Source organism: Pseudomonas sp. MS19 (assembly GCF_013277615.1).
Lineage (GTDB): Bacteria > Pseudomonadota > Gammaproteobacteria > Pseudomonadales > Pseudomonadaceae > Aquipseudomonas > Aquipseudomonas marincola.
On record NZ_VBTO01000020.1, the window covers coordinates 1 to 57,152 of the forward strand.

Below are 57,152 nucleotides of genomic sequence, written 5' to 3' on the forward strand. Positions count from 1 at the left end.
GCGCAAATATTTAGGCGTCTAGCGACCTCATGCACAGGCTCATCACGAAACAGAGCCATACCTAGTACAAGCCAAAGCACTTGGTCGCTGGGTAGGCGTCGCCGACGTATCGTCGCTTGCGCCGAAAGATTGAGTGCGCTGGCTACCCATTCCACTGGGATGTTTTGAGTGAAGGTGCTTAGGTCGGAGAAGTTGAAAAGATCGCCGAGGTCGAGCAATTGCTGCTGAATGGGCATAAAAAATCCGATACCAGAAAACTGGTATCGGATTTTCTTTAAACCCCGACCTAGATACAAATGCTTAAGTGAACAGCATTACGCTTGAGAGCGAGGCTTAAAAGAGCACCAATTGTTGCTCTGCGTCGAGACCTGCGCAGACAGTCGTTACGCAGGTCAACATGAGCCGCAAGGGCTCATGCGTCGATCACTCGTACTAACGTGGCTTAGAACACGTATTGCATGCGCATTACGAACGCATCGCCATCATCGTCGCCAGCGGCGTTTTGGATGTTGTCGGTGTTGAGCATTGCGTAGTTGGCAGCAACTTTGACCGCTTCAGTGGCGTACCAGTTAAGGCCCACAGTGTGGATGCTGGCTTCGGTATCGCCGACCTGACGGGTAGCAGTCGAGGTTACTACGTTGCCATCATCGACATTGATGTGGTCGTAGCGGTAGAACACTTCCCAGGCGCCGAGTTGCTTGTCTTCAGGCTTAACGATGTCGAACTTGGCGCCATCGAGCTTGTAGCCGCGAGACTCACCAGTAAGGGTGTAAGCCACCTGACCGTAGTAACCGTCGGTGTCGATGTCTTTGATCGCCGCGCTATCGGCTTTCAGGGTGCGGGTCAGGTATTCACCCTGAGCCGAGAAAGGACCCATTGCCCAGGCCAGTTCAGCGCCCCAGACCGAATCACTCTCAAAGTCACCGGCAACGCCCTGGAAGCCGCCGAATACCGCACGGTTGCCATTGGTACCGGCATCGTTACCGCCGTTGGTGGAAACACCGCGCACGGTCAGACGTGGACGAATACGGCCATCGACAGCTGTGTCTTCAAGGTCACGGTTGGCGTAGTTGACACCCACATGCAGGACATTACCTGCCTCTGCCATCGGCGCGAATACACCGCGCAAGTTGAACTGCTTGACGCTGTCGCCATCGGTATCGTTGGCGTCTTTGGCGCTGATACCGCCCGACAGCCAGAACATGTCACCGGCAACGCCACTGGCTTGAGCGCCAAGGCCGTTTTCGTGGCCGTTCACCCAGTCAGCCACTTCATAGGCTGCGTTACGCTCGATGGCGGTGATCGACTTGGAGCTGGTGGCTTTTTCCAGACCAAAGTCCGGATCGAAACGGCCAAATTTCAAGTTAAATGGTTTGAAACCGGTGTAGGCAATCGACGCTTCATCGAAGTAGCCGTCATCCGAGTTGCCGGCGTTGTGCGCGAAGTCGTAGCTGATAGCGTACTTCCAGTCGGTGTAAGCAACACCGCTGATTTCCAGGAATGCGCGACGGAAGTAGGCTGCGTCTGCGGTTTCACCGTTTTTGGTGTAGAAACCATCGAAGCGGCTGTAGTCGGCTTGCAAACGGCCGCCCAGCTTGAAGCTGAATTCTTTGTCGGTAGTGGCTACTTCAAGACCGCCTTTGGTTTTGACAACAATGTCAGCCCCGTCAGAAGTCACAGTGCCGGCGAATACTTGCGTGGAAACAGCCATTGCCAGAGCGGTGGCAGCGACACCGGCGAAGTGCTTACAGATCATCGAAAAATTCCCCTATGGACTTTTAGTCGTAAAACACACGAGTGTTTGAGCTCGTTTGTGTGGGGGAATCTTGGCGGTGGGATATGTCAGCTCGGTTGCTGATATATAAAGATTTTGTGACAACGGAACTTTTTTTACTTCGAATACTTATAAGCAGCTATAAGCACCCGCGACCGCAACCCGCGAGCAGTAGCGGCTATCGAGCAATGGCGCAGATTAACTCTGATGATTACCGCGCTGCTTCCCTTGTCGGATTTCAGACAAGCGAGCAGCCAGCGAATCAAGTGCGGCAGACTCCTCAACAGGGAGCCTGCGCACAACAGCCTGAGAAAGGCGCATGTGTTTGATGAAGCGGCGACAGTTGATGCACATGAGCAAATGCGTGCGCATGGAAATTCGCGTTCGCAGACTCATTCTGTTGTCGAGCAAGTCGCCCGAACGCTCAACCAGTTGCTTGCAAGTCAGCATTTACCTGTTTCCTCAAAATGCTCCAGGGTCGCGAACACTTTAAGGCGCGCCCGGTGTAGTAGTACCCGAACATTTGAGAGCGATATATCAAGAAGATTACAAATTTCTTCCAACTCCAAGCCTTGTCGCTCACGCAGCAATAACACACTGCCCTGAGAGGCCGACAGACTTACCAATGTTTTTTCCAGGCACTCGCGGAGTTCGCCCTCCATGAGCAGCTGCTCGGGAGTATCCTGATGCCACGCATGCGGGGCCAGTAACCAGTGGCCATCATCAGCAAAATGCTCATCGCCGATAGTGCCATGCGGGCCGGGCAGGTCGTCAATCAGAACCTCCCGGCGATTATGCTTCAACCGAGTTTTAGCTGTATTGGCGGTGATGGTCAGCAACCAGGTCTTGAGGCTCGAGCGCCCCTGAAAACCCTCGAGATTATTGACCACAGCCAGCCATGCATCCTGGACGACTTCATCCGCATTACGGCTGCCCACAATAGCAAACGCAACCGCGCGCATTGCCCCCTGATAGGTGGCAACTAACTCCCTGTATGCTTTTTGCTCGCCCGACAGAAGCCGTGCGAGTAAAGCGCTATCGTCCGGATAATTCATCAAATTTTGCGCAAAATCACACTACCAATCGAGTAGCCTGCGCCAAACGAGCTCAGCACACCCAGCGACCCGACCGGCAGATCATCCTGATATTTATGCAGAGCAATCACCGAGCCTGCAGAGCTGGTGTTGGCATAGGTGTCGAGAATAACTGGCGCCTCACCTGGCTCGGCATCACGGCCCAGCAACTTGCGCGCAATCAGCAGGTTCATGTTGAGGTTGGCCTGGTGCAGCCAGAATCGCTTAACGTCATTGACGCTCAACTCGTTCTCTTCAAGGTGGGCAGCAATCAATTCAGCCACCATCGGGCAGACATCTTTGAATACCTTGCGGCCTTCCTGCACGAACAGTTTGTCGCGGGCGCCCTGGCCCTCTTCTGCTGCGCGGTTGAGGAAGCCAAAGTTGTTGCGGATGTTGTTGGAGAACTGAGTCAGCAATTTGGTGCCAACAATATCGAACTGGTAGGCGGAAGTTGCCTGATCCTTGCGCTCGATAATCACGGCAGTCGCTGCGTCACCAAAGATGAAGTGGCTGTCGCGGTCGCGGAAGTTCAGGTGTCCGGTGCAGATCTCCGGGTTAACCATCAGGATCGCGCGAGCCTGCCCCAACTGAACGCTGTTTGTCGCAGCCTGAATGCCGAACGTTGCCGACGAGCAGGCGACGTTCATGTCATAGCCGAAGCCCTGAATGCCCAGCGCCGCCTGAACTTCGATGGCAACAGCCGGATAGGCACGCTGCAGGTTCGAGCAGGCGACAATCACGCCGTCGATGTCGGCAGCGGTTTTACCCGCACGCGCCATAGCTTCCTGAGCGGCGCCAATGGCCATCTCGCAAAGAACGCCCCACTCATCATTTGTGCGCTCGACAATCCGCGGCACCATGCGCTGCGGATCAAGGATGCCGTCTTTGTCCATGACGAAGCGGCTCTTGATGCCCGATGCTTTCTCGATGAATGCACTGCTGGATTCAGTGAGTGGCTGCAATTCACCGCGGGCAATGGCATCGCTATTGTCCGCGTTGTATTGGTTTACATACGTATTGAATGATTCAACCAGCTCGTCGTTGGAGATGCTATTAGCCGGGGTATAAAGGCCGGTACCGCTAATGACGACGTTATGCACGGTCATTCCTCTAGTTCACTGCCGCTCAGGCGGCCAATTATGCATACACCCGCAGTTGGCAGACCGCAGGTACTGTATTTTTCATGCTGGCCAAATTGTTGGTTCCAGCGCTATACAACAGAGTGTGCCACAGCCAGAGCCTTGAAGCCTCGTAGCCTGTAGAGCAAATATGACAATTACGCGCATTTCAGCCCCCCCCGCCCCGCTCAACCTGAGCAGGACCAAGCCGTGTCAACTTCTCTGCAACGATGCGGCAAAGAGCTGAACCTTTGTGTTCAGGGCACGCTCACCTCTGAAGCAGGGTACTTATATGACCACTTTAGCCAACAACTATCAGCGCGGAGCCCTGAGATTTATCAGGCCCATACATTGCGGGCATAACGCCAGCACTTAAAAGCTGTCTAGTTTTATCCATGCAGGGTGCAAGGTCAAATTAACCCGACGGGCCATCGAACAGACCAATGCGGACTTATACCGAACTATCAGTTGGTCAACTGCTGCAACAAGCCCTGAATGCTGGCACTCCAAAAGGCCTGATTTTCCCTACGGGATAACTTGAGCGCTTATTTCGGGTTACATTCAGGGCCATGAGCCGCTATCAGGAAACCAGCATGAATTTTTCACTACTCAGCCGTTACGCATTCTTTGCATCCTGCGTTTTATTCACCCTTATCAGCCTGGCATTTTTGGATCACCACTGGATGTGGCCACTGACGCTGATCGGCGCTGCACTGAGCGCAGTGGGCATTGTTGATTTGCTGCAAACGCGTCAGGCGGTGCGCCGCAACTATCCCATTCTGGGCAATATTCGGTACTTGGTCGAAACCATTCGCCCCGAGATTCGCCAATACCTGCTGGAAGCGGACAACGACCAATTACCTTTCTCGCGGTCGCAGCGCTCGCTGGTCTATGCACGCGCCAAAAATCAGGGGGCCGATAAGCCCTTTGGCACGCTGTTGGATGTATATGAGACCGGCTTTGAATTTATCAGCCACTCAATGCGCCCTGCTCCGCTCGTGGACCCGAGCAATTTTCGCATCGACATTGGCGGCCCGCAGTGCACTCAGCCCTACTCGGCCTCGCTGCTGAATATCTCTGCCATGAGTTTCGGCTCGCTCAGCGCCAACGCCATTCGCGCACTGAACAAGGGTGCAAAGCTCGGTAATTTCGCCCACGACACCGGTGAGGGCAGTATCAGTGCCTATCACCGTGCTCACGACGGCGACCTGATCTGGGAGCTCGGCAGTGGCTACTTTGGTTGCCGCAGCAGCGACGGTCAATTCGACCCGGAGCGGTTTGCCGCTCAAGCCACCTCGCCACAGGTTCGGATGATCGAGATCAAGCTCAGCCAGGGCGCCAAGCCGGGCCATGGCGGTATTCTGCCGAAGCACAAGATCACCGTTGAGATATCCGAAACCAGGGGTATTCCAATGGATGAGGACTGCATTTCCCCTTCTCGTCACAGCGCGTTTTCGACGCCTGTCGAGCTGCTGGAGTTCATCGCCAAACTGCGCGATCTCTCGGGTGGCAAACCGGTCGGCTTCAAGCTTTGCCTGGGGCATCCATGGGAATTCATGGGCATCGCCAAAGCCATGCTCGAAACCGGAATCATGCCCGACTTCATTGTCGTCGATGGCAAGGAAGGCGGCACCGGCGCGGCGCCCGTGGAGTTCACTAACCATATTGGCTTGCCGCTGCGTGAAGGCCTGCTGTTCGTCCACAACACACTGGTCGGCATCGGCCTGCGCGACAAGATCAAGATAGGCGCCAGCGGTAAAATCATCAGCGCCTTCGACATCGCCCGCGTACTGGCGTACGGCGCCGACTGGGCCAACTCGGCGCGCGGTTTCATGTTCGCCATCGGCTGTATCCAGAGCCAGTCGTGCCACACCAACAAATGCCCGACAGGTGTCGCTACGCAGGATCCACTGCGCCAGCGCGCACTGGTTGTCGAAGACAAAGCCGAACGCGTGCACAGCTTCCACCGCAATACCCTGCACGCCTTTGCCGAGATGCTGGCGGCGGCAGGCCTTGATCATCCGGCGCAACTCGAAGCACGCCACTTGGTGCAACGTATGTCGGCGAACGAAATCAAGCTACTATCGCAACAGCACCTGTTCCTCAAGCCAAACGAACTGCTCGGCGAGCAAAATTGCGGCGAGTTCTACCAGCGCATGTGGCAATTGGCCCGCGCCGACAGCTTTGAGGCAGCAAACGTTTAAGACGGAGTCACGACGATGGCATTGCATGTTTGGCTGATTTATCTGGCGGCCGTTACCGGATTATCACTCACTCCCGGCCCGAACGGCCTGTTGGCGCTGACTCATGGCGCACTCTATGGCCATCGTCGAACCCTGTGGACCATCAGCGGCGGCGTGATCGGTTTTGTCGCGCTGATGGCCCTCTCTATGTTTGGCATCGGCGCCCTGCTGAACGCGTCGGCCAATGCGCTGATCATTCTTAAATGGATTGGAGGCGCTTACCTGATCTGGCTCGGTATCGGGCTGTGGCGGGCGCCGGCAATCAATCTGCAGGCTCCTCAGGGCCAGGCGTTGAAAAGCTCGAATGCGCTTTTTCGTCAAGGTCTGTTTTCGGCGGTATCCAACCCGAAAGTGATTCTGTTCTTCGGCGCGTTCCTGCCGCAATTCATTCAACCCAACGAAGACCTGCTGCTGCAATTTGCCGTTATGGCGCTGACGTTCGCAGTGGTAGAAGGCTGCATCGAGTATGTGCTGGCACATGCCGCTCACCGCATCCGCCCCTGGTTGCAGCGCCGTGGCAAAGCCTTCAATCGTTGCTGCGGCGGTCTGTTTGCGGCAATGGGCGCTGCACTGCCGCTGACTCGTTAATGGCAAAGAGCGGCCACTTCGGTTGCTCCAACCGTTAGTCAAGTCAAGATCACTAATAACGCATAACAACGTAAAGCATGGTCGTAGAGCGGTTCTGCACTTACTTTCAGGGATAAAGCGGCCGATAATGCCGCGCCCGAAAAAGCCGTCTGCGGAAACCTGTTTATGTCCCAAGTCTCACCCGAATCCCCGTCGCGCCTCAGCACACGCGCCATCATATTAATTGAGTTAGCGCTTGCGCTCGGTGGCTTCGCGATCGGCACCGGTGAGTTTTCGATCATGGGCTTAATGCCCAATGTCGCGCAGGACTTATCGATTACAGAACCGCAGGTCGGCAACGTCATCAGCGCCTATGCGCTGGGTGTAGTGGTTGGCGCGCCGATTCTGGCAATTGTCGGCTCGCGCTTGTTGCGCAAACATCTGTTACTGCTGTTGATGGGCATCTTTGCGGTCGGCAACTTTGCCAGCGCCTTCGCGCCCGACTATCACTCGCTGATGATTGTGCGCTTCTTTGCCGGCCTGCCGCACGGCGCCTACTTTGGCGTTGCCATGCTGGTCGCGGCCTCAATGGCGCCACCGCATAAACGCGCCAAGGCCGTCAGCCGTGTACTCATGGGCCTGACCATTGCCATATTGGTTGGCAACCCCATCGCGACCTGGTTGGGCCAAGTGCTCAGCTGGCGGTATGCGTTTGCGTTGGTCGGCTTGATCGCCCTCATGACCGTCATCATGGTCGCGATATTCATGCCGCTGGACAAACAACAAGCGCGCAGCAATCCGCTGTCGGAAATGCGCGCGTTTAATCGCCCGCAAGTCTGGCTCGCGTTGGCCATTGGCTCTGTCGGATTTGCCGGCATGTTCTGCGTGTTCAGCTACATGGCGCCAACGCTGCTCGAAGTCACCCATCTCAGCGCCAACTGGATTCCCTTCGCGCTAGCCGCGTTTGGTCTGGGCGGCATTGTGGGTAACATTGCCGGCGGCTGGCTGTTCGATAAGTTGCAATTCAAAGCCGTGGCCTGGCTGTTGCTGTGGAGTGCATTGGTGCTGATGCTGTTCCCGTTTGCCGCGCATTCGGTGTGGACTGTGTTCCCGGCCGTGTTTGCTGTCGGCACTATGGTGTCGCTGTCTCCAGCGCTGCAAACTCACCTGATGGACGTCGCGCATGGCGCACAAACGCTGGCAGCCGCCTCCAACCATGCGGCATTCAATATCGCCAATGCCCTTGGCCCATGGCTCGGCGGCCTGGCGATCAGCGCCGGTTACGGTTGGACCTCAACCGGTTACATAGGCGCCGCCACGGCACTGGCCGGTTTGCTGATATTTTTCTGGGCATGGAAAGTTGAAAAGGATGTCGCTCAGGCCAAGGCCTGAGCGCTCCAGACCGCGACTTAGCCGCTGGTGTAAGCAGTGGCTAAGCAGCGCGGTTTTACCATTTGAGTCACAACCGTTGCGGTTCGCTCTGGCTGGCAGGCCAATAATCATCGGCAATTAACCGCTATTGGCAAACTGCCAACGCGGCAAATAGATCAAGCTTCGCGAATCAGGCTGTTCAGCCCGGCCACACGCTCGTTGATCTGCGCTTCCAACGCCTCGATCTGCGCCTGATGTTGCGCTTGCAGCTCGATTTGCTGGGCACACAGTTTCAACGCGGCGAGCACCAACAGTTTCTCGCCCACCAGAGTGGGTGAAGCCTGCTTGGTTTCGGCCAATAGCTTTTTCAGCATCAGCGCCGATTCGCTAAGCGCCTCAGCTTTACCTTCTGCTGTTTTGATGCTGTATTCACGCCCCAGAATATTGATTACCGAGACGTTCTCTTCGCGCATGCGATTCATTGATTAGGCGCAGCCTCTGCTGATTGACCGGCGCGGGCCAACTCGACCAGCGCCTGAATCCGCGCGGCTGTGGCTCCGTGTAATTCTTCTTGCTCAAGGGCAGCTAGCTGCAACGTCTCGTTTTCTTCCTTGAGGGTCTGCAACTCTTTGGTCAGCGTCGCATTGCTGCCCTGAAGCGTTTTATTCTCTTGCAAAAGAGCACCGACAAGCTGTTCCAACTGACTTAAATTGTTTTCTAACATAATGATTACTCAGGTCTTTTGCACGGGCCGCGACAATAAAGAAAACTCGCCGAAGAAGCCATACACCTGCGGCCCTTTGACCCTATAAAAACAGATGAATGCCCTCGCGTTGCTCAGCGCTTGCTGAAAACATCGCCGGTGAGTCAGTTAACGAGTCTGCTCCGACCCGCCGCCTGCCCCCGAGTTCAATTGCAACAAACGCCAGTTGCTGCTCAGGCTTGGTCGGTGCGGTTTTCAGGTAAAAAGGCCATCAAGTCGCGACAATCGATTTGCTCCGGGGCCAGGAATCGGTCCGCGTAACGCATACATGCGCCAGAGCGAATGAATATACTCAGCAAATTGGCGTCCAGATGCCCATCTGCGCACATCCCCGACATGATACGTAGCGCTTGCGACAGGGTTTTGCTCGGTTTGTAAGGCCGGTCACGCGCGGTCAACGCTTCGAAGACATCGGCAATCGCCATCATCTTGGCCTGCGGGCTGAGTTGCTCGCCGGTTAAACCGCAGGGATAGCCCTTGCCATCGATGCGTTCGTGATGGCCGCCCGCAATCTCCGGAACCTGCTCAAGCCCATGCGGAAACGGCAAGGCATTGAGCATCTTGATGGTTTGGATGATGTGCTCGTTAATCTTGTAGCGCTCTTCCTCGGTCAACGTGCCACGGCGTATCGACAGGTTTTTCAGCTCGCCCCGATCATACAAATACTCGGGCACCTGCATGTTGAAACCGAAGCGGTTGTCGGGGTCGAGACAATCAGCCGCCGGCCGGGCAATTTTGTGTTCCGGACGGTCCGCCAGCAAATCCTCCCACACCGGCAACTCGACCACGGGTTGCGCCTCTTTACGTACGCGCTCCTCGCCGGAAATACCCAGACGATCATCCAGCGTGCGCAGCCAGCGGCGCTTGGCGATGGCCTGCAACCGCTGCAATTGTTCCTCACCTAAAAACTCGCTACCGGTGTTGCAGCGAGCTATAAACGCAAACTCTTCATCCAGTTGCTGCCACTGCGCATCTCGCGCGGCGATGGCCTCGGCACGGTCAGCGCCAGCGTTCAACGCCTCCAGATAATCGATCTGCGCATCACGCTTGAGCACCTCGAAACGCAGGCGTATTTCATGAATCCGGTCGTAGATTGTCTCAAGCTTGGTGGCCTTATCGACCACATATTCGGGCGTCGTCACCTTGCCGCAGTCGTGCAGCCACGCGCCGATGTGCAGCGCATGCCAGTCATCATCGCTCATATCAAATTGCGCATAGGGTCCCTGCGTCTCGGCACAGGCCGCCTCGGCCAACAACTTGGCGGCCTCCGGCACACGCTCGCAATGGCCGCCGGTATAAGGGCTCTTGGCATCGATTGCGCTGGCGACCAACTGGATCAATGACTCGAACAACGCTTTCTGCTGCCCGATCAAACCCCGCGTTTCAAGGGCCACGGCAGCGAACCCGGCTAACGCTTCGATGAAGCTGATGTGTGCATTATCCAAGGCCTGCTCAAGGAACAGCACCAGCGCCCCAACGGCCTGCCCCTTGCGGTTGAACAGCGGCACCGTCAGTGAAGCGCTGGCCGGCAAGCCAAGTTGGCGGCAGTGCTCGGCATTATCCTGGGAGTGGATCGATTGCTTGCGAGCAATGGCATCCGTCACCGAAAACATCAGCACAGCGCTGTCCAGCTTATAAAACTTCAGCGGGCAGGTTTCCCAGAGCCCATCGGCCAGGCGCAATGATTCAACACCATCAACCGCCGTGCGCACATAGAGCAACCCACCGCGCGCATGCGAGGCCTCAGTCGTTGCGCGCAAAAGGGTTGCCATTAAATGCTCGAAATCGGCATCGCCGTTCAAGCGGGTAATGATGTCAATGAACCCGGCCAATGTATCGCGGCTGGCTGAGAGCGCAGCATTAAGCTGCTGCATCTCGTAGATTTCGCTTTTAACGTCATCCGCACGGGCAAAATCGAAGAAGCGCAGGCGTTCAGCCCGGCGGGTCAACCTGATGATCGGCTCGGTAACAGCACGTGACAGCCAAATGGCCAACGGAATGCTCAGCAGCAAGATCGCCAGGGTTTCCAGAAACATCCGATCACGAACCGAGCGCACCTCAGAGAGCAGATCATCCTTGGGCACTGCAGCGCCAAGGTAAATGTTTGAGGTGCCGGTATTAGGCAGGCGAACCAACTCAACCCGCCATTCTTTATCATTTAGAACACGCTCTTCGAGGGCGACATCTTGTTCCTGCGCCGCTTCCAACTGGTCGAGCAAACGCGCAAAGGTGCTCATTACAGGTTTTTTCAGAGTACTCAAACGCGGCGCGTGAGTGGGCCTGCGGTCATACAGATCGGGGTCGTTACTGGCCAATATCTGGCCTTGGCGGTTGACCAGCACCATCCTTGCATTGGGCGTCAGCTGGCTGCGGATCAGGCTTTCATCCAGCAGCCTGTAGTTCAGATCGGCGCCCACCACCAACTGGTCATCATCGGACGCCTTGGCGATCGTGATACCCGCCGTATCCTTCAGATAAAACCGGTAAGGCCGCGTGCGAATCATCTGGTCGACGCTTATCGCCTGCTTAAACCAGGGGCGCTCACGCGGGTCATAATTCTCGACGCCACGCGCGGGCACACGCATTATTTCGCTGAGATCGGCACGCAAATACACGGTTTGCAGATTCGGTACATCGGCCCTGCGCACAAAATTCTGCGAAACATACACCGTCCCGGGCGGGGCCGTTTCTCGCGCCGGCGGATCGGCATGGACCAATTCCGCCAGCGACAAGTAATTACCCTGGTTGTCTGCGTAGTAGAAAGAAATCGCCGCAGGAGCTGCCCGCAACGCTGCCTGCAGCATGGGCAGCGCGCGCATACGAGCGGTCTCGTCGGGGGCCCGTAAAAAATCGGTGAGCACCAGCAGGCTCAAACCTTCGCGTACCGTCGAGAGCAGGTAATGGAACTCGACAGCGGTGTCTTCCGCGGCGTTATAGGTTTGTTCGAGGGATTTATCGTAGACAGTCTGAACCGTGCGCTCATACGAACGCACGGCAATGGTCGCACCCACTGCGCTAACCAGCACGACCATTGCGCACACAGCATAAGTGCGCAGCGACCATCCTCTGAACTTGAGCATACATATCCCTTGTTAGCCTTGCGGCTGAGCGTGTGCGCCGGAGTAAAAGTATCCGAAGCGGCTGGATTGATCGCGCCCTGTTACAGCCCCGGCAACAACCAGCGTGTTGCTGCTAGAACAATAGACAAACTTCAGGCAACTGTTCAGACGAGCTGACGATACAAGCAGCAATGTTGCTGCCTGCATCGAAGGATAGCCTCAGAGGGCGGCGATACGCTGCTGCAATCGCGCCTGCAGCGCTTCCAGCTCAGCCTTGTCGGCCATCTTGCTGGCATGAATAGCCAGGTCTTCGCCGGCAAATCTTGGAATCACGTGAAAGTGCAGATGGAAAACCGTTTGTCCGGCTGGCGCCCCGTTGAACTGGGCGATCTGAACCCCCGCGGGCTCAAGCTCGTCGGTGAGTACCTGCGCGAGACGCTGAACCACGCTAATCAACTGGCTGAGTTTTTCCGGCTCGATATCCAGCAGATTACGCGCTTCGACGTGCTTCGGAATCACCAGGGTATGGCCGTATGACTGCGGGAACAGATCCAGGAACGCCAACACATCATCATCTTCGTAAATCTTGTAGCACGGTGCATCGCCACGAATGATTTTGGCAAAAATGTTTTCTGAATCGTAACTGCCATGCAAGCTCATTTAGGCGCTCCTTAATCGATGGATGGAGATTCAAACATACCGGTTTGGACACAACGGCCCAAGCCTATTAATGGGTCAGACATGTCTGCCTGATTGCTCAGGCCTCGACATTGTTCCATTGCTTGCTCAGGCGCTTCTCAGACACCGGAATCTTGGTTCCCAGTTGTTGGGCAAACAGCGAGACACGGTATTCCTCCAGCATCCAGCGATAGAGCAGCAATTGCTCGTCGCGCTTACCCTCCTGCAGATGCTTGGCCAGCCGGGCACTGTATTGCTGCCAACATTGCGCCAGCTCGCCACTCCAGACCCGGTCGCGCTGCACTTGCGAGCCGAGTTTATCCAGGCGCTGCTCTATCGCCCGCAAGTAGCGCGGCAGCTCTTTAAGCCACGTCGCCGGGGTTTCGCGAACAAAACCGGGATAAACCAGGTTGGCCAGCTGCTGCTTGATATCGTTCAGGGCAATGGCCTGGGCCAGATCAATCTTGCCCTTAAAGCGCTTTTGCAGGCTGTGGTAAAGCTTGAGAATTTCCAGCACCAGCCTGGCCAAACGCTCGGCATGCTCGACCCAGTCGCCACGCTTGCTGGCCAATGCAGCCAGCGCCGCACCGTCACGCGGTAACGGCTGCTGCCCTTCAAGCATGCAGCTGTCGAGACTGGCTAACAAAATATCTTCAACCAACGCATCAACCCGACCCAGCTCGCGGTACAACAGCCCCAGCTCGGTCAGGCCAGGCAATTTGCCGCGCAGGAACTTGGCCGGTTCTGCCAGTTGCTGCAGGAGCAAGCGTTGCAGTGCACGCCGATGCTGAAACTCAGCTTCGGCGGCTGTCGAGAAACGCCCTTCCTTGACGCTGCCAGCCTCTTCGACCAGCGCCGGATACACCGTCATGGTCAACCCGGCCACTTGATGCTGGGTCTTTTCGGCGACTTTGGCAAAGCCCTTGGCCTCGATTGGCTTGTCGGCTGTTTTGCTTTGCGGAATCGCCAGTGCAGCCTGGCTGGCTTCACTGAAGCGCGCCGTCAGCTCGGCCAGATCACGACCTTCGCCAAGCAACTTGCCACGGGTGTCCACCACCTCGATATTCATTCGCAGGTGGCTTTCAACAGCGCCAGCAGACTCGGCCCACGCCTCATCCGGCACGCGCGCGCCGGTCATGCGTTGTAACTCGCGGCCCAACGATTGCGGCAGGCTGCCCTCGCCAAAGGTGATCTTGCTGAGAGCGGCCGCCACAAAGTCCGGAACCGGCACAAAATTCTTGCGCAGCGCCTTTGGCAAACCCCGCACCAGCGCCATGCATTTGGCCTCAAGCAGGCCCGGCACCAGCCATTCGAGCCGCTCGGGCTGCAACTGCGGCAGCAACGGCGCAGGCACCCGTACCGTGACACCGTCACGCGGGTGGTTAGGCTCGAAGTGGTAACTCATGGGTAACTGCAAATCGCCCAATTGCAGGGTATCCGGATACAGGCTGGCCGTGACCTCCTTGGCATCACGCGCGAGCACATCTTCCTCGCGCATGATCAACAGCTGCGGGTTCTTCGCGCTTTCGCGCTTGTACCAGGACTCAAAGCTGGCGGTCTGATAAATATCCGCCGGAATGCGCGCATCGTAGAACGCGAACATCGCCTCTTCGTCCGCCAGAATATCCCGGCGCCGCGCCTTGGCTTCCAGTTCGTCGAGCTTTTCCAGCAGTTGGCGATTGGCGGACAAACAACGCGCCCGCGAGTTGATTTCGCCACCGACCAGGCCTTCGCGGATAAACAGTTCACGCGATACCACCGGCTCAATCGGGCCAAAGTGCACAGGCCTGCGCCCGACCACGATCATGCCGTACAGGGTGATTTGCTCGTAAGCCACCACCTGCCCGCGCTTCTTTTCCCAGTGCGGTTCAAAGTGATTTTTCTTGATCAGATGACCTGCCAGCGGCTCGATCCAGTCCGGCTCGATCTTGGCGACCATGCGCGCAAACAGCTTGGTGGTTTCGACCAACTCTGAGGCCATCAACCACTGCGGACGTTTGCGACCAATGCCAGACGAGGGATGAATCCAGAAGCGCCGTTGCCGTGCGCCCAGATAATCGCCATCTTCGGTCTTCTGCCCGATCTGGCTGAGCAAGCCTGCCAGAATCGCCTTGTGCAGCGTTTGATAGCCCACCGATTTTTCGGCCGCCGAAAGCTCCTCGCCCTCAGCAGCCTTGGCCTTGGCGGCAGCGGGTTTGTTCGCCGCCGGTTTGGCATTCAATTGCAGGTCGCGGCTGATCAACACCAACTGGCGATGAGCATCGCGCCATTCACGCAAGCGCAAATAGTTGAGGAAGTTCTTCCGGCACCAACTGCGCAAAGCACTTGAGCCCAACGCCTGACGCTGCTCCTCAAAGCCACGCCACAGATTGACCAGCGCGGCGAAGTCCGAGTCCACGTCCTTCCATTGCGCATGGGCCTGATCCGCTGCTTGCTGGCGGTCCGATGGACGCTCACGAGGGTCTTGCACCGATAGATTACTGGCAATGATCAGCACTTCATCGAGGCTACCCAACCGCGCGCCCTCAAGCACCATCCGACCCAGCCGCGGGTCAATCGGCAGACGCGCCAACTGGCGACCGAGCGCTGTCAGCTGGCCTTCACGGCTAACCGCCGAGAGTTCCTGAAGCAGGTTGAAACCGTCACTGATGGCCTTGCCATCTGGCGGCTCAATAAACGGGAACTGGTTAATCTCACCCAGTCGCAGATGCAGCATCTGCAGGATTACCGCCGCCAGATTGGTACGCAGAATCTCGGGATCAGTAAACTCAGGACGCGAGTTGAAATCTTCTTCGCTGTAGAGGCGGATACAAATCCCCGGCTCCACCCGCCCGCAGCGGCCTTTACGCTGATTGGCGCTGGCTTGCGAGATTGCCTCAACCGGCAACCGCTGGACCTTGGCGCGGTAGCTGTAACGGCTGATCCGCGCCGTGCCGCTGTCGATCACATAACGAATACCGGGCACGGTGAGCGAGGTTTCGGCAACGTTGGTGGCCAGAACGATTTTGCGCGCAGGCATCGGCTGGAAAATTTTCTGCTGCTCGGCCGGCGTCAGGCGCGCATAGAGCGGCAACACTTCGGTGTGTTTCAGATTGGCCTTGCGCAGCCAGTCGGCCGCTTCGCGGATCTCGCGTTCACCGGGCAGAAACACCAGCACATCGCCGGGCAATTTGCCTTCACTGCGCTCGAACGCAGCAATCTCATCAATGCTGGCGAGCAGCGCCTGATCGACAGACAAGTCTTCCTCGACCTGATTGCCCTCTTCGTCCTGCTCGGCGGCCAGCGGGCGGTACCAGGTTTCAACCGGATAAGTACGCCCAGACACTTCAACAATCGGCGCGTCGTTGAAGTGCTTGGAGAAACGCTGCAGGTCGATGGTCGCAGAGGTGATGATCAGCTTCAGATCGGGCCGACGCGACAACAAGGTTTTCAGGTAACCGAGCAGGAAGTCGATGTTCAGGCTGCGCTCATGCGCCTCGTCGACAATGATCGTGTCGTACTTTTCGAGATAGCGGTCATGCTGGGTTTCGGCCAGCAAGATACCGTCGGTCATCAGCTTGATCAGGCTGCGCTCGTTGCTCTGGTCTTCAAAACGCACCTGATAACCGACCAGCTCGCCCAGCGGCGTACCGATCTCTTCTGCCACTCGGGTTGCCACACTTCTGGCGGCCAAGCGGCGCGGCTGGGTATGGCCAATCAAACCATGCGTGCCGCGCCCCAGTTCCAGACAGATCTTCGGCAGCTGAGTGGTCTTGCCCGAGCCGGTTTCGCCGGCAATCACCACCACCTGATGTTTACTGATTGCCTGTTTGATCTCGTCGCGCTTGGCCGCAATCGGCAGCGCGTCGTCGTAACGCATCGGCGGCACGCTGAGCTTGCGTGCCTCAACCTTGGCACACGACTTCTGAAAACGCTCGAGCCACTGGGCCTGCTTCTGCTCATCGGGCTGCTTGCGCAACTCGTGCAATTGCCGGCGCAAACGATGCCTGTCGGCAATCATCGCCTGATCAAGGTTTTTCAGTAATGAGTCATAAGTCGGTGTGACGTCGGTCATCGGGCTATCGCGGCTGTCGTGTCTAGCCGTCAATTGTCGCAGATTTCCAGAGTTGGGTCAGGCCGCGATGGCACACACGTCTTGGATGCCCGATGTTGCGCAAACCAGCGCCCGCGCGATTACGTTTAACACTAGCGCGAGCATTGGTTTGGCGTCAGATCAGTGGGCTGGCCCGGTTGCCGGGTGTGAATGGGCAGACAACAGCTCGTCGAGCACGCCCAAATTGAAATGCCGCTGCAGGGTCACAGCGAAAAACTGCTCAGCGATCTGCGGAATTTCAGTGTAAAGCTCGAGCGCCCCTGCGCGTAATTCGTCCTGCACCACAACGGCCGGCAACAGCGCCACGTCACCGGAGTCCCGCGCCAGAAGGCGGAGCATGGCCATGTCGTCGACCTCGGCGCAGATCTGCGGGCGCAAACCACGGCTGTCGCAAAACAACTCGAACTGGCTGCGAATATCACTGCTGCGTCCCGGCACGATGAGCCGCACTTGCTGCAAATCGCGTTTCAGATCGAAAGGCTGCGCGCCGCTGCGAGGTGGGCCGACCAGGCAAACCGTTTGCCGGTCCAGCACCTGACAACGCCAGGAACGCTGGGCATCTGAACTGACCGCGGTGTTGCTCAATACGATGTCCAGCTTATGCAGCGCCAGTCGCTCCAACAACTCGCCAAGACTGCCCGACTCCAGCGTTATGAGCACATCACTGCGGCCCAAAAACGGCCGTAGCAAGTTCTCCTGAAAGTTACGCGAAAGGGTCGCAACCGCACCGATGCGTAGCTTCTGGTTGGCCTGCTGAGCGCCCTGCAAGGTCATCTGCAATTCGTTGCCAAGAGCAAAAATGCTTTCTGCGTAATCCAGCGCCAGCTGACCAGCCTCGGTAAGCAACAGGTTTCGGCCCGAGCGAATGAATAACGCATAGCCAAGTTGCTCCTCAAGGGCACGAATTTGCGTCGACAATGCCGACTGCGCGACATGCAGTGACTGCGCGGCGCGGGTCAGGTTGCCTTCCTTGGCGACGGCCCAAAAGTAATGCAGATGATGGAAATTCAGGCGGCGCATAATTCGTTCTTTATTAGAGATGATTATGTTCTATTCAATCTATTTTAATTAAAAATGCAACTGCTGGAAACTGAACCTGCCGATCACCCGCGGAGGTTCCCCGATGCAACACTTGCTCCCCCAATTGAGCGCCCTGCTCCCCTGGATTTACCTGCTGGCCATGTTGCCTGTGGCCTTGAGCCCGGCGCGCCTGGCGATTAACCGCCTCTGGTGGCCCGCACGACTGGCCGGTTACGCGGGATTTCTCGTGGTGCTCGCGGCTCTTTTTGAGGCGCTGTTGGTCGAGCGAGAAAGCGACCGTCTGGGACTGGCCATGGCCACGCTGATCAGCCTTTTGGCATTGGTCATCGTTGAATATTCGCGGCGCTATCTGGACGGCGAGCAAGGGCAGAAACGCTATATTCTGGCGCTGCTCGGCACATTGACGGCGGTAGCCGTGGTCGTCACCAGCCACGATGTATACGTGTTAATCGCGGCCTGGATCATTTCCAGCCTGTGCCTGCATCAACTCCTGACCTTCTACCGCGACCGCCCCATGGCTCAGGTTGTGGCCCACAAGAAGTTTCTCGCCAGCCGCCTGGCTGATCTCTGCCTGATCGCTGCAACCGTGCTGCTGGTGAACGCCAGCGGCGACAGTGCAATTGCAGTGATCCTCGATGAAGTCGCCGCACGCCTGCAAACAAGCGGCGCGCTGGGATGGGATTTGCAGCTGGCGAGTGTGTTACTGGTGCTGGCGGTAATACTCAAGTCCGCACAACTGCCGGTTCACGGCTGGTTGATTCAGGTGATGGAAGCGCCAACGCCGGTGTCGGCCCTGCTCCATGCCGGAGTGGTTAACCTTGGCGGTTTTGTCCTGCTGCGATTCGCGCCGTTGCTGTCCGCCGCGCCCGTCGCACACACTTTGCTCGTGGTTGTCGGCGGTCTGACCGCGGTGCTCGCTGGCCTGGTGATGATGACCCGCATCAGCATCAAGGTACGCCTGGCTTGGTCGACCTGCGCACAGATGGGCTTGATGCTCCTAGAGTGCGGTCTGGGGCTGTATGAATTGGCGCTGGTCCACCTGCTGGCACACTCGCTGTACAAGGCTTATGCGTTCCTCGAAGCCGGAGACACAGTTAGCCGTGCGCGGCAGCAGTCGCTGCAGCCGCGCAGCTCACCCGCAAAACCAAAGATCGCGCTTGTGGCGCTGGTTGTAGCTGGGGTTTGGTTGGCGCTGCTGCACGGCCTTTGGAGCACGCTGCTCCCTGCGCATCAGTTGCCGCTGATCGCGCTGGGCATTCTCACCATTGGTCTTGCTCCCTGGTGCATGCGCCTCAGCGGTGCGCTTTACAGCCTGACGACGCTGACGCTCTTGCTCGGCTGCTACCTGCTGTGGCACTCGGCCGCCGCGCACATTTTGGGCGCGAGCCCGGTAACGAGCGCGCTGCAACAATTCCTCGGCGTGTTTGCACTGCTGCTGTTTCTGGGCCTTTACGTCCTGCAAGCCTTGATTATGAGCCAACCAGACAGCGTGCTGGCTCGGCGACTCTATCCCTGGGCGTTTGCCGGCTTTTATCTGGATGAGCACTTTACCCGCCTGACCTTCCGCCTGTGGCCGATTACAAACCCACAGCCTGCTAAACCTGCAACTGGAGAAAGCCAATGACCGCGTTCGAACCGACTCCCTGCTCTAACAAGGCGGCGCTGCATGAAATTGCCCGGCAGGCCTGCGAACGCATTGCGCCGACTTGGCCGCTGGACCAGATGATTGCCGTCAACCCACTGTGGGAGCTGCGCGACCAGCCTTGGGCGCAAGTCGCTGAACAACTCTGGCGCCGCGCGGGTTCACGCCTGACCCTGAGTGCGGCCGACTACCGCGCTGCCTGGCAGAATGGCCAGATCAATCAACAGCACCTGACGCGGGCGCTGGCTGAAACGGCGCATACCTGGTCGCCTGAGCAGCTGTTGCAGTTTCTCGATCAGCCGGCTGAGTCCGCTCAAACCTTGCCACTGCTGGAAGACATGGCCAAAGCCGAGATCGCAGTGCCGGGCTGGCCCGCCTTGATCACCCAGCAAATCGGTCAAAGTTGCGCCGCCTGGTTCGACGAGAATCAGGCCGACTGGCATCCGCCGAAGAAGGCCAGCCTGTACCACGCCTGGCGTGAATCGATGCTGCAGGACCGTGGCTTGAGCGTGCTCAGTGCTTGCCGCTCGCTGGGCGCGCGAATTGCCGAGTTGCCAGAGGAGCCACAGGCTGCCCTTGAATCGGCGGTAGAGCATTTGGGCATAGCTGAACATGAGCTGAGCGAGTGGTTTGACTGCCTGTTGCTGCGCAACCTCGGCTGGGCATCGTGGTGTGCGTACAAGCGCTGGCAAGCCCGCCTCGGAGGGGGTGACGATCCTATTTTGCTAGACCTGCTGGCTATTCGCGCCGCTTGGGAATGGCTGGTTGACGACCGCCAGCGCGACGCTGACAGCGGCTGGAGCCAATGGCGCACTGCATGGCAAGCCGCACGCAAGCAGCCCCTCACAGCACAGTGGCAAGCGCTGCAAGTGTGGCAGCGGGCAGAAGAACTGGCCTGGCAAGAGCAGCTTCACGGCATGTTGCAGAACCCCGTCAAACCCTCGAGCGTGGTTGCGCCAATCGCCAAGGTGTATTTCTGCATAGATGTGCGCTCAGAGGTATTTCGCCGGGCCCTTGAACAAGCTTGCCCGCAAGTACAGACCGGTGGTTTCGCCGGCTTCTTCGGCCTGCCTGTCGCCTATACCCCGCTGGGCACGCAAGCGACACGTCCACAACTGCCGGGATTGCTGGCGGCGCAATTCACCGTGACAGACAGCAGCGGCAACACCGACCGTGACGCGGGTCTGGCCCGGCAGCGCAATTCGCGCCTGCAACGTGGCGGACGCTGGCAACTGTTTGAGCGCCTGCCCGCCTCGACATTCTCCCTGGTAGAAACATTGGGCCTGGGTTACGCCGGCGCTCTTCTGGGGCGCGCAGGTGGTTTCCTGTCACGCTCAGCCGCACCGGACAGCCACGCATTGCGGCCACGCGAGTGGCAACAGTTAAAGCCGTCTCTGCCGGTCATTCCACTGGAGCAGCGCACGAACGTGGCGGCGCGCATTTTGCGCGCGATGAGCCTCACGCAAAACTTTGCGCCACTGATCGTGCTGTTGGGGCACGCCAGCCAAAGCACCAACAACCCACAGGCCGCTGGCTTGGATTGCGGTGCCTGCTGCGGCCAGAGCGGCGAGGTTAACGCCCGATTGCTCGCGGACTTGTTGAATGATCCGCAGGTGCGCAAGGGTTTGCCCGACGAAGGCATTGAACTGCCCGACGACTGCCGCTTTCTGGCAGGGGTGCACAACACCACCACCGATGAGATTCGGGTATTTGACAGCGAAACGCTGGCCCAGCGTTTACAGCCTAACTGGCAGACACTGCGCCGGGCTTTGGATGATGCAGGCGCCCGTGCGCGGCGCGAACGGGCTGGTCTGTTAGGGCTTGAGAGCCTCAGCGAAAAACCGGCAAAGCTGCTCAGCAGCGTGCGCCGGCGTGGCACGGATTGGGCGCAGACCCGCCCAGAATGGGGTTTGGCCGGCAATGCCGCGTTCATCGCAGCGCCGCGCTCACGAACCCTTGGGCAGAACTTGCAGGGCCGCGCCTTCCTGCACGATTACGACTGGCAGCAGGACCCCAGCGGCAAGGTACTGGAATTGATCATGACCGCGCCGATGGTGGTGGCTAACTGGATCAATCTGCAGTACTTCACCTCCACCACCGACAACCTGCGCTTTGGTTGCGGCAACAAGGTATTGCACAACGTAGTCGGCGGACGAATCGGGGTATTCGAGGGCAATGGCGGCGATTTGCGCACCGGCCTGTCACTCCAGTCATTGCATGACGGCAAGCACTGGGTCCATCGCCCATTGCGCTTGACGGTGGTGATCGACGCGCCGCAGCGCATGATCGACAAGGTCATCGCCGAGCATGCCGTCGTCCGCGATCTGGTGGTCAATGGCTGGCTGCATCTGCTGCGAATAGACAGTTATCGCAGCGACATCTGGGAACGTCGCACAGCTGAAGGCTGGCAGCCGCTGCCTCGTTGAAAAAACAGGACCGCGCCGCCGTGCGCGGTCCTGCTCAGACGTGAACCATTACGACCGTGATATCCCCTACGCCGATCTACTCAAAGCCCATGATCCGGCCTCAGGAGCTTGAGTCTTGCTACTTCTTTGCGATTGAGAGGGAACGAGCTATGCCCGAATGGCCGCAACAGACCAATCAGGCAAGCGAATGGCAGGCCCGCGACAAGCGATCGTGAACAGCGGCCCAACTGTCCAGCTGCGGTGGCGTCTGGATATAGATGTGCTCAAGGCCCAAAGCATCCAACTGATAAAGCGCCGCATAAAAGCCGGCAGCGTAGTGCTCGGGATCAGAGCCGAGATTGATTGCCGGGCCAGTGCTGGCGTGTACCTGATCGCACCAGATCCAGCCATTTGCCTGATTGCTCAGCGCATCGAAAGGAAGCTGGTTAAAGCGCTGCGCCGGGGTTGTTGGCGCATAGTGACGCAGGTGCTGGCCCGGAGCCCGGATACCGCCAGCGGCCTCTTCAAGCGGCTCGCCCAATATTTGCTGCAACTGCATACGGCTGAGCATGCCGCTGCGCAACAAGCGCGGGCTGTCATCCGCTAGCAGGCTGACAATGCTCGACTCCAGACCAACCTGGCAGGGGCCTCCGTCGAGAATAGTCAGCTCGCTGTGATGAAACTGCTTAGCCACATGCTCGGCACAGGTCGGGCTGATTGACATGTAGCGGTTGGCCGATGGCGCCACCAGACCACTGCCAAAGCTGCGCAATAACGCTTGGGCCATTGGGTGCGCCGGCACACGAAGCGCCACGCTGTTCTGCCCGGCGGTCACACAGCGCAATACATCATCGCGCGCTGGCAGTACCAGCGTTAACGGGCCAGGCCAACAAGCCTCCATCAGGCGCTGGGCTTGCGGGGTAATCTCTGCGGCCCATCGACTCGCTTGCCCGGCATTCTCAATATGCACGATCAAGGGGTTGCTGCTGGGGCGCCCTTTCATGGCAAAGACTTGGTTGACTGCGCGCTCTTGCAGTGCGTCAGCCGCCAGACCGTATACCGTTTCAGTAGGCATGGCGACCAAATGGCCGTCCCGCAGTTGCTCTGCGCACAGTTCGATGTCTTGAGTGATGGTTGGCATGGCTGAAAGGGTTCTGCGTATGAGTATGGCCTGCTCAGCAGGAGGCTGTGCGTGGCGCAAATAAGGGGTTGAGATCGTATTTTATTGGCGGTCTCGGGTTTACCGCGAGTATTAATGCTGCAAAAACGAAAAAACCCGCCGAAGCGGATTTTTCCAACAATCAGAATCAGGCCTTGGCCATCTTCTTCATTTCTTCGTCACGCAGTTCGCGACGCAGAATCTTGCCGACGTTGGTCATTGGCAAGGCATCACGGAACTCGACAGCGCGCGGAACCTTGTAGCCGGTGACGTTGGCACGCATGTGCTCCATCACGGTTTCCTTGGTCAGCGTTACGCCTGGCTTAACCACGACAAATACCTTGATCGCCTCACCCGACTTCTCGTCCGGTACGCCGATGGCAGCGCATTGCAGCACGCCCGGAATCATCGCCAGCACGTCTTCCAGCTCGTTCGGGTAAACGTTGAAGCCCGAAACCAGAATCATGTCTTTCTTGCGATCGACAATTTTCAGGTAGCCGTCTTCCTGAATCAGACCAATGTCACCGGTCTTCAGCCAGCCTTCTGCATCAAGAATCTCAGCAGTGGCTTCCTGGCGCTGCCAGTAGCCCTTCATGACTTGCGGACCTTTGACGCAGATCTCGCCGATCTCGCCAACGTCCAGGTCTTTGCCATCGTCATTGATGACTTTGCACAGCGTTGAAGGCAGCGGGATACCGATGGTGCCCAACTGGATCGCGCTGAACGGGTTAACCGTCGCAACGGGGCTGGTCTCGGTCATGCCGAAGCCTTCACAGATTGGGCAGTTGGTCACTTCTTGCCAACGCTCAGCAGTCGCCAGTTGCAACGCCATGCCGCCAGAAACAGTGAGTTTCAGCGAGGAGAAATCCAGCGCGCGGAAACCTTCGTTATTGCTCAGCGCGACAAACAAGGTATTCAGACCTACAAATACGCTGAACTTGTAGGGTTTGATTTCCTTGATCATCGCCGGCAGGTCACGCGGGTTGGTGACCAGCAGGTTGTGCGCGCCGATGAGCATCATCGCCATGCAGTTAAAGGTGAACGCGTAAATGTGATACAGCGGCAGCGGGCTCACCGCGACCTCACAACCTTCGTTGAGGTTTGCACCCATCAGGGCACGCACCTGCAACATGTTGGCGACCAGATTGCGGTGCGTCAGCATTGCGCCCTTGGCAACACCAGTGGTACCGCCGGTGTATTGCAGCACGGCAATGTCTTCACCTTTCGGTGCGGACTCACGCAGAATCTTGCCGCGACCTTTGTCCAGTGCATCGAGGAAGCTGATGGCCTGAGGCAGGTGATACGGTGGCACCATCTTCTTCACGCGCTTGACGACGGTGTTAACCAGAATGCGCTTGAAGGTTGGCAGCATGTCGCCAACTTCGGTGATGATGACCGTTTTTACCCCAGTTTTCGGCACGACTTGCTCAGCAAGATGAGCCATGTTCGCGAGGCAAACCAGTGCCTTGGCACCGGAGTCGTTGAACTGATGCTCCATTTCGCGCGCGGTGTACAGCGGGTTGGTGTTGACCACCACCAGACCTGCACGAATGGCGCCGAAAATAGCGACTGGGTATTGCAAGATGTTCGGCATTTGCAGAGCGATACGGTCGCCGGGCTGCAAATCCGTGTGATTCTGCAAGTAAGCTGCGAAGGTACCGGAGAGCTCGTACAGCTCGCCGTACGTGAGCGTTTTACCCAGATTGGTGAAAGCCGGCTTGTCAGCAAAACGTTGGCAGGATTGCTTCAGTACCGTTTGAACATTCGGGTACTGATCAGGGTCGATTTCGGCAGAAACCCCGACTGGATACTTATCCTTCCAGAAGTTTTCGATCATGGAAGCCCACTCCTCAGCAACAGCTTTAATCTAGACCGCGCATAACATGACGGTTGTTTGTTGTTAATATTTCGGCTCGTTGAGCCTAAAAGCGCGCCGAGATTATCAGCTTTACCAGAAAGCGACTAGCACCAAAAGCAGGCTAAAGAGTCATAAAAATGACCAGCATGCTACTGCTGGTCATTTTTTGAGGTTCTTCACAAACCCAGCCACACGAGACCCAGCAGGGCCGCGCCTTAGCTGATGTCGCGAAGCTCACGACGTAGGATTTTTCCTACCGGGGACATGGGCAAAGCATCTTTGAAGACGATGTGTTTAGGCACTTTGTAGCCGGTGAAGTTCTCCCGGCAGAACGCCTTGACCTCAGCCTCGGTGAGGCTCGAATCACGCGCAACGATGAACAACTTCACCGCCTCGCCGGATTTTTCATCGGGCACGCCCACCGCGGCACAACTCGCCACTTTGCTGTTGGTCAGCATCACGTCTTCGATTTCGTTCGGGTAAACGTTGAAGCCTGAGACGATGATCATGTCTTTCTTGCGATCGACAATACGCGTGAAGCCGTCCTCGTCGATTATCGCAATGTCACCGGTTTTGAACCAGCCATCGGCATCGAGCACTTCGGCGGTGGCCTCTTCACGCTGCCAGTAGCCTTTCATGACTTGCGGCCCTTTAACGCACAATTCGCCGCGCTCACCCAGACCCAGGTCTTGGCCTTCGTCATCGATCACCTTGAACGCGGTGCCCGGCACGGGAATTCCCACGGTGCCCAGACGCGCCCGCTCACCATAGGCGTTGGTGCTGGCGACCGGCGACGTTTCAGTCAGGCCGTAGCCTTCAACCACGGTGCAACCGGTGAGTTCTTTCCAGCGCTCCGCGGTCGCTTTGACCAGCGCGGTGCCGCCCGAGTTGGTCAGCTTGAGGCCAGAGAAATCCAGTGACTTGAAGTCTGGATGGTCCATCAGCGCGACAAACAGGGTGTTGAGCCCCAGCAATGCAGTGAAGCGCCACTTGGACAACTCTTTGATGAAGCCCGGAATATCGCGTGGATTGGTGATCAGTACGTTGTGGTTGCCATTAACCATCATGCACATGCAATTCGCGGTGAAGGCATAGATATGATAGAGCGGCAGCGGCGCGATCATCACCTCTTGCCCCTGCTTCATCAGTGGCTGGCCGGCATCGTCCAGCTGGGACATGCAGGCATCAACCTGCAGCATGTTTGCCACCAGATTACCGTGGGTCAGCATGGCCCCTTTGGCAACGCCGGTCGTGCCGCCGGTGTATTGCAGCACGGCAATATCATCCAGCCCGGCTTCGACCGCCTTGACGCCCTGACCCATGCCCGTACTCAAGGCGCTTTTAAAGGAAATAGCCTGCGGCAGATGGTAGTCCGGCACCATCTTCTTGACCTTCTTGACCACGGTATTGACCAGCCAGCCTTTCATCGCCGGCAGCATGTCACCCATGCGCGCTTCAATCAGGTATTCAATTTGGGTATCGGGCAGAACTTCCTGCACCAGCTTGCCGAACATGTTCAGGTACACCAGCGCACGCACGCCAGCATCCTTGAACTGGTGGCGCATTTCGCGGGCGGTGTACAGCGGGTTGGTGTTCACCACGATCAGCCCGGCGCGCATCGCCCCGAACACCGCGACCGGGTACTGCAGGACGTTGGGCATTTGCACGGCGATGCGATCGCCCGGCTTCAAATCCGTGTGTTTCTGCAGGTAGGCGGCGAAGGCTGCCGACTGGCGCTCCAGATCAGCGTAGGTCAGGGTAACGCCCATATTGCTGAACGCGGGGCGGTCAGCGAAGCGCTTGCAAGAACGCTCGAACACCTCGACGACCGACTTGTAACTGTCGAGGTCAATTGTGTTGGGCACTCCCGGTGCGCGTTTATCATTCCAGAAATCGGGCTGCATTATTTTTATCCTCTCCCCTGAATTTCGCCCTGCCTGAGGGCACTCATCCGAACTTAACAGCTAAGCAGATTAGCGCCTATATATATGAGCCCTAAATCATTACTGTGAATCTTTGTAACTGGCCCAACGTATTGCCACATCACAATGCTCTATTTCGGCCCATTCGGCCGATCAGGTGCAAAGTCGGGAACTCGGCGGGAATAACCTTGAACATTCCCAGATGCGCATTTCTAGTCCTACAATGGCGATTCCATGCAGGCTAAGGAATCGCCATGCAGCACCAATCCTTCTGGCTCAACAGCAGTGACTCTCAGCCGATTTACGTGAACCACTGGTTCAGCCAGCAGCCGCCCAAGGCGGTGGTGATGGTCGCTCACGGCATGGCCGAGCACAGCGGCCGCTATGCAAGGCTGGGCGAGGCATTGGTTAATGCGGGCTATGAACTCTACGCCCACGACCAACGCGGCCACGGCCAAACAGCAAGCAAAGGCACGCAAGGCCATTACGCCGATGCCAACGGCTGGGAGTTGGTCATTGACGATATCGCCCGCCTCAACCACACCATTCGCCAGACTCACCCCACCGCGCCGATTTTTCTGCTCGGGCACAGCATGGGCAGCTACATTGCCCAGGCCTACCTGATGAGCCACAGCGCCAGCTTGCAGGGTGCGGTGTTGAGCGGTTCGAACTACCAGCCGGCAATGCTCTACAAAGCAGCGCAGACCATCGCCCGAATCGAGCGCAAACGCCAAGGCCCCAAAGGCCTTAGTGCCTTGATCGATAAGCTGTCATTCGGCTCGTTCAACAAAGCCTTCAAGCCTAATCGCACCGAGTTCGACTGGCTAAGCCGCGATCCCGATGAAGTCGACCGCTACGTGAACGATCCACTTTGTGGTTTTCGCTGCACCAATCAGCTGTGGATAGACCTGCTCGGCGGCTTGCAGCACATCAGCTCGGTCAAAAACCTGGCAAAAATAGACAGCAGCCTGCCGCTTCTGGTGATCGGCGGCAGTGACGACCCGGTCAGTCAGGGCAAACGTCTCGATGATTTGGCGGTCGCATTGCGCATGGCCGGCAACCGTTATGTGCAATTGCAGGTCTACCCGCAAGCACGCCATGAATTATTCAATGAAACCAACCGTGACGAGGTCAGTGCATTTCTGATCCAGTGGCTTGATCAGGCGCTTAGCCTGCCCCGCCACTCACACCCCTCACTTCAGGAGATTCTGTCATGAGTCAACTCAGCAACACCCCTTACGAAGAACTCACCGTAGGCCAGACCGCCAGCTACAGCAAAACTGTCGAAGAGCGTGATGTGCAATTGTTCGCCGCCGTTTCGGGCGATAACAATCCCGTGCACCTGGACCCGGAATTTGCCGCCGAGAGCATGTTCAAGGAACGCATTGCCCACGGCATGTTCAGTGGCGCCCTGATCAGCGCCGCCGTCGCCTGTGAGTTGCCAGGCCCGGGCACTATCTATCTTGGCCAGACCATGCGCTTCACCTTGCCGGTGAAGCTTGGCGACACGCTCACTGTGCGTCTGGAGATTCTCGAAAAGCTGCCAAAATTCCGCGTTCGCATCGCCACTCAAGTGTTCAATCAGCGCGATGAGATGGTTGTCGACGGCGAAGCTGAAATCCTTGCGCCGCGTAAAGCCCAGACCGTGACCATGCCGGCAATGCCGCAAGTCACTGTCAACTAAGCATTCCTGCCAGCGCTCGTGATACGCCGCTGGCAGCGTTCAAGCTGGTGCATAACTAAAAAGCTACGCACCAGACTTGACCACGCCTGTTTATCATTCACAATAAACCCCGTTAAAACTGTCTACTTTGCAACTTCTGTTGTGCAAGCAGCACAAACCGCTTTGTAACTATCACCCAGCGTGAAGTGCATTTTCGCGAATACGCAGTCTGGCACGCCGCCTGCTATGAAGAATACTTCACTGACCCTGTGGAGTTCCGCGCATGACCCCTTCCAAGATCGACAGCGACTACCCGCTCAGCGAGGTTCCGCAAGGTGCTCGCAAAGGCCTGTTTTCGACCTCAATTCTGCTCTTCGGCTTCACCTTCTTCACTGCCACCATGTTTGCCGGCGGCAAGATCGGCATGGCCTTCGATTTCACCTCGCTGATCTGGGCAGCCGTTATCGGCAACCTGCTGCTCGGGCTGTACGCTGCCGTGCTCGGTTACATCGCCTGCCGCAGCGGCTTGAACTCGGTTCTGATGGGCCGCTTCTGCTTCGGCGAAGTTGGCAGCAAGTTGTCTGATGTGCTGCTCGGTTTCACCCAGATCGGCTGGTATGCGTGGGGCACAGCCACCATCGCCATCGTGTTGGTAAAAATCCTCGGCTTGCCACAAGGATTGACCATACCGCTGATGGTGCTGTTCGGTTTCGGCTTCTGCATCACCGCGTTCATCGGCTACAAAGGCCTGGACATGCTCTCTCGCGTGGCCGTTCCGGCGATGATGATTCTGCTCGGCTGTTCACTCTGGATTGCCACGCGCGATGCCGGCGGCATGACCGCGCTGATGGCCATTGAGCCGAAAGAAAGCATGACCCTGAGCGTGGCCATCACCATGGTTTTCGGTACTTTCGTCAGCGGCGCAACACAGGCCACCAACTGGACGCGCTTTGCCAAGAGCGGCCGCGTGGCCATGCTTTCGAGCCTGCTCGGCTTCTTTATCGGCAACGGCCTGATGATTATTGCCGGTGCCTACGGCGCAATCGTTTATCAGCAGCCCGACGTGGTCGAGGTGCTGGTATTGCAGGGTTTGTCGATGGCCGCAGTGGTCATGCTGTTCCTCAACCTCTGGACCACTCAGGACAACACCATCTACAACTTCGCCGCCGCGGGCTGCAATTTGCTGCGCACCAATCGCCGCAAGTTGGTGACTCTGGTGGGCGCTGGCATTGGCACCTTGCTGGCGATTGCCGGCATGTATGAAATGCTGATTCCGTTCCTGATTCTGCTCGGCTCGATCATTCCCCCGATTGGCGGCGTGATCATGGCGGACTTCTTCTACGGTCACAAAGGCCATTACCCGAAACTGCAGGAAACCCAACTGCCGGCATTCAACTGGATCGGCCTCAGCGCCTACGCCATTGGCGCCGTGTGCGCCTACCTGTCGCCATGGATCGCACCGATTGTCGGGATTGCTGTGGCTGCGCTGGCTTACATTGTTCTGAGCAAGCTGCTGAGCGGTGCCACCAACGGCGCAACCAGCGCATCGGGCCCGGCCAACTAATGAGCCTTACAGTCGCGGATGTTCTGGCCCTGCCCGGCCTGGAAAGCATGTGCCTGCGCGCTGGCGAAATAGCACAAAGCAATCCGGTGCGCTGGCCATATGTTGCCGAGAACACCGATATCGCCGAATGGATCATGGGCGGCGAATTGGTGTTTGTCACCGGCATCAACCATCCGCGCACCGAGCAAAACCTGTTGTCACTGGTGCAGCAGGCGCATGAGCGGGCCGCCGCCGGGCTGGTGATATTGACGGGCCCGGAATACATCCGCCAAATCCCGCCAAGCGTGATTGATGCCGCGCAGCAACTCGACGTGCCGCTGATTGAGCAGCCCTACGCGTTGAAAATGGTCATTGTCACGCAGGCGATCGGTACCGCGCTGGTGCAAGCGCAAATGCTCGGCCGCTCGCGCCAGCATTTGCTCGAACAACTGCTCGAAGGTGACGTGCAATCGCTTGAGGCACTGCGCCAGCGCGCGCAAAGTCTTGGTTTGCCATTGGCAACCCCGAGGCAGGTGGCCTTGTTCAAGCTTGAGGGCAGTGAACGCCTGCTTGAGCAACTCTCTGCCGAAGACGCCGAATTGCGCTTGCAAGACTGTCGTGAGCGCCTGCAACAGAGCCTGCTGCAACAGTTGCAGGCGCTGGGCGACACGCTCTCGCCAGTCTGTCAGGGCGAACACTGGATTGCCCTGCTTCCGGCCACCAACAGCCTCGATCAGCAACACAACCGCGAGGCAATGCTGGCCTTGCTCAATCAACTCAATCCGAGCCTGGCTCCGCTGCGCCTGTATCTGGGCCTCAGCACGGGCGGTCACGGCCCCGAACGCTTCGCGCACGCATTGAATGAGGCCCGGCAGGCACTGGTTGCCGCGCAGTCTTTTCCAGAGCGTCTGGGTGTTTGCAGCTTTAATGAGCTGGGCGCACTTGAATTGCTCGGGGCGATTCGTGACCGCAGCTTGCTCGACCAGTTCGTCGACAAGGTGCTCGGCCCGATCATCAGTGATGACGCGCGTCATGAGCCGGTGCTGATGCCAACGCTTGAGGCTTGGTTCCAGGAGAACGGCAATCTGGCGCTGGCCGCACAACGCCTTGGCGTCCACCGTAATACCTTGAGTTACCGCACCCAGCGCATCGAATCGCTGAGCGGCAACTCGTTCAGCAATCCTCACGACCGCCTGAATATCAGCCTCGCCTTGCTGATTTGGCGCTTGTCCTCTTCTCGCCCTGCCAGGAGTACCGCATGAATATCATTAACGCCCGCCTTCGGGGCCGCGACGGCCTGTTTCGGATTACCCTTGAGCAGGATCGAATCAAAGAGATCAGCGCGCAAACCCCGACCATCAGCAGCAACCCTGGCGACTTGGATGCGACAGGCAATCTGGTTATCGCGCCGTTCATCGAGCCACATATTCACCTCGACGCCACGCTGACCGCCGGTGATCCATCGTGGAACATGAGCGGCACGCTGTTCGAGGGCATTGAGCTGTGGGGTAAACGCAAAGCCACAGTCACCCACGAAGACACCAAACAGCGTGCGAAGAAGACCATTGGCATGCTGGTCGAGCACGGCATCCAGCATGTGCGCACCCATGTTGACGTTACAGACCCAACCTTGAGCGCACTCAAATCGATGCTTGAGGTGCGCGAAGAAACCCGCCATCTGGTCGACATGCAAATCGTCGCGTTCCCGCAGGAAGGCATCGAGTCGTTCAAAAATGGCCGGGCGTTGATGGAGCAGGCTGTCGAGTTGGGCGCAGATGTGGTCGGCGGCATTCCGCACTTCGAGAACACCCGCGATCAGGGCGTTAGCTCGATCAAGTTTCTGATGGATCTGGCCGAACGCACCGGCTGTCTGGTGGATGTGCACTGCGACGAAACCGACGACCCGCACTCGCGCTTCCTAGAAGTGCTGGCCGAAGAGGCCCGCGTGCGTGGCATGGGCAGCCGGGTAACCGCCAGCCACACCACGGCGATGGGCTCTTACGACAACGCTTACTGCTCGAAGCTGTTTCGCCTGCTAAAGATGTCTGGCATCAACTTTGTGTCCTGCCCGACCGAAAGCATTCACTTGCAAGGGCGCTTCGACACCTACCCGAAACGCCGCGGTCTGACCCGCGTCGCCGAAATCGACCGCGCCGGCATGAACATCTGCTTCGCTCAGGACTCAATCGTCGACCCGTGGTATCCGCTGGGTAACGGCAACATCATGCGTATTCTTGAAGCTGGCCTGCATATCTGCCACATGCTCGGCTACGCCGACCTGCAACGCGCGCTTGATCTGATCACCGACAACAGCGCCCGCACCCTGAACCTTGGCGAGCGTTACGGCATTGAAGTGGGCCGCCCAGCCAACCTGTTGATCCTCTCGGCGCCTAACGACTACGAGATGATCCGCAGCCAGGGCCACGCGCTGACGTCGATCCGTGCAGGCAAGGTACTGATGCAACGCACCCCGGCACGCATCGAGCGCTTTTAAGGCACGGGTTTATCCGGTGCTGGCTTGGCCAGCACCTTAACACTGGCGGTCATGCCGGCGCTGAGTTCGAAGTCTTCGGGCATTTCCAGCAACTTGATGCGCACGGGAATCCGCTGCGCCAACCGCACCCAGTTGAATGTCGGCTCGACATTAGCCAGCAACTGCCCATCCGGGTTGGAGTTACGGTCGGTAATCCCGCGACTGATGCTCTGGACCTCGCCTTTAAGCGGCTTGCCCGAGCCCATCAACCAGATTTCAACCGGCGCGCCAACGCTGATTTTCGACAGCTTGGTCTCCTCGAAATAGGCCTGCACGTAGAACGAAGAGTCAGCGATCAGCGCCATGATCGACTGCCCGGCGGTGACGTAATTACCCTGCGCCAACTGCAAATTGGTGACATGCCCACTGCGCGGCGCGAGCAGCTTGCTGCGGGTCAGATTGAGCTGGGCTTGTTTCACCGCCGCTTGCGCTTCGTGGTACTCGCCACGGGCAATCTGCGCAGTAATCTGAGCATTCTCGCGCACCTCGGCGCTAATCGCCTGCGGGCCGAGGCGCATCCGCCGTGAGGCCTCATGCTCGCGCAGATTGAGCTGCTGCTTGCGCGTCTCCTCCACAGCTTTGGCTTGCTCCAGCGCCACGGCATAACGCTCGGGATCAATGCTCACCAGCAAGTCGCCGGCTTTGACAGTCTGGTTGTCACTCACCGGCATCGACACCACAGCGCCGGAAACATCGGGGGCAATGGTCACAACATCGGCGCGCACGCGGGCATCACGGGTCCATGGCGAGTACATGTAGTACTGCCATACCCAATTGCCGGCGAATACCGCGGCCACCACCAACGCCAACGTTATGCCAACTCTAATCGTTGAACCCATGAACTTCTCCCCTGCTTCGGCAACGCCGCAGCGTTGCTTCCTGGTTGACCAATACTAGTGCCCGAGCACCGCTACAACCGCGGCCAGCACGCAAATAAATAATGCGAAATCAAACAGTGCTTCGTGCCAGATCCAGCGGGTAAACCCCACACGCTGCAACAGCCACCGCAGCAGGCCGGTCAATAGCAGCGCCAGCACCGCGTAAATCAAAAAGGGGCTGAGCAGCACGCCACCCACCGACCATTCATGCAACCCCATAAGCCTCCCCTTGTATGGCGCGCCAATGCCGCCAGCCACCGCGTAATTGCAAAAGTGCGGCTTGCGCCAGACGCAATTCAATGCGCGACGGCTGGCTGCGAATAGCGGCCAGCAGTCGTTCGCCAGCCTGCTCCAGTGCGTCTTCACGGCCATTGTTCGGGCCATCGAGCAAGAACTCTTCGAGACACGCCATGAAATCGCTCTCGACCGCTTCCAGCCCGGAACCCGCAGCCGCGAGGCAGCCGCGCAGGTGGATTAACTCATCCCCCAGATCAAGGCTGGCGACGCCATCGTCCCAGCGGCTGCGTGTTGCATCAGGCAGCGCCGGGTAATGCCGCGCCAACTGCAACAAACGGTCAGCCATGCGCCCACCAAACCAGTTCTCGGCATCGACCAGGCGGCGATTGGTCAGCCGCGCCAGATCCGCGCGAATGGCCTTGAGTAAGCGCTGCCCATGCCATACCGGATTTCGCAACGTCACCAGATTGAACGCCAACACGGCAAAACCAACCCCGATCAGCATGGCCAATGCGCTGTTGAGGAAGTAGTCGACATCGTAGGTCATGCTGTTTTGCGGCGAGATGAGCACAATGAAATGCAGGCAGAACGAGGTCGCCGTGGCGCCAATTTTCGGGTTGGCCATGCCCAACGCTCCGAAGAACAAAGGCGCGCCCATGACGATACACAGCATGGGGAAACCGGTGACCTGCGGCAACAACAACTCGCCGGCCACAAATGCCACGGGGATCGCCAGGAGAATACCGCGCAGAAACATCATGCCGATTTGCGCCGCGTTATCACGGCTGGCAAACAGGCTGCAAACCACCGCGCATAACAACAGTGCGCCGGATGCCGCTGTCCAGGCTGTCGCGATCCAGAATGCCGACAGCGACAAGAAAGCCAGCGCACTGCGTGCCCCGTAAACCGCCGAAGTCTGCCAGTCGCGGTGCCATGACAAAGGCTCCGGCGCATCATCGGGGGCGACGCCCACCTCGACGGCATGCAACGACTCGCTAGCGGTTTGCACCCGGTGCATCAACAGCGCCAAGCGCTCCAGACAAAATTGCTGCTCGGCACTCCAGTGCGGCTCCAGCGCCTCTTTCGAGAGCTTTTCGGCCAGCACCTGAAATTGCTCGACCTGCGTTTGCTTGAGCACATCACTCACTTGCGAACGCCAGGGTTGCAAGGCATCCACCTCTTCAGCCGACAATTGCCGCCATTGACGCGCCACACCCCGAGCCAGACGCAAGACCCCGAGCAGGTCACGACTCAACACCCGCAGTGCCGCCGCCCGCTGGCGGCCGCGATTGCCTTCAAACCAGGCGTGTTCCCGCTGCGAGTCCACGGCCACCAACCGGCCCAGGACTTCGAGCAAGCCTCTGCGGGCATGCGCTTCTCCGTTAAGTGCAAGGCGTGCCGCATTGATCCCCGACTGCCAGGCAACTTTGGCTTGCTGGGCGAGTTGGTGCTCAACCCTTTGCGGCCAGAGAATGGCGCTGACCAGCGTAGCGCAGATAATGCCCAGACAAATTTCGGTGCTGCGCGCCACCGCCTGATCAAACACGGTCAAAGGTACCGAGATCGCGGGCAAAGCAATAATCGCAACCGTGTAGCCCGAGAGCAAAAATGAATACGACCATGCACTGCGCAGCATGGTGGAGGCGGCGGTACACAGCGCCAACCACAAGCCCAACGCTCCCAGAAATAGCCATGGGGTTTGTGCAAACAGCGCGATGAACACCACTGAAACCGATGTACCGATCAGCGTGCCGACCAAACGCGCCAAGCCTTTCTGCACCACCATGCCGGATAACGGCTGGGCCACGATGAAAGCAGTCATCAGTGCCCATGCGGGTTCTTCGAGCCCAAGGCGCATGGCCAGCCAAAGCGCCAGTAAACCGCCAAGCACAGTCTTGATCGCGAATTGCACCGCTTGGGGACTTGGCGCGAAAAGCGCCAACAAGGAATCGCGCATGGCGGGAACCAATAGGATTACACAATAAGAAGGTAGCGGATCACAGCCAGAACGACAGTGATAGCAAGCAAACCATTAGCCTGCTAACTATATACAATGAAGCATATGAAGGGAAAGATGCAGCCGCAGGCTTTTTGTTCTGCCACGGCGAAATGCCACTACTTCAGGGCGAAGAGTGCTGAAAAAAGTCAAAAAAATAGGCGACTTATTGAAGTCGCCCAAACTGCCTTGCGTGCTCTTGATCGGAAGAACCAGACCCTATTTGTGGTCGTGAGCGTCCTTCCAGATGAAATATCCGACACCGCCAAAGAAGACGAACATGAGCGCTACCACGGCAACACCAGCGAAAACGACATGATCAAAAAACATAAAAGCCTCCTAAGGACTAACCTTGTCTCGATGGCTTAAAGTTAATGGATCAGCGCGATGCAAAACTTGACCTGGATCAACAGGCCGCAGGCATTGGCGAGAGCAAGCTATAGACACTGATCTGGATCAAGAAAATCAGCTGTAGATGAGGGAGTTAGCGCTTCTTGGGTTTCTTGCCCGGCTTCTTTTTAGCCTTGCTAAGAGGCAGCACCAGCTCGAAGACCTTGCGCATGTCATCGAGTTTTTTGTCGTGCAGGTCATGGATGCGCTTGCTGCGCTCGGTCGAAAAGTCGATCAGATTATCGTCGCCACTCATGCTGGTAACCGTAATAAACGAAAGGTCAAATTCAGGCGAGGCTCGCACGCACTGCGGGTTTTCGCCACCTGATGCTGCCAATAATGCTGTGTTGGGCCGCGCATGACCAGTAGCGAGCCGTGTTCAAGTGCAAGCGAATGTGCAATTCGGCTCTGGCCTTTGCGGCGCAGATCGAAGCGCCGCGTGCCGCCGAGGCTCAACGAGGCGATCACCGGATTGCGCCCCAGCACGGCCTCATCATCGCTGTGCCAGCCCATTGAGTCCTGCCCATCGCGGTAATAATTAAGCAGCAGCCCATTGAATGGCTGGCCTGCGGCGGCCTCCACCTGCTGGCGAATCTCACTGAGCAGCGGTGTCCATGGCAACGGCACATGGGTAAAACCGCTGTAGCGGTAACTGGCCTCGGCATCGCCATACCAGGCCTCCAGCCGGGGCACGAGGTGGCGCTTGCCGTACAGTTGCAGTTCGGGTTGCTGCCAGGGCGTCTGTTCGACCAGTTGCTGCAATAGCTGATTCGCACGCTCCGCGTCCAGCCAGCGCGCGTGCCATTCAAGCTCGCCATCGGCTAACGGCAGAGTGCTCTGGTCAAACAAACTCATGGGTGTTCTCGGCAATTGCAGGTGACTTGAGATAATTGCAGGCCTCAAACTTCAATATCAACCCACACGCCCTGACGCGGCAAGTCGTCCTCGATTAGTGGATGCTCCGCTACAGGTTCAGCCGACTCGGCCTCTTCCTCGCCGTCCGGCGCAGCGTCCATAACCTGACGCTGGCGGCGACGCTGTTCTTCGCGCAATAAGTCCTGAACATCCTGAGGATGGCGCTTGTCGAGATTCAACGCGCTCTCGCTCGACGTCTCGGCAGCCGGCGTCACCGCGGCAACCACCGGTTTGGGTTTATTGACATCTTGCTGCGCCGTTACGGGCGGCAGGCTCTGCGGTATCGGCGGCAACATGCATTGATTCTCCTTTTGTCAGACTGTCGGCCCCGGTGATCACTACTTGAGTCGAGCCTCGCTACACTTTTGCCATTAATCATAAGCGGAATCTGATAATGCGCCTTGGGTCTTGGGTCCCGGTTCCGTTACCATAGTCGGCTTTTTCACGCACAGGAGACAGGCATGGCGCAGTTTGAACCGGGGCAACGCTGGATTAGTGACAGCGAAGCGGAGCTGGGCTTGGGAACCATCCTCATGCAGGAAGGCCGCATGCTCACTGTGCTCTTCCCGGCGACGGGCGAAACACGCCAATACGCGGCGCGCAATGCACCGCTAACCCGCGTGCGCTTTTCTCCTGGTGACGAGATCACTCATTTCGAAGGCTGGAAACTGACCGTACAGGAAGTCGACGATATCGACGGCCTGCTGGTTTATCACGGCCTCAATGAGCAGCATCAGAGCATTACGCTGCCGGAGACTCAGCTCTCCAACTTCATCCAGTTCCGTCTTGCCAGCGACCGCCTGTTTGCCGGGCAGATTGATCCACTGGCCTGGTTCGGCCTGCGTTATCGCACGCTCGAGTTCACCAGCAAACAATTGCAGTCGAAGCTGTGGGGCTTGGGTGGCGTGCGTGCCCAACCGATCGCGCACCAGCTGCACATCGCCCGCGAAGTAGCCGACCGGGTTGCGCCGCGCGTATTGCTGGCGGACGAAGTGGGTCTGGGTAAAACCATCGAAGCCGGTCTGGTAATTCACCGCCAACTGCTTTCGGGCCGTGCCAGCCGTATCCTGATTCTGGTGCCGGAAAACCTCCAGCACCAGTGGCTGGTCGAAATGCGCCGCCGCTTCAACCTCGACGTCGCCCTGTTTGACGCCGAACGTTTTATCGAAAGCGATGCCAGCAACCCGTTTGAAGATTGCCAACTGGCACTGGTCGCACTTGAGTGGCTGCGTGAAGACGAGAAAGCTCAGGACGCATTGTTTGCTGCCGGCTGGGATTTGATGGTCGTAGACGAGGCCCATCACCTGGTTTGGCATCCGGAAAAAAGCAGCCCGGAATATGCGCTGGTCGAACAGCTTGCCGAGGTTATCCCGGGCGTCCTGCTGCTTACCGCAACGCCAGAGCAATTGGGACAAGACAGCCACTTTGCGCGCTTGCGCCTGCTCGACCCGCACCGTTTCCATGACCTTGAGGCGTTCCGCGCCGAAAGTGCCAACTACCGTCCGGTCGCCGAAGCCGTTCAAGAGCTGCTCGACCACGGCCAGCTCTCTGCCGGCGCACATAAAACTGTGCATGACTTCCTCGGCGCCGAAGGCGAAGAGCTGCTGGAAGCCGTGAACAAGGGTGACGCCGAAGCATCAGCGCGACTGGTGCGCGAGTTGCTCGACCGCCACGGCACCGGCCGCCTGCTTTTCCGTAACACCCGCGCGGCGGTACAAGGCTTCCCCGAGCGCGAACTGCACCCCTACCCGCTGCCGAGCCCGGACGAATACCTGGAGCTGCCAATTGGCGAGCATCCGGATCTTTATCCCGAAGTCAGCTATCAGGCCCAGCCTGAGGTTGAGGACGAGCAACGCTGGTGGCGCATCGACCCACGCGTCGAGTGGCTGATCGACACCCTGAAGATGCTCAAGAAGTTCAAGGTGCTGGTGATTTGCGCCCACGCCGAAACGGCCATGGATCTTGAAGATGCCCTGCGCGTTCGCTCCGGCATTCCGGCAACTGTGTTCCATGAAGGCATGAGCATTCTTGAGCGCGACCGGGCAGCGGCATACTTTGCAGACGAAGAGTTTGGCGCTCAGGTACTGATCTGCTCGGAAATCGGCAGCGAAGGTCGCAACTTCCAGTTTGCCCACCATCTGGTGCTGTTCGATCTGCCGGCTCACCCGGATCTGCTTGAGCAGCGCATTGGCCGTCTCGACCGTATTGGCCAGAAGCACCGCATTCAACTGCACGTACCGTATCTGGAAAACAGCCCGCAAGAGCGTTTGTTCCAGTGGTATCACGAAGCACTGAATGCCTTCCTCGCAACCTGCCCAACCGGCAACGCGCTGCAGCATAAGTTCGGCAGCCGCATGCTGCCACTGCTTGAAGGCGGTGATGACGGCCAATGGCAGGAACTGGCTGACGAATGCAAGGCCGAGCGCCTGCGCCTTGAAGATGAACTGCACGCTGGCCGCGACCGCCTGCTGGAACTCAACTCGGGCGGTGCTGGCGAAGGCGAGCAACTGGTCGAGGAAATTCTCGAACAGGACGACCAATTCGCCCTGCCGATCTACATGGAACAGTTGTTCAACGCTTTCGGTATCGACAGCGAAGACCATTCCGACAATGCCCTGATCCTGCGCCCGAGCGAGAAAATGCTCGATGCCAGCTTCCCGCTGGGCAGCGACGAAGGCGTGACCATCACTTATGACCGAGACCTGGCATTGGCCCGCGAGGACATGCAGTTCCTCACGTGGGAGCACCCAATGGTTCAAGGCGGCATGGATCTGGTGCGTTCAGGCTCAATGGGCAACACCGGCGTCGCGCTGATCAAGAACAAGGCCCTCAAGCCAGGTACCGTTCTGCTTGAGCTGCTTTACGTCAGTGAAGTAGTAGCGCCACGCGCACTGCAATTGGGTCGCTACTTGCCACCCGCTGCATTGCGTTGCCTGCTCGACGCCAATGGCAATGATCTGGCCAGCAAGGTGGCGTTCGAAACCCTCAACGACCAGCTCGAAAGCGTGCCACGCGCCAGCGCCAACAAGTTTGTGCAGGCGCAACGTGATGCGCTCAACCCGCAGATCAGTGTCGGCGAAGACAAGGTTTCACCGCGCCATCTGGAGCGTGTTGCCGACGCTAAACATCGTCTGGCGGCTGATCTCGATGAAGAGCTTGCCCGCTTGACCGCCCTGCAGGCAGTCAACCCGAGTGTGCGCGACAGCGAACTGGAAACATTACGCCAAATCCGCAGCAAAGGCCTGGCAGCATTGGACAAGGCAGCGCTGCGGCTGGAAGCCATTCGGGTGTTGGTCGCGGGATAAAGAACAGTCCAGGGTGCCCGAGTAACCTTGTTTTTTTCAGGGTTTTAGGGCACTAATGGAGACTGTCTCTTTACAAGGTTCAAGCAAACGGACTCGAGTACAGGCGCGGGTGTTCTACACTTGGCTTTCAGATGATGCCCATTTGATGGCACACTGCACACCAGTACTCGACACTCGCCGATTGCGAAAGGAATCCATGAGCGCGATACGCCGCTTCTGCCGAGCGACCAAGCTCGGGAATCTGCTGATTATCACAACAGCCCTGCTCTGTTGTCTGACATCGCCTCTCGCCGCTGCAGAACCTATTCGCCTGCAACTCCGCTGGCTGCACCAATTTCAGTTTGCCGGCTATTACATGGCCAAGGAAAAAGGCTTCTATCGCGAGGCCGGCATGGATGTGGATATCGTTGAGGGTGGGCCGAATGCGCCCAAAGCCATCGACAGCATGCTCTCCGGTGAAAGCGACTTTGCCATCGCCAACAGTGGGCTGGTAATCGCACATATGCAAGGCAAGCCGGTGGTTGCACTGGCGGCGATCATGCAAAGCTCACCCAGCGCCTGGATTGTGCTGGCGGACTCAAATATTTTCACGCCGCTAGACCTTGCCGATAAGCGCCTGATGCTGCTGCCCTTGCCAGAAAGTGCCGAGCTACGTCTGACCCTGTTGCGCGAAGGGATAAGCCTCAACAACCTGAACATCACCAACGCCAGTTTCAATCCACAGGACCTTATCGATCACAAGATTGATGCCTACGACGGCTACAGCACCAACGAGCCCTTCTGGCTCGAGCAACAAGGTGTGCCGTACCGGCTGATCCGGCCCCGCGAATACGGGGTCAACTTCTATAACGACATCCTTACCACGCGCACAGCCCTGATCGAGCAACGCCCGGAGATGGTCGACGCTTTTGTTCGTGCGAGCTTGCAGGGCTGGCAATACGCGCTGGATCATATCGAAGAAACGATTGCGGTTATCCACGCGCAATACGCGCCAAACAAGAGCCTTGAGCACCTGCGCTTTGAAGCCGAGGCAATCCGCGAGCTGGTGATGCCGGAACTGGTACAAATCGGGCACATGAACCCGGGTCGCTGGAAAACCATCGCCGCCAGCTATAAAGAGCTGGGCATGGCCGATGGTCCGCTCGACCTTGAGCAATTCATTTATCACCACAAAGAACCCGTCGATTACAGCCGCTTGTATGCCTTGCTCGCTGCCAGCCTGTTGGTTTTATTGCTGGTGGGCGCTTTTGCCTTGCGTTTGGCGCGACTCACCGGCCGCCTGCGTCGCGAGGTGTCCGCGCGAATAGAGGTTGAGCACGAACTGCTGAAAACCAACCAGCAATTGGAAAAACTGGCCAATACCGATCGCCTTACCGGCTTGTGGAATCGCCTTAAGCTGGAGGAAGTCGCCAACATCGAAATCCGCCGTGCCGAGCGCTACGACTTTGCTCTGAGCCTGCTGTTTTTTGATATCGATCACTTCAAGGCCATTAACGACCAATACGGTCACGAGGTTGGCGATCAAACCCTGGCCTGCCTCAGCGAGCTGCTCCAGCAGCACCTGCGCGAAGCGGACAGCCTCTGCCGTTGGGGCGGTGAAGAGTTCCTGTTATTGATGCCGCACACCGATCTTTCGCAAGCCAGCAGCATGGCTGAAAAACTGCGCAGCCTGATCGCCAATACGCCGATAACGCCTGAGGTGTCGTTCACCGCAAGCTTCGGGGTGGCCCAATGGCAAAAGGGGCAAAACCTTGACGAACTGATCCAGCAAGCCGATCAGCGCCTGTATCGCGCCAAGGCGCTGGGACGTAATCGGGTCGAGGCCGGCAATGTGAGCGTGGTCGCCTCAACCCAGTAAACGCAGCAGGCTTAGCTGACGAGGGTTTCGCGCCACCCAGCCAACCACCCCAGACTCGCCGCCGTGCCCGCATCGCCGGGACGATATTCCGCCGCGATCCAACCCTGATAACCACTGGCTTTGAGCGCCGCCATTGCCGGTGCAAAGTCGACCTCACCGGTCCCAGGCGCTCCGCGTCCCGGACAATCGGCAAATTGCACGTGGCCAATTCGCCCGGCCAACAAGGCAATCCCGGCGTCCAGCGCAATGCCCTGCCGCGCCATGTGATACAGGTCGTACTGAGCCATGAAGTTGGGATGATCAACCAGACGAATCAACTCATCCAGATGCTCCGGCGTGTTGATCAGAAAGCCTGGCATATCCAGCGGATTGATCGCCTCTGCGACCAGTTTAATGCCCAGCTGTGCAAAGGCCTCGGCACTCTTGCGCAGGTTGGCGCCCAGAGTGGCCAGTGCCTGCTCACGACTGACGCCCTGAGCAAGGCGTCCCGGCAAGATATTCACCGAGGCCGGACGCACCATCGCGGCGTAGCTCAGCGTCTGCTCCAGCGCCGCATCGAACTCGGCCTGGCGTGCCGGCACGGCGGCAAGACCAGCGCCGCCATCCATGAAATCACCGGCTGGCAAGTTGATCAGTACCAGCGGCATGTCTGCACGCTCCAGCGCCTCCTTGAAGCGAATTGCCGGGACTTCATACGGGAACTGCACTTCGACACCGTCAAAGCCAGCCACGCGAGCAGCCAGAATGCGCTCGATCAGCGGGACTTCGGTAAACATCATCGACAGGTTTGCAGCGATTTTCATGCCTTCGGCTCCCGGTACATTTCAATCAGGGTGGAGGGGTCTCGCGCCGCGTTGCCCTGACTGGCATGCAGGCGCATCAGTTGTGCAGCCAGGCCAGTCGCGGGCGTTGACGACGCGGTCTCGCGGGATAATTTGACCGCTGTATCGAGGTCTTTGAGAAGTGTACGCACATGCCACTTGATCGGCTCAAACTCGCTGCTGGCCATCTGCGGTGCGAGAATCTGCAGTGGCTTTGAGTCGGCGAAACCGCCCGCCAACGCCGAGGCAATCAGCGTGGCATCGACACCCGACTTTTCCGCCAAGGCCACAACCTCGGCGATCACCAGCGCGTTGCAGGCGACGATCATCTGGTTGCAGACCTTGGTCACCTGCCCGGCGCCAACATCGCCCATACGCGTGAGACGCTGACCTACATTATCGAGCAGCGGCCGCACCCGTTCGATGTCCTCCACGCGGCCACCGGCCATGATCGCCAGCGTACCGTTTTCAGCGCCAGGCGTACCGCCAGATACTGGCGCATCAACCCAGCGCATGCCGGTGCGCTGCTCAAGCTCGGCGGCCATCTGCCGGGTTGCGCTGGGCTCAAGGCTGGAAAAGTCCACCAGCAACTGGCCGGGCTTGGCATTCTCGACAATGCCGCCCGGGCCAAATACCACCTCGCGCACCACGCTTGTATCGGCCAGACACAGCATGATGATCTCGGCATCGTCACACAGCTGGGCCGGGCTGTTGACGGCGCGGGCACCGGCTTCAAGCAGCGGCTGGCATTTGTCCGGCGAGCGATTCCACACCGTCAACGGATAGCCCGCCGCAAGCAAGCGGCGGGTCATTGGCAGGCCCATCAGGCCTATTCCGGCAAAAGCTACAGCAGGCAGCGACCCAGACATAAATGACTCCATGGTTGGCGAGGGCTTATCTTAAACCCAAAGCCGGTTCGTCATTCACCCTGTTTGCCGATTAGACTAGGGGCTCGCAGGCCTGCAGAATACTGGTGTAAATCGCCATCTGTGGCCTTGATTGACCCTGCTTAAAAATAAGGAATCCCATGAACATCAGCCGTCACGAAACCTCTGCCCGCATGAGCCGCGTAGTCGTCCACAACAACACTGCCTATCTCTGCGGCCAGGTTGCAGAAGACCGCACGGCGGGCATTGAGGAACAAACCCGGACCATGCTGGCCAAGGTCGATGCGCTGCTGGAATCGGTTGGCAGCAGCCGCAAGCACATCCTTTCCGCCACGCTGTACATCAAGGACATGAGCTTGTTCGCCGGTATGAACAGCGTGTGGGACAGCTGGGTTCCAGAAGGCTTCGCGCCAGCCCGCGCCTGTGTCGAGGCGAGTATGGCCAGCCCGGAACTGCTGGTTGAAGTGTCGGTTATTGCCGCGATTGCCGAGTAAGCGCCATGAGCCTGACCGTGCCGACATTCTGGCGAGCCGCAGCGCTGCCCTTTATCGAGGCGCGGTCAATTCTCGATGGCCGCAAGGTCTGTTATGCGCGCCACGCGCATGCGCACTTTTCAATCGGCGCCATCACCTCGGGCCAGTGCACCTACATCAGCGGTGACCAGCAGCAAGTAATCAGCGAAGGCTGCGTGGTGTTGATGAATCCGCAGGTGGTGCATGCCTGCAATCCGATTGATGGCGAACCTTGGTCGTACCGGATGTTCTACGTCGACTGCCAATGGCTGGCCGCCATACAGGCGCAGCTCGACTCATCGGCCGCGCACTGTTTTCAACCTTACAAGCCGATTCTTACGCACTCACAACAGCTGTTTAGCGCGCTGAACCAGCTGTATATGCAGTTAACTGACGCGGCGCTGAGCACAGCGCAAAAATACACCGCCGCCGAGCAGTTCTTTGTGCAAATGCACGCCGAACTGACGGCAAATGAGCCAGGCGCTGAACTCACATCTGCCGTGCATGCAAAGCTGCAATGCGCCGCCGACTATATCCAGGCCCATTGCGCCGAGCCACTGAGCCTTGAGCAAATCTGTGCTGTCGCGGGGCTTTCACGCTCGTACCTGATCCGCGCCTTTGCCCAGCATTTCGGGATGACTCCGCACGCGTATCTGACCAATCAACGCGTGCAACTGGCGCAGCGTTTACTGCAACGCGGTGAGGTAATTGCCGAAGCGGCGCTGGCCGCCGGTTTTGCCGATCAGGCTCACCTGCAACGCACCTTCAAACAGCACCTCGCGGCGACGCCGGGGCAATATCGCGGCTGAATCAACTGAGCAGCAAATACACGCAGCAGGCTACCAACAGAGCTGCCATCAGCCGGTTGAACAGACGCATTGCCGCCGGTGTTTCAAGTACGCCGCGCAAGTAACTGCCCGCCACTGCCCAACAGGCAATCGAGACATAACAGACCGCGAAGTAAATCAGGCTGAACTCGGCAACCTGACGCAAATTTCCCTCTTCAACAAACAAGCCCATGCCGGCAACGCAGGCCATCCATGCCTTGGGGTTGAGCCACTGCAACGTCGCGCCATAGAGCATTGAGGGCGCACTCGCCTTCTCGTCACGCCTGATCTGTCCATCATCGACCGCAAGTTTGAAGGCCATGAACAACAAGAAAGCCACGCCGCCCAACTGAATGAACCGGGTCAGCGGCGGCCAGGCGCGCAACACCTCGTGCAGCCCCAACCCGATTAACACCAGCAACAGGCAGAAGCCAACCGTGGCGCCGGTTACATGGCGCAAGCTGGCCCGCAGTCCAAACTGCACGCCCGCGCTCAGCGCAACGATATTCACCGGCCCCGGTGTGATTGATGAGGCCAGCGCAAATGCGGCCATCGACACCCAGATACTCATACACAGCCCTCACTCGTGGTTATCAGGCACTCACGGTAACGGCCTTGCGCGCGTGCGGATTGAAGAAAAATACCCTTTACTGACAAGACCTTCATACGCTCAGCCAAAGGAGCTGAAATGCCCAGCCACGAGACAATCAATTACGTCGAGTTTGCCGCGCGCGATCTTGAAGCAACCAAAGCGTTCTTCAATCGCGCATTCGGCTGGGCCTTCGACGATTACGGCCCGGACTATTGCGCGTTCTCAGGACGCGGCCTGGACGGTGGCTTTTATCGCGCCGATATGGCCGCCACCACCGCCAACGGCAGCGCGCTGCTGGTGCTGTACAGCGATGATCTGGAAGCGACACTGAACAAGGTCAGTACAGCTGGCGGGCAGATCAACAAAGCGATTTACAGCTTCCCCGGTGGCCGCCGTTTTCACTTCACCGAACCCAGCGGTAATGAGTTTGCGGTGTGGGGTCAGGCGCTGGCGCAGTAGCCCGCAGCAATGCACGTCAACTAGACGGCTTGGTATCCAACGGGGCACATTCTCCGCGCATCAGCAGTGGCCTCAGCCGCGCATGCGCAGTTTTGCTAAACATTTATCACCGATAAACCTGCAACACGGTATGCTGCGCGCGCCCATTGCTTGGCAATTACCTCTATAATTCGCCCGCTTTCCCCGCTATTGAACCGGAGAACCCGTCATGATCAAGCGTACTTTTGTACTCGCTGCAGGTATCGCCCTGTCGCTCTCTGCTGTTTTCGCCAACGCTGCTGATGTTTTGCGCGTCTCGGCCATTCCCGATGAAGCCCCAACCGAACTGCTGCGCAAGTTCAAACCACTGGGCGCCTACCTTGAACAACAACTTGGCATGAAGGTCGAGTTTGTGCCGGTAGCCGACTACGCCGCGGTGGTTGAGTCGCTGGCATCCGACCGTCTCGACATGGCCTGGCTGGGTGGTTTCACCTTCGTGCAGACCCGCCTGAAAACCGGTAACGCCGTGCCACTGGTGCAGCGTGAGCAGGACGCCGAGTTCACCAGCAAATTCATCAGCGCCGACCCTGCCGTGAAATCGGTTAAAGACCTCAAAGGCAAGACCTTCGCCTTCGGTTCGGTTTCCTCGACTTCCGGCAGCCTGATGCCGCGCTACTTCATGCTTAAAGACGGGATCAAACCGGAAGAATTCTTCAGCCGCGTTGCCTACTCGGGCGCTCACGATGCCACCGCCGCCTGGGTCCAGGCTGGCAAGGCCGATGGCGGCGTGCTCAACGCATCGGTGTGGGACAAACTGGTTGCGACTGGCAAGGTCGACACCACTAAAGTCAAAGTGATCGCCACGACCCCGACTTACTACGATTACAACTGGACCGTTCGCGGCACTCTCGATCCAGCCCTGCAAGCCAAAATCAAGGCCGCGTTCCTCGCGCTGGACCCGGCTAACCCGGAGCAGAAAGCCATTCTGGATCTGCAAGCCGCCAGCCGCTTTATCGAAACCAAGCCTGAGAACTATGCAGGCATTGAGGAAGCAGCGCGCGCAGCCGGCCTGTTGAAGTGAATTTAACGCTTGAAGGCGTGGGTGTTACCCACGCCAATGGTCACGTTGCGCTCAGTGATATTGATTTACGGGTAAAACCGGCTGAGCGTGTCGCGATTATCGGCCCCTCCGGTGCGGGTAAAACCACGCTGCTGCGTTTGCTTGCCACCAGCTTGCAGCCCACCAGCGGCGCAATCAGCCTGCTCGAACAACAGCCCTGGCAAATCGGCACTCGCCAACGCCAGCGCCTGCGTGCGCGTATAGGCCTGATCCATCAGGCGCCGCCTTTGCCGCCGCGCCAACGCGTGGTAACGGCGATTCTTGCCGGCAAACTCGGTGAGTGGTCGGCCTTCAAGAGCTTGCTCAACCTGCTCTATCCAGTCGACATCAGCGGCGCCAAAGCGGCGTTGGCACGGCTGGATCTGGCAGACAAACTGTTTGAGCGTTGCGACCAGCTTTCCGGTGGTCAATTACAACGTGTCGGTATCGCCCGCGTGCTTTACCAAAGCCCGCAAATCATCCTCGCCGATGAACCCGTGTCGGCAATGGACCCGGTTCTGGCCGGCCATACGCTCAGCGTGCTCAGCAGTGAAGCGGCCGCCCGTGGCGTCACCCTGCTCGCCAGCCTGCATGCGGTGGATCTGGCCATGGCGCATTTCCCACGGGTAATCGGCGTGCGCGCCGGACGCATTGTTTTTGACCTGCCAAGCGAGCAGATCAGCCAGGCGCAACTCGACGCACTGTACGCCAATGAACAGCTGCAGCCCGAGCCGAGCATTACTGTGCAGACACCCACCGTGATTCAGATTCCACGATGCTGAAAGCCCACGATCGCGATCCGGCTGCACTGCCCCGGTTAGGCCTGACGCTGTTGGCAATCGTGCTGCTGTGGCCGGGTATCAGGCTCAGCGAAGTTGATCTGGCGGTGTTGTTCGATCCTGAAAACAGCAAAACCATGGGCCAGTTCCTCAGCGGTTTCTGGCCGCCGGCGCATGATCCCGAGTTTCTACAGATTCTGCTCAAGGCCACACTCGAAACCCTGGCCATCGCCACTGCCGGCATGGCGCTAGCCTTGCTGCTTGCCATTCCCTGCTCACTGCTTGCCAGCCGCGCGCTGTCGTTGTCTGCTGCGCACCGTAACGGGCGTCCGGCGTGGTGGTCGCAGGCGCTGCGCTGGCCAGTACGTGGCGTGCTTATCTTGCTGCGCAGCGTGCCAGAGGTGGTGTGGGCATTGCTTTTCGTGCGCGCCGTTGGCCTGGGTCCGACTGCTGGGGTGCTGGCGATTGCGATTACCTACAGCGGCATGCTTGGCAAGGTTTACGCGGAAATTTTCGAGTCGGTCGACCCACGCCCAAGCCGGGCCTTGCTGGTCGCCGGCAGCCCGCGTCTGCTGGCTTTCACCTACGGCGTGCTGCCCAATGCCTCTGCCGAAATGCTCTCGTACACCGTGTATCGCTGGGAATGCGCGGTGCGCGCCTCGGTCGTCATGGGTTTTGTCGGAGCCGGAGGGCTGGGCCAGCAAATTGATTTGTCGTTGCGCATGTTTGCCGGCGGTGAAGTCGCCAGCATGCTGCTGACCTTCCTGCTGCTGGTGTTACTCGCCGATCAACTGAGCCGTGTGCTGCGGGCGAGGCTGCAATGAAGTACGCAGTCAATTATGGCCTGATCGCCTTGCTGTTGATTGCAGTGGTGACGTCGTTCCAATACCTCAACATTGATCTGCGCCTGCTGTTCGCTGCTGATGGTCTGAGCCAGATGGCCAGTTACGCCAACGGCTTTTTCAGCCCTGATTTTTCAGCCGAACACTGGTGCGCCATCGGCAAAGGCGCGCTGGAAACTCTGGCCATGTCATCCATCGGCACCTTGCTTGCGGCAATTCTGGGCCTGTTGTTGGCACTGCCTGCGGCGGGACGCTTTGGCTGGCTGGCGCTCAATGGCAGCCGGCTGCTGCTGAACGCCCTGCGGGCGATTCCGGAATTGGTCTGGGCCGCGCTGGTCGTGCTCGCGGCTGGTCTTGGCCCCAATGCCGGCACCCTGGCATTGGCCCTGCACACGGCGGGCGTACTAGGCCGGCTGTTTGCCGAAGCACTGGAGAACACACCGGATGAACCGGCACAGGCAATCCGCTTGGCGGGTGGTTCAAAGCTGGTCGCGTTCTGTTATGGGACGTTGCCCAAGGTGTGGCCACAACTCATCGCCTACACCCTGTACCGCTGGGAAAATAATATCCGCATGGCCAGCGTGCTCGGCTTTGTCGGCGCAGGTGGGCTGGGCCAGATGCTCTACTTCCACCTCAGCCTGTTTCAGGAAGCACAGGCTTCAAGCGTGATCATCGCCATGCTGATTCTGGTGCTTGGCGTCGATGCGTTCAGTGGCTGGATACGCCAACGCTGGGTCAGCAACTGAGGCCAACCCAGCATCCGGCGATCAGAGTCCGTCGCTGTCCAGATGATCGAGATTGATCGGATCGCCTGCGTGCAAATCCAGGCGCTTGCGAATGTCGGCAAACATCAGGTCGTATTCCTTGTGATTGCGCATGATCAGGCTCTGGTTCACCGGAATCCCGTGCTTGTGCGCGGCGCGGGTAATCACGCTGGCAAAGTTGTATGCCGTATCGCTATGCAGTTTGAACGACTCTTCAAATGAGGTGCCCGACACCTGACCGATCAATTCGATATGCAGCATCTTGCCTTCCGCCGGGTCTTGCACCACATCGTAATAAATATCGACGTTGAATGCCGGCCGGTCTTTGGTCGCCACCAGATTCACCCGATGCAAGTGGCCGGGAATGTAACGATCCACTGTCATGGCGGGTGCAGCGCTGACCGGTAAAGGCTCCGGCGCTTCTAGTTTTGAGCGAATGTCGGCGAAGATCTGATCGTATTCATCGTGGTTCTTGGCGATCAGACCTGTCTGGGTCGGCAAGCCGTACTTTTGCGCGATCCGGCTGGCGACACTGCCAAAATTGGGGGCTTCTTCCTTGCTCAGCTCGAACTCTTCCTGAAAGGCCTCGCCGGCCACATTGCCCAACATGGTCATGACCAACTTGCGATTGCCATCCGGCAAAAACTTGATGTGGTAGTACAAGTCGACGCTGTAAACAGGCTGGCCGTCGGCCTCGTCGCGGTTAACGCGATGCAAATGTCCCGGCTTGAACATGTTCGAACTCCCTAACTAAGTTTTTGACGCGGCCACAAAAGAGACCGTCAACGCACCGCTTTAGTGCGCAGTAGACGCTTGCACGCGCTCCTGCACCAACACCCATGGGACTATGACCACCGCCCAAAGTTGCGGGTCGCGCGTGGCCAGATCTTCTGCACAACTGTCTTCCATCTTGCTCAGAACACCACTTTCAAGCCATTGGCGAACCTTGCCATGTTCGTTCTCGGCCAACGCCTCGGCGACGGCCACCAAGTCCGCTGAGCCATCCACCCAGAGTAGAACACCCTTGGCAAAATAGGGCTGTAATTCTTGCCAACTGATAGATGCAGTTTCAGTGAGCAGTTTGGCATAGAGGGTGCTAGGTTGTTCAGTCATGGTGGGCCTTGAATTGTTTGCCGAAATTGATCGGCATCATGATAACGTCGACCAAGTCGCCTGACGTCCAATCTGCGCATCAGGACACGCCGTTTTTCTATACATTTATTGCATTAAAGCGACATCTTCTCGTTTTGCCCCCAAAACCTAGCTTTTCAAGGCGCGAACTCGCGCTCTACACTGTACCGGTACAGTTGCCGGGGGTATGGCCGGGGAGTTCAACCCGGTTCTGCAGCTTTGGCCGCAAGAACTACAACAACGACAAACATAAGAGTGGAGCATTATGAACAAGGCAACTAAGCAAATTACCAAGCTGTTCGCAGCAATGGCACTGGCTGGCGCAGCTAGCTACTCCATGGCTGCCGACACCATTAAAATCGGTCTGGCGGGTCCGGTTACTGGTGCCGTTGCTCAATACGGGGAAATGCAGTTCATTGGCGCTAAAATGGCCATCGAACAAATCAACAAGGCTGGCGGCGTAAACGGCGCTCAACTCGAAGGCGTGGTTTATGACGACGCTTGCGACCCGAAACAAGCCGTTGCTGTTGCTAACAAAATCGTCAACGACGAAGTCAAGTTCGTGGTTGGCCACCTGTGCTCCAGCTCCACTCAGCCAGCGTCTGACATCTACGAAGACGAAGGCATCCTGATGATCACCGCGGCTTCGACCAGCCCGGACATCACCTCGCGTGGCTATCAGCTGATCTTCCGCACCATCGGTCTCGACAGCCTGCAAGGCCCGACTGCTGGTAACTTCATCGCTGATCACATCAAGCCGAAGAACGTTGCAGTAATCCACGACAAGCAGCAGTACGGTGAAGGCATCGCCACTGCCGTCAAGCAGACGCTTGAAAGCAAAGGCGTGAAGGTTTCCGTGTTCGAAGGCATCAACGCCGGCGACAAAGACTTCTCTTCGATGATCTCCAAGCTCAAGCAAGCGGGCGTGGACTTCGTTTACTACGGTGGTTACCACCCAGAACTGGGCCTGCTGCTGCGTCAGTCGGCTGAGAAAGGCCTGAAGGTCAAGTTCATGGGTCCGGAAGGCGTGGGCAACAAGGAAATCTCGGCCATCGCTGGCCCGGCTTCCGAAGGCCTGCTGGTTACCCTGCCGAAGTCTTTCGACCAGGACCCAGCCAACAAGGCATTGGTTGATGCTTTCAAAGCCAAGAACGAAGACCCAACCGGCCCATTCGTATTCCCAGCTTACGCTGCGGTACAAGTGATCGCTGGCGGTATCGAGAAAGCCGGTAGCACTGACACCGACAAGGTTGCAGCTGCACTGCGCGCCAACAGCTTCAAGACCCCAACCGGTGAACTTTCCTTCGACGAGAAGGGCGATCTGAAGGACTTCAGCTTCGTGGTTTACGAATGGCACCAGGACGGTACAAAAACCGAAGCTAAATAAGCCTCACCTGTCCGAACCCAAAGCCCACTGCATCCGCAGTGGGCTTTGTTTATTAGAAGAATCCCGGTCTTGCGCGGCGCCACAAGCGATGCTTTACGCAACGACCCAGGAGTTAGGCAATGCCTGATCTGTATCACTACCTGCAACAGCTGGTTAATGGCCTGACCATTGGCAGCACCTATGCTCTGATCGCCATCGGCTACACCATGGTCTACGGCATCATCGGCATGATCAACTTCGCCCACGGCGAGGTTTACATGATTGGCTCTTACGTGGTGTTCATCGTAGTTGCCGGTCTTGCCATGTTTGGCATCCATAGTCTGCCCGTTGTGCTGATCGCAGGATTTGCTGCCAGCATTATTGTGGCCAGTGCCTATGGCTACAGTATTGAACGAGTCGCCTACCGGCCCTTGCGCGGTGGCAACCGTTTGATTCCCCTGATTTCCGCGATTGGTATGTCGATATTCCTGCAAAACGAAGTACTTCTGGCGCAGGACTCCAAAGACAAAGCCATTCCCAACTTGCTGCCCGGTAACTTCGTGTTCGGTGAAAACAGCATGAACGGCGTGGTTATCTCCTATATGCAGGTGCTGATCTTCATCGTCACGTTCCTGGTGATGGTTGGCCTGACCTGGTTCATCTCCCGCTCCCGCCTGGGCCGTGCGTGCCGCGCCTGTGCTGAAGATTTGAAGATGGCCAACCTGTTAGGCATCAACACCAACAACATCATCGCTCTGACCTTCGTGATTGGTGCGGCGCTGGCTGCTGTGGCCGCCATGCTGCTGGGCTTGCAATACGGTGTGATCAACCCGCACCTGGGCTTCCTGGCCGGTATCAAAGCCTTCACCGCAGCAGTATTGGGCGGTATCGGCAGTATTCCTGGCGCAGTGCTCGGCGGCTTGGTACTCGGTGTTGCTGAGGCCTTTGGTGCCGATATTTTCGGTGACCAATACAAAGACGTTGTGGCATTCAGCCTGTTAGTGCTGGTGTTGCTGTTCCGCCCGACTGGCATTTTGGGTCGTCCGGAGGTTGAAAAGGTATGAGTTCGGCAATCACAAAAAACCTCAAGACGGCATTCTTCAGTGCCCTGCTGGTGGTGGCCGTGGCCTATCCGGTGCTGGGACTGAAACTGACCACCGTCGGCATCAAGCTTGAAGTGCACAATGCCAGCCCTGCGGTTCTCTGGACCATCGCCGGTTGCGCCATTGCCATGTTCTTCTGGCAGTTGTTCCGCGATCAGATCAGCTCCGCCTGGTCACATGCACCGAAGTTGCCGGCTGTTCCAAGCAAGGCGACCAACTTCCTGACCCTGCCTTCGACCCAACGCTGGATCATTCTGGGCTTGGTGTTAGTGGCGCTGGCGTGGCCGTTCTTCGGTTCGCGTGGCGCGGTGGACATCGCTACCCTGATCCTGATCTACGTCATGCTCGGCCTCGGCCTGAACATCGTGGTGGGTCTGGCGGGCCTGCTCGACCTCGGTTACGTTGGTTTCTACGCAGTGGGCGCCTACAGCTACGCGCTGCTGTCGCACTACTACGGCCTGGGCTTCTGGGTATGTTTGCCAATCGCCGGCCTGATGGCAGCGTTCTTCGGCTTCATTCTCGGCTTCCCGGTTCTGCGTTTACGCGGCGACTATCTGGCGATTGTGACGCTGGGCTTCGGTGAAATTATCCGTATCCTGCTGCGCAACATGACCGAGCTTACCGGCGGCCCGAACGGCATCAGCAACATCGACAAACCAACACTGTTTGGCCTGTCGTTCGAGCGTAAAGCCGCTGAAGGCATGCAAACCTTTCACGAGTTCTTCGGCACCGCGTACCAGTCGATCAACAAGGTTATCTTTCTGTACTTGATCGCCCTGCTGCTGGTGTTGGTGACCCTGTTCGTGATCAACCGTTTGCTGCGCATGCCAATCGGCCGCGCGTGGGAAGCCCTGCGTGAAGATGAAATCGCTTGCCGCGCACTGGGCATGAACCCGACCGTGATCAAGCTTTCAGCCTTCACCCTCGGCGCCAGTTTCGCAGGTTTTGCCGGCAGCTTCTTCGCCGCCCGCCAAGGCCTGGTGACACCGGAATCGTTCACCTTCATTGAATCGGCAATCATCCTCGCCATCGTGGTTCTTGGCGGCATGGGCTCACAACTCGGGGTCATTCTGGCCGCGATCGTGATGATCCTCCTGCCTGAACTGATGCGCGAGTTCAGCGAGTACCGCATGTTGTTCTTCGGTGCCCTGATGGTAATGATGATGATTTGGCGTCCGCAGGGCCTGTTGCCCATGCAGCGCCCGCACCTGGAGCTGAAACAATGAGCCGCCCGATTCTAGAAGTAAGCGGCTTATCCATGCGTTTTGGCGGCCTGCTGGCCGTCAACGGCGTGAATCTGTCCGTGCAAGAAAAACAAGTGGTGTCGATGATCGGCCCTAACGGCGCCGGCAAAACCACGGTATTCAACTGCCTCACCGGTTTTTATCAGCCCACCAGCGGCAGCATCCGCCTTAATGGCGAGCAAATCGAAGGCCTGCCGGGCCACAAGATTGCGCGCAAGGGCGTGGTGCGTACGTTCCAGAACGTGCGCCTGTTCAAGGACATGACCGCCGTTGAAAACTTGCTGGTGGCGCAACACCGCCACCTCAACACCAACTTTCTGGCTGGCCTGCTCAAGACCCCGGCGTTTCGCAAGAGCGAACGTGAGGCCATGGAATATGCTGCGCATTGGCTGGAGCAGGTCAACCTGACCGAGTTTGCCAACCGCCCTGCCGGTACCCTCGCCTACGGCCAGCAGCGTCGCCTGGAAATCGCCCGCTGCATGATGACGCGCCCCAGCATCCTCATGCTCGACGAACCGGCGGCGGGCCTCAACCCACGCGAAACCGACGACCTCAAAGCCCTGATCGGCGTGCTGCGTGATCAGCACAACGTAACGGTGCTTTTGATCGAACACGACATGAAGTTGGTGATGAGCATCTCCGACCACATTTTCGTGATCAATCAGGGCACGCCTTTGGCAGACGGACCCCCGGAGCAGATCCGCGATAACCCGGACGTAATCAAAGCCTATCTGGGGGAAGCGTAATGCTCTATTTCGAAAACGTCTCGACCTTCTACGGCAAGATTCAGGCGCTGCACGACGTCAATGTTGAAGTGCGTCAGGGTGAAATCGTCACCCTGATCGGCGCCAACGGCGCAGGCAAGTCGACGTTGCTGATGACCCTTTGTGGTAATCCGCAGGCCACCAGCGGCAGCATCCGTTATCAGGGTGAAGAACTGGTTGGCATGGACACCCCGAACATCATGCGCAAGAGTATTGCCGTGGTACCTGAGGGCCGCCGTGTGTTTGCCCGTCTGACCGTTGAAGAAAACCTCGCCATGGGCGGTTTCTTCACTGAAAAAGAAGACTTCCAAACGCAAATGGACAAGGTGCTGCACCTGTTCCCGCGCCTTAAGGAACGCTTCGAGCAACGCGCTGGCACCATGTCCGGTGGTGAGCAGCAAATGCTGGCGATTGGCCGCGCGCTGATGAGCAAACCCAAGCTGTTGCTGCTTGACGAGCCATCACTGGGCCTGGCACCGATCATCATTCAGCAGATCTTCGACATCATCGAACAACTGCGCAAGGACGGTGTAACGGTGTTTCTGGTCGAGCAAAATGCCAACCAGGCATTGAAACTCGCCGATCGTGGCTACGTTCTGGAGAACGGCCGTATTGTCATGGAAGGCAGTGGCCAGGAGCTGCTGACCAACCCGAAAGTACGGGACGCGTACCTGGGCGGTTAACCTCAGTGCTGCATCCAAAAGCCGCTGTGATCAGCGGCTTTTTTTGTTAGGGTGGCAAAGCCCCAGCTTACAAGGATGAAAGACTGATGCGCATCGAGGACCTGAAACTGTTCATGCTCGTCGCCAAATTAGGCAGCTTCACCGCTGCGGCCGACGCCCTGAACTTGCCTCGCTCGAATATCAGCAGGCGCATCAACGACCTCGAATCCGCACTGCAAGGCAAACTCTTCACCCGCACGACCCGCCGCCTGACCCTCACCCCGATTGGCCAGGGCTACCTGACCAGCCTGCAGGAAATCATCCCTGGGCTTGAACACGCCAACGACTCGATCCGCACTCAAAATCAAAATCCGACCGGCAAGATCAAGATCGGCCTGCTCACCGAATCAGACATTCTGATTCACTGGGTGCTGCAAGACTTTCTGACGCGCTACCCGAACATCAGCATCGAAACCCACCTGAGTAATCTGGGTTACTACGACATCATGAATTACGGCCTCGACATGGCGATTCATGTCGGCCCGATCAGCGACACCAGCTTCATCGCCCGCCCTATCGCCTCGTTCATCCGCAAGCTTTACGCGAGCCCCGACTACATTGCACGTTACGGAGCGCCGCGGTCACTCGAGGACCTGCACCAGCACAACCTGATCATGCTGCGCTGGCCAAGTGGTCAGCTGGAAAACCTCTGGCGGTTCAAACAGGCAGAAATCAGTATCGAAAGCCGACTGATCTCGAACAACTCCAACTACATCCGCCACGCGGTTTTCCAGGGTGCGGGTATCGCGCTGCTGCCGGAAATAATCGCGCACAAGCACGTGGCTGAAGGAGAGTTAGTCGAAGTGCTGCCCGCCTACGAAATGCAGCTGGAAAATATCTGGCTGGTGTATCCAAGCCGGACCGGCCAATCCTTTGCCTCCCGCCTGCTGATTGAATACCTGCTCGAACAAATTCCGATGATTAAGTGATTGTCCTGCTTGTCAGGACACTGTTCGGAATCCTAGCCGGATTATCCAACGATTAATCTCCATTAGGCTGTTGTTCCATAAACATACAGACTCAGGGAGATGTAGCTATGTGCAGTTCGCACTCGAAAATATCCTTATTAGTGCTCCTAACGTGCGGACTGTCTCTCACCGGTTGCGGCGCTGGCGACGAAGCCGCAGACACCTCCCCCGGCCGCCCCGTCAATGTGGTCAAGCTTTCCGATCAG

52 protein-coding genes (1 of these 52 running past the window's edge) are annotated in these 57,152 nt (G+C 58.0%); 26 read left to right on the forward strand and 26 right to left on the reverse strand.

Annotation, left to right across the window (positions count from 1 at the left end):
• From FEZ62_RS19405 to FEZ62_RS19425, 5 genes are all read right to left on the reverse strand, one after another.
• The coding region (locus FEZ62_RS19405; RefSeq protein WP_172929540.1) for a transposase domain-containing protein at positions 1-230 on the reverse strand (230 nt) is incomplete at its 3' end.
• Between the two features lie 212 nt (positions 231-442).
• Positions 443-1,756: an OprO/OprP family phosphate-selective porin gene (locus FEZ62_RS19410; RefSeq protein WP_172929498.1), complete on the reverse strand. Its 1,314-nt coding sequence runs from the start codon at positions 1,754-1,756 to the stop codon at positions 443-445.
• A 216-nt stretch (positions 1,757-1,972) separates the two neighbouring features.
• Complete coding sequence (locus FEZ62_RS19415) at positions 1,973-2,224, reverse strand: anti-sigma factor (RefSeq protein ID WP_069901510.1); 252 nt, start codon at positions 2,222-2,224, stop codon at positions 1,973-1,975.
• On the reverse strand, positions 2,218-2,829 hold the full coding sequence (locus tag FEZ62_RS19420; protein ID WP_172929499.1) for an RNA polymerase sigma factor: 612 nt from the start codon (positions 2,827-2,829) through the stop codon (positions 2,218-2,220). The genes FEZ62_RS19415 and FEZ62_RS19420 overlap by 7 nt, the downstream gene beginning before the upstream one ends.
• Positions 2,829-3,950 carry a beta-ketoacyl-ACP synthase III gene (locus FEZ62_RS19425; RefSeq protein WP_345940457.1) on the reverse strand — a complete coding sequence of 374 codons (1,122 nt, stop codon included), beginning with the start codon at positions 3,948-3,950 and terminating at the stop codon, positions 2,829-2,831. The genes FEZ62_RS19420 and FEZ62_RS19425 overlap by 1 nt, the downstream gene beginning before the upstream one ends.
• A gap of 611 nt (positions 3,951-4,561) precedes the next feature.
• Here FEZ62_RS19425 and FEZ62_RS19430 point away from each other — a divergent pair.
• The 3 genes from FEZ62_RS19430 to FEZ62_RS19440 all read left to right on the forward strand — a co-directional run bounded on the left by FEZ62_RS19430 (position 4,562) and on the right by FEZ62_RS19440 (position 8,170).
• A complete protein-coding gene (locus tag FEZ62_RS19430; protein WP_172929501.1) occupies positions 4,562-6,172 on the forward strand; it encodes an FMN-binding glutamate synthase family protein in 1,611 nt (536 codons plus the stop codon).
• 15 nt (positions 6,173-6,187) lie between these two features.
• Positions 6,188-6,799 carry a LysE family transporter gene (locus FEZ62_RS19435; RefSeq protein ID WP_069901508.1) on the forward strand — a complete coding sequence of 204 codons (612 nt, stop codon included), beginning with the start codon at positions 6,188-6,190 and terminating at the stop codon, positions 6,797-6,799.
• Between the two features lie 165 nt (positions 6,800-6,964).
• Complete coding sequence (locus FEZ62_RS19440; protein WP_150548664.1) at positions 6,965-8,170, forward strand: MFS transporter; 1,206 nt, start codon at positions 6,965-6,967, stop codon at positions 8,168-8,170.
• 155 nt (positions 8,171-8,325) lie between these two features.
• Here FEZ62_RS19440 and zapA read toward each other — a convergent pair whose 3' ends face one another.
• The 6 genes from zapA to FEZ62_RS19470 all read right to left on the reverse strand — a co-directional run bounded on the left by zapA (position 8,326) and on the right by FEZ62_RS19470 (position 17,762).
• Complete coding sequence (gene zapA, locus FEZ62_RS19445) at positions 8,326-8,631, reverse strand: cell division protein ZapA (RefSeq protein WP_069901506.1); 306 nt, start codon at positions 8,629-8,631, stop codon at positions 8,326-8,328.
• Positions 8,628-8,873 (reverse strand): hypothetical protein, encoded by a 246-nt coding sequence (locus FEZ62_RS19450; RefSeq protein WP_069901505.1) that lies wholly within the window; start codon positions 8,871-8,873, stop codon positions 8,628-8,630. The genes zapA and FEZ62_RS19450 overlap by 4 nt, the downstream gene beginning before the upstream one ends.
• Positions 8,874-9,085: 212 nt before the next feature.
• Positions 9,086-11,992, reverse strand: coding sequence for an HD domain-containing phosphohydrolase (locus tag FEZ62_RS19455; RefSeq protein WP_172929502.1), 2,907 nt, complete (start codon positions 11,990-11,992; stop codon positions 9,086-9,088).
• A gap of 198 nt (positions 11,993-12,190) precedes the next feature.
• Positions 12,191-12,631: an HIT family protein gene (locus tag FEZ62_RS19460; RefSeq protein ID WP_172929503.1), complete on the reverse strand. Its 441-nt coding sequence runs from the start codon at positions 12,629-12,631 to the stop codon at positions 12,191-12,193.
• 97 nt (positions 12,632-12,728) lie between these two features.
• Positions 12,729-16,703 (reverse strand): ATP-dependent RNA helicase HrpA, encoded by a 3,975-nt coding sequence (gene hrpA / locus FEZ62_RS19465; RefSeq protein WP_172929504.1) that lies wholly within the window; start codon positions 16,701-16,703, stop codon positions 12,729-12,731.
• A 159-nt stretch (positions 16,704-16,862) separates the two neighbouring features.
• A complete protein-coding gene (locus FEZ62_RS19470) occupies positions 16,863-17,762 on the reverse strand; it encodes a LysR family transcriptional regulator (RefSeq protein WP_172929505.1) in 900 nt (299 codons plus the stop codon).
• A gap of 103 nt (positions 17,763-17,865) precedes the next feature.
• Here FEZ62_RS19470 and FEZ62_RS19475 point away from each other — a divergent pair, with 103 nt between their 5' ends.
• Entirely contained in the window at positions 17,866-19,407 is a 1,542-nt protein-coding gene (locus FEZ62_RS19475) for an NADH-quinone oxidoreductase subunit L (RefSeq protein ID WP_172929506.1), read from the forward strand.
• Positions 19,404-21,851 (forward strand): DUF2309 domain-containing protein, encoded by a 2,448-nt coding sequence (locus tag FEZ62_RS19480; RefSeq protein ID WP_172929507.1) that lies wholly within the window; start codon positions 19,404-19,406, stop codon positions 21,849-21,851. Before FEZ62_RS19475 ends, FEZ62_RS19480 begins: the two co-directional genes overlap by 4 nt.
• Positions 21,852-22,026: 175 nt before the next feature.
• Here the strand turns inward: FEZ62_RS19480 and FEZ62_RS19485 are convergent, their stop codons facing one another.
• The 3 genes from FEZ62_RS19485 to fadD2 all read right to left on the reverse strand — a co-directional run bounded on the left by FEZ62_RS19485 (position 22,027) and on the right by fadD2 (position 26,751).
• Positions 22,027-22,971, reverse strand: coding sequence for an L-threonylcarbamoyladenylate synthase (locus tag FEZ62_RS19485; protein WP_172929508.1), 945 nt, complete (start codon positions 22,969-22,971; stop codon positions 22,027-22,029).
• Positions 22,972-23,137: 166 nt separating this feature from the next.
• On the reverse strand, positions 23,138-24,826 hold the full coding sequence (fadD1, locus tag FEZ62_RS19490; protein WP_069901497.1) for a long-chain-fatty-acid--CoA ligase FadD1: 1,689 nt from the start codon (positions 24,824-24,826) through the stop codon (positions 23,138-23,140).
• A 236-nt stretch (positions 24,827-25,062) separates the two neighbouring features.
• Positions 25,063-26,751 (reverse strand): long-chain-fatty-acid--CoA ligase FadD2, encoded by a 1,689-nt coding sequence (gene fadD2 / locus FEZ62_RS19495; protein ID WP_172929509.1) that lies wholly within the window; start codon positions 26,749-26,751, stop codon positions 25,063-25,065.
• Positions 26,752-27,023: 272 nt separating this feature from the next.
• Here fadD2 and FEZ62_RS19500 point away from each other — a divergent pair, with 272 nt between their 5' ends.
• The 5 genes from FEZ62_RS19500 (at position 27,024) to codA (ending at position 32,469) form a co-directional block, all read left to right on the forward strand.
• Positions 27,024-27,986, forward strand: coding sequence for an alpha/beta hydrolase (locus FEZ62_RS19500; RefSeq protein WP_150548655.1), 963 nt, complete (start codon positions 27,024-27,026; stop codon positions 27,984-27,986).
• Positions 27,983-28,453 carry a MaoC family dehydratase gene (locus tag FEZ62_RS19505; RefSeq protein WP_090513471.1) on the forward strand — a complete coding sequence of 157 codons (471 nt, stop codon included), beginning with the start codon at positions 27,983-27,985 and terminating at the stop codon, positions 28,451-28,453. Before FEZ62_RS19500 ends, FEZ62_RS19505 begins: the two co-directional genes overlap by 4 nt.
• Positions 28,454-28,715: 262 nt before the next feature.
• Positions 28,716-29,996 (forward strand): cytosine permease, encoded by a 1,281-nt coding sequence (codB, locus tag FEZ62_RS19510; protein ID WP_172929510.1) that lies wholly within the window; start codon positions 28,716-28,718, stop codon positions 29,994-29,996.
• A complete protein-coding gene (locus tag FEZ62_RS19515) occupies positions 29,996-31,237 on the forward strand; it encodes a PucR family transcriptional regulator (RefSeq protein WP_172929511.1) in 1,242 nt (413 codons plus the stop codon). Before codB ends, FEZ62_RS19515 begins: the two co-directional genes overlap by 1 nt.
• Positions 31,234-32,469: a cytosine deaminase gene (gene codA / locus FEZ62_RS19520; RefSeq protein WP_172929512.1), complete on the forward strand. Its 1,236-nt coding sequence runs from the start codon at positions 31,234-31,236 to the stop codon at positions 32,467-32,469. The genes FEZ62_RS19515 and codA overlap by 4 nt, the downstream gene beginning before the upstream one ends.
• Here codA and FEZ62_RS19525 read toward each other — a convergent pair.
• From FEZ62_RS19525 to FEZ62_RS19555, 7 genes are all read right to left on the reverse strand, one after another.
• On the reverse strand, positions 32,466-33,347 hold the full coding sequence (locus FEZ62_RS19525) for an efflux RND transporter periplasmic adaptor subunit (RefSeq protein WP_172929513.1): 882 nt from the start codon (positions 33,345-33,347) through the stop codon (positions 32,466-32,468). The genes codA and FEZ62_RS19525 overlap by 4 nt on opposite strands.
• A gap of 54 nt (positions 33,348-33,401) precedes the next feature.
• A complete protein-coding gene (locus FEZ62_RS19530; RefSeq protein ID WP_069901489.1) occupies positions 33,402-33,605 on the reverse strand; it encodes a DUF1656 domain-containing protein in 204 nt (67 codons plus the stop codon).
• Complete coding sequence (locus tag FEZ62_RS19535; RefSeq protein WP_172929514.1) at positions 33,592-35,580, reverse strand: FUSC family protein; 1,989 nt, start codon at positions 35,578-35,580, stop codon at positions 33,592-33,594. Before FEZ62_RS19535 ends, FEZ62_RS19530 begins: the two co-directional genes overlap by 14 nt.
• A 258-nt stretch (positions 35,581-35,838) precedes the next feature.
• Positions 35,839-35,949 (reverse strand): cytochrome c oxidase subunit CcoM, encoded by a 111-nt coding sequence (gene ccoM, locus FEZ62_RS20890; protein WP_275941849.1) that lies wholly within the window; start codon positions 35,947-35,949, stop codon positions 35,839-35,841.
• Positions 35,950-36,103: 154 nt separating this feature from the next.
• Positions 36,104-36,265, reverse strand: coding sequence for a hypothetical protein (locus tag FEZ62_RS19545; protein WP_172929515.1), 162 nt, complete (start codon positions 36,263-36,265; stop codon positions 36,104-36,106).
• Entirely contained in the window at positions 36,262-36,864 is a 603-nt protein-coding gene (locus FEZ62_RS19550; protein WP_172929516.1) for an alpha-ketoglutarate-dependent dioxygenase AlkB, read from the reverse strand. The genes FEZ62_RS19545 and FEZ62_RS19550 overlap by 4 nt, the downstream gene beginning before the upstream one ends.
• A 44-nt stretch (positions 36,865-36,908) precedes the next feature.
• On the reverse strand, positions 36,909-37,220 hold the full coding sequence (locus FEZ62_RS19555; protein WP_150548648.1) for an aspartate-semialdehyde dehydrogenase: 312 nt from the start codon (positions 37,218-37,220) through the stop codon (positions 36,909-36,911).
• A 165-nt stretch (positions 37,221-37,385) separates the two neighbouring features.
• On the opposite strand from FEZ62_RS19555, the gene rapA reads away from it, so the two are divergent.
• Together rapA and FEZ62_RS19565 are read left to right on the forward strand one after the other, a co-directional pair.
• Positions 37,386-40,229, forward strand: coding sequence for an RNA polymerase-associated protein RapA (gene rapA, locus FEZ62_RS19560; protein ID WP_172929517.1), 2,844 nt, complete (start codon positions 37,386-37,388; stop codon positions 40,227-40,229).
• Between the two features lie 196 nt (positions 40,230-40,425).
• Positions 40,426-42,087 carry a GGDEF domain-containing protein gene (locus FEZ62_RS19565; protein ID WP_172929518.1) on the forward strand — a complete coding sequence of 554 codons (1,662 nt, stop codon included), beginning with the start codon at positions 40,426-40,428 and terminating at the stop codon, positions 42,085-42,087.
• 11 nt (positions 42,088-42,098) lie between these two features.
• On the opposite strand, the gene FEZ62_RS19570 is transcribed toward FEZ62_RS19565, so the two are convergent.
• Positions 42,099-42,890: a TIM barrel protein gene (locus FEZ62_RS19570; RefSeq protein WP_172929519.1), complete on the reverse strand. Its 792-nt coding sequence runs from the start codon at positions 42,888-42,890 to the stop codon at positions 42,099-42,101.
• Positions 42,887-43,777 carry an NAD(P)-dependent oxidoreductase gene (locus FEZ62_RS19575; RefSeq protein WP_172929520.1) on the reverse strand — a complete coding sequence of 297 codons (891 nt, stop codon included), beginning with the start codon at positions 43,775-43,777 and terminating at the stop codon, positions 42,887-42,889. Before FEZ62_RS19575 ends, FEZ62_RS19570 begins: the two co-directional genes overlap by 4 nt.
• Before the next feature lie 158 nt (positions 43,778-43,935).
• Here FEZ62_RS19575 and FEZ62_RS19580 point away from each other — a divergent pair, with 158 nt between their 5' ends.
• Together FEZ62_RS19580 and FEZ62_RS19585 are read left to right on the forward strand one after the other, a co-directional pair.
• Positions 43,936-44,289 carry a RidA family protein gene (locus FEZ62_RS19580; protein ID WP_069901480.1) on the forward strand — a complete coding sequence of 118 codons (354 nt, stop codon included), beginning with the start codon at positions 43,936-43,938 and terminating at the stop codon, positions 44,287-44,289.
• A 5-nt stretch (positions 44,290-44,294) separates the two neighbouring features.
• Positions 44,295-45,116: an AraC family transcriptional regulator gene (locus FEZ62_RS19585; RefSeq protein ID WP_172929521.1), complete on the forward strand. Its 822-nt coding sequence runs from the start codon at positions 44,295-44,297 to the stop codon at positions 45,114-45,116.
• Between the two features lies 1 nt (position 45,117).
• Here FEZ62_RS19585 and FEZ62_RS19590 read toward each other — a convergent pair whose 3' ends face one another.
• Entirely contained in the window at positions 45,118-45,705 is a 588-nt protein-coding gene (locus FEZ62_RS19590) for a LysE family translocator (RefSeq protein ID WP_172929522.1), read from the reverse strand.
• Positions 45,706-45,822: 117 nt separating this feature from the next.
• Here FEZ62_RS19590 and FEZ62_RS19595 point away from each other — a divergent pair, with 117 nt between their 5' ends.
• The 5 genes from FEZ62_RS19595 (at position 45,823) to phnE (ending at position 49,630) form a co-directional block, all read left to right on the forward strand.
• Complete coding sequence (locus tag FEZ62_RS19595; RefSeq protein ID WP_172929523.1) at positions 45,823-46,185, forward strand: VOC family protein; 363 nt, start codon at positions 45,823-45,825, stop codon at positions 46,183-46,185.
• Positions 46,186-46,393: 208 nt separating this feature from the next.
• On the forward strand, positions 46,394-47,245 hold the full coding sequence (locus tag FEZ62_RS19600) for a putative selenate ABC transporter substrate-binding protein (RefSeq protein ID WP_069901476.1): 852 nt from the start codon (positions 46,394-46,396) through the stop codon (positions 47,243-47,245).
• Entirely contained in the window at positions 47,242-48,045 is an 804-nt protein-coding gene (locus tag FEZ62_RS19605) for an ATP-binding cassette domain-containing protein (protein WP_172929524.1), read from the forward strand. The genes FEZ62_RS19600 and FEZ62_RS19605 overlap by 4 nt, the downstream gene beginning before the upstream one ends.
• Positions 48,039-48,866 carry an ABC transporter permease gene (locus FEZ62_RS19610; RefSeq protein WP_069901474.1) on the forward strand — a complete coding sequence of 276 codons (828 nt, stop codon included), beginning with the start codon at positions 48,039-48,041 and terminating at the stop codon, positions 48,864-48,866. The genes FEZ62_RS19605 and FEZ62_RS19610 overlap by 7 nt, the downstream gene beginning before the upstream one ends.
• On the forward strand, positions 48,863-49,630 hold the full coding sequence (gene phnE, locus FEZ62_RS19615; protein ID WP_172929525.1) for a phosphonate ABC transporter, permease protein PhnE: 768 nt from the start codon (positions 48,863-48,865) through the stop codon (positions 49,628-49,630). The genes FEZ62_RS19610 and phnE overlap by 4 nt, the downstream gene beginning before the upstream one ends.
• Positions 49,631-49,651: 21 nt before the next feature.
• On the opposite strand, the gene FEZ62_RS20955 is transcribed toward phnE, so the two are convergent.
• Positions 49,652-50,383: a DUF5064 family protein gene (locus tag FEZ62_RS20955; RefSeq protein ID WP_345940458.1), complete on the reverse strand. Its 732-nt coding sequence runs from the start codon at positions 50,381-50,383 to the stop codon at positions 49,652-49,654.
• A gap of 60 nt (positions 50,384-50,443) precedes the next feature.
• Entirely contained in the window at positions 50,444-50,761 is a 318-nt protein-coding gene (locus FEZ62_RS19630; protein WP_172929526.1) for a DUF2288 domain-containing protein, read from the reverse strand.
• Positions 50,762-51,044: 283 nt separating this feature from the next.
• Between FEZ62_RS19630 and FEZ62_RS19635 the strand changes: the two genes are divergently transcribed.
• The 7 genes from FEZ62_RS19635 to FEZ62_RS19665 all read left to right on the forward strand — a co-directional run.
• A complete protein-coding gene (locus FEZ62_RS19635) occupies positions 51,045-52,166 on the forward strand; it encodes a branched-chain amino acid ABC transporter substrate-binding protein (RefSeq protein ID WP_090513532.1) in 1,122 nt (373 codons plus the stop codon).
• Positions 52,167-52,285: 119 nt separating this feature from the next.
• Positions 52,286-53,209, forward strand: a complete 924-nt coding sequence (livH, locus tag FEZ62_RS19640) for a high-affinity branched-chain amino acid ABC transporter permease LivH (protein WP_069901470.1) — start codon at positions 52,286-52,288, stop codon at positions 53,207-53,209.
• 8 nt (positions 53,210-53,217) lie between these two features.
• Positions 53,218-54,474 (forward strand): high-affinity branched-chain amino acid ABC transporter permease LivM, encoded by a 1,257-nt coding sequence (locus FEZ62_RS19645; protein WP_172929541.1) that lies wholly within the window; start codon positions 53,218-53,220, stop codon positions 54,472-54,474.
• Complete coding sequence (livG, locus tag FEZ62_RS19650) at positions 54,471-55,238, forward strand: high-affinity branched-chain amino acid ABC transporter ATP-binding protein LivG (RefSeq protein ID WP_172929527.1); 768 nt, start codon at positions 54,471-54,473, stop codon at positions 55,236-55,238. The genes FEZ62_RS19645 and livG overlap by 4 nt, the downstream gene beginning before the upstream one ends.
• Positions 55,238-55,939 carry an ATP-binding cassette domain-containing protein gene (locus FEZ62_RS19655; protein ID WP_172929528.1) on the forward strand — a complete coding sequence of 234 codons (702 nt, stop codon included), beginning with the start codon at positions 55,238-55,240 and terminating at the stop codon, positions 55,937-55,939. Before livG ends, FEZ62_RS19655 begins: the two co-directional genes overlap by 1 nt.
• Positions 55,940-56,025: 86 nt before the next feature.
• On the forward strand, positions 56,026-56,907 hold the full coding sequence (locus FEZ62_RS19660) for a LysR substrate-binding domain-containing protein (protein ID WP_069901467.1): 882 nt from the start codon (positions 56,026-56,028) through the stop codon (positions 56,905-56,907).
• Positions 56,908-57,014: 107 nt separating this feature from the next.
• Positions 57,015-57,152 carry the 5' end (the start) of an efflux RND transporter periplasmic adaptor subunit gene (locus FEZ62_RS19665; protein WP_172929529.1) on the forward strand. It continues 957 nt past the right edge of the window, so 138 of the gene's 1,095 nt are visible here — the first part of the coding sequence; the start codon lies at positions 57,015-57,017; its stop codon lies off the right edge, out of view.

Excerpts from the sequence above, each read along its gene's own strand:
- FEZ62_RS19410 (WP_172929498.1), bottom strand. The coding sequence starts at position 1,756 with ATGATCTGTAAGCACTTCGCCGGTGTCGCTGCCACCGCTCTGGCAATG.
- FEZ62_RS19415 (WP_069901510.1), bottom strand. The coding sequence starts at position 2,224 with ATGCTGACTTGCAAGCAACTGGTTGAGCGTTCGGGCGACTTGCTCGAC.
- FEZ62_RS19420 (WP_172929499.1), bottom strand. The coding sequence starts at position 2,829 with ATGAATTATCCGGACGATAGCGCTTTACTCGCACGGCTTCTGTCGGGC.
- FEZ62_RS19430 (WP_172929501.1), top strand. The coding sequence starts at position 4,562 with ATGAATTTTTCACTACTCAGCCGTTACGCATTCTTTGCATCCTGCGTT.
- FEZ62_RS19435 (WP_069901508.1), top strand. The coding sequence starts at position 6,188 with ATGGCATTGCATGTTTGGCTGATTTATCTGGCGGCCGTTACCGGATTA.
- FEZ62_RS19440 (WP_150548664.1), top strand. The coding sequence starts at position 6,965 with ATGTCCCAAGTCTCACCCGAATCCCCGTCGCGCCTCAGCACACGCGCC.
- zapA (WP_069901506.1), bottom strand. The coding sequence starts at position 8,631 with ATGAATCGCATGCGCGAAGAGAACGTCTCGGTAATCAATATTCTGGGG.
- FEZ62_RS19450 (WP_069901505.1), bottom strand. The coding sequence starts at position 8,873 with ATGTTAGAAAACAATTTAAGTCAGTTGGAACAGCTTGTCGGTGCTCTT.
- FEZ62_RS19455 (WP_172929502.1), bottom strand. The coding sequence starts at position 11,992 with ATGCTCAAGTTCAGAGGATGGTCGCTGCGCACTTATGCTGTGTGCGCA.
- FEZ62_RS19460 (WP_172929503.1), bottom strand. The coding sequence starts at position 12,631 with ATGAGCTTGCATGGCAGTTACGATTCAGAAAACATTTTTGCCAAAATC.
- hrpA (WP_172929504.1), bottom strand. The coding sequence starts at position 16,703 with ATGACCGACGTCACACCGACTTATGACTCATTACTGAAAAACCTTGAT.
- FEZ62_RS19470 (WP_172929505.1), bottom strand. The coding sequence starts at position 17,762 with ATGCGCCGCCTGAATTTCCATCATCTGCATTACTTTTGGGCCGTCGCC.
- FEZ62_RS19475 (WP_172929506.1), top strand. The coding sequence starts at position 17,866 with ATGCAACACTTGCTCCCCCAATTGAGCGCCCTGCTCCCCTGGATTTAC.
- FEZ62_RS19480 (WP_172929507.1), top strand. The coding sequence starts at position 19,404 with ATGACCGCGTTCGAACCGACTCCCTGCTCTAACAAGGCGGCGCTGCAT.
- FEZ62_RS19485 (WP_172929508.1), bottom strand. The coding sequence starts at position 22,971 with ATGCCAACCATCACTCAAGACATCGAACTGTGCGCAGAGCAACTGCGG.
- fadD1 (WP_069901497.1), bottom strand. The coding sequence starts at position 24,826 with ATGATCGAAAACTTCTGGAAGGATAAGTATCCAGTCGGGGTTTCTGCC.
- fadD2 (WP_172929509.1), bottom strand. The coding sequence starts at position 26,751 with ATGCAGCCCGATTTCTGGAATGATAAACGCGCACCGGGAGTGCCCAAC.
- FEZ62_RS19500 (WP_150548655.1), top strand. The coding sequence starts at position 27,024 with ATGCAGCACCAATCCTTCTGGCTCAACAGCAGTGACTCTCAGCCGATT.
- FEZ62_RS19505 (WP_090513471.1), top strand. The coding sequence starts at position 27,983 with ATGAGTCAACTCAGCAACACCCCTTACGAAGAACTCACCGTAGGCCAG.
- codB (WP_172929510.1), top strand. The coding sequence starts at position 28,716 with ATGACCCCTTCCAAGATCGACAGCGACTACCCGCTCAGCGAGGTTCCG.
- FEZ62_RS19515 (WP_172929511.1), top strand. The coding sequence starts at position 29,996 with ATGAGCCTTACAGTCGCGGATGTTCTGGCCCTGCCCGGCCTGGAAAGC.
- codA (WP_172929512.1), top strand. The coding sequence starts at position 31,234 with ATGAATATCATTAACGCCCGCCTTCGGGGCCGCGACGGCCTGTTTCGG.
- FEZ62_RS19525 (WP_172929513.1), bottom strand. The coding sequence starts at position 33,347 with ATGGGTTCAACGATTAGAGTTGGCATAACGTTGGCGTTGGTGGTGGCC.
- FEZ62_RS19530 (WP_069901489.1), bottom strand. The coding sequence starts at position 33,605 with ATGGGGTTGCATGAATGGTCGGTGGGTGGCGTGCTGCTCAGCCCCTTT.
- FEZ62_RS19535 (WP_172929514.1), bottom strand. The coding sequence starts at position 35,580 with ATGCGCGATTCCTTGTTGGCGCTTTTCGCGCCAAGTCCCCAAGCGGTG.
- ccoM (WP_275941849.1), bottom strand. The coding sequence starts at position 35,949 with ATGTTTTTTGATCATGTCGTTTTCGCTGGTGTTGCCGTGGTAGCGCTC.
- FEZ62_RS19545 (WP_172929515.1), bottom strand. The coding sequence starts at position 36,265 with ATGAGTGGCGACGATAATCTGATCGACTTTTCGACCGAGCGCAGCAAG.
- FEZ62_RS19550 (WP_172929516.1), bottom strand. The coding sequence starts at position 36,864 with ATGAGTTTGTTTGACCAGAGCACTCTGCCGTTAGCCGATGGCGAGCTT.
- FEZ62_RS19555 (WP_150548648.1), bottom strand. The coding sequence starts at position 37,220 with ATGTTGCCGCCGATACCGCAGAGCCTGCCGCCCGTAACGGCGCAGCAA.
- rapA (WP_172929517.1), top strand. The coding sequence starts at position 37,386 with ATGGCGCAGTTTGAACCGGGGCAACGCTGGATTAGTGACAGCGAAGCG.
- FEZ62_RS19565 (WP_172929518.1), top strand. The coding sequence starts at position 40,426 with ATGAGCGCGATACGCCGCTTCTGCCGAGCGACCAAGCTCGGGAATCTG.
- FEZ62_RS19570 (WP_172929519.1), bottom strand. The coding sequence starts at position 42,890 with ATGAAAATCGCTGCAAACCTGTCGATGATGTTTACCGAAGTCCCGCTG.
- FEZ62_RS19575 (WP_172929520.1), bottom strand. The coding sequence starts at position 43,777 with ATGTCTGGGTCGCTGCCTGCTGTAGCTTTTGCCGGAATAGGCCTGATG.
- FEZ62_RS19580 (WP_069901480.1), top strand. The coding sequence starts at position 43,936 with ATGAACATCAGCCGTCACGAAACCTCTGCCCGCATGAGCCGCGTAGTC.
- FEZ62_RS19585 (WP_172929521.1), top strand. The coding sequence starts at position 44,295 with ATGAGCCTGACCGTGCCGACATTCTGGCGAGCCGCAGCGCTGCCCTTT.
- FEZ62_RS19590 (WP_172929522.1), bottom strand. The coding sequence starts at position 45,705 with ATGAGTATCTGGGTGTCGATGGCCGCATTTGCGCTGGCCTCATCAATC.
- FEZ62_RS19595 (WP_172929523.1), top strand. The coding sequence starts at position 45,823 with ATGCCCAGCCACGAGACAATCAATTACGTCGAGTTTGCCGCGCGCGAT.
- FEZ62_RS19600 (WP_069901476.1), top strand. The coding sequence starts at position 46,394 with ATGATCAAGCGTACTTTTGTACTCGCTGCAGGTATCGCCCTGTCGCTC.
- FEZ62_RS19610 (WP_069901474.1), top strand. The coding sequence starts at position 48,039 with ATGCTGAAAGCCCACGATCGCGATCCGGCTGCACTGCCCCGGTTAGGC.
- phnE (WP_172929525.1), top strand. The coding sequence starts at position 48,863 with ATGAAGTACGCAGTCAATTATGGCCTGATCGCCTTGCTGTTGATTGCA.
- FEZ62_RS20955 (WP_345940458.1), bottom strand. The coding sequence starts at position 50,383 with ATGTTCAAGCCGGGACATTTGCATCGCGTTAACCGCGACGAGGCCGAC.
- FEZ62_RS19630 (WP_172929526.1), bottom strand. The coding sequence starts at position 50,761 with ATGACTGAACAACCTAGCACCCTCTATGCCAAACTGCTCACTGAAACT.
- FEZ62_RS19635 (WP_090513532.1), top strand. The coding sequence starts at position 51,045 with ATGAACAAGGCAACTAAGCAAATTACCAAGCTGTTCGCAGCAATGGCA.
- livH (WP_069901470.1), top strand. The coding sequence starts at position 52,286 with ATGCCTGATCTGTATCACTACCTGCAACAGCTGGTTAATGGCCTGACC.
- livG (WP_172929527.1), top strand. The coding sequence starts at position 54,471 with ATGAGCCGCCCGATTCTAGAAGTAAGCGGCTTATCCATGCGTTTTGGC.
- FEZ62_RS19655 (WP_172929528.1), top strand. The coding sequence starts at position 55,238 with ATGCTCTATTTCGAAAACGTCTCGACCTTCTACGGCAAGATTCAGGCG.
- FEZ62_RS19660 (WP_069901467.1), top strand. The coding sequence starts at position 56,026 with ATGCGCATCGAGGACCTGAAACTGTTCATGCTCGTCGCCAAATTAGGC.